The following is a 48,127-nucleotide window of genomic DNA, read 5'->3' as shown; positions in this document are numbered from 1 at the left end:
GAAACTAGCTACTTAAAACTTTATTGATTACGTTTTGCTCGTTCAGTTTTCAAGGTTCATTTTGTTTATTTCGTTGTCACCTCTTGGCGACTCATTTATAATATCAAGATTCCAAAACAAAGTCAACAGTTTCTCCAAAAATATTTTAATACAATTTATAAATGTTTCAAAAAACAATTATGGTTAAAATGCTCACTATTTAATTGATTACTATTATTGCGAAGTGTTTGTTAAGAAAAAATTATATTAGCACTTGCGTAGAGTACATCTCTTACCTAATAAAAAAAGGCAAACCACATAATATAGTTTGCCCGTCTATCTATAAATTAGTTATGATACGTGAAATATAAAAACTGCGATTTTTCCCTAAATCAAAAATTTCCCCTGAATGAATTAATTTAATAAGTGGTCTTGTTGGGGCAAATTTATTTACAAACATTACTTCCCCACGTTCTAAATTAGAAAGCTCTACAATTGTACCTATCGGAAGATCTGCAACAATATCAATTAATGCACGTACTACTTTAATATCAAATTTACCAAACTCAGATTCATTAATCATTTCAATTACTTTAAATGAAGATTGTTTCGTTCTATATACTCGTTCACATGTCATAGCATGAAAAACGTCTGCAACAGCAATGATTTGTGCAAATATAGAAATATTGGCGATCTTTTCGTTCTTCGGATATCCACTACCATTTAAACGTTCATGATGTTGGAAAATTGCTTCTTTCATCGTTTCTTTTAAAATGGTCAAATCTTTCACCATATTATGGCTATAAATCGGGTGTTTATATATCTCATCATATTCTTGCTCTGTTAATGGTGTCTTCTTATCCCTGATACGAGGATGTACTTTAGCCATACCACAATCAGCCAATAAACCACCGATGGCTACTTGAATAGTGGTTCCTCTATCATAACCAAGTTTTTGAGCAATAACTGAGGCAATCAGACCAGTTGCTACACAATGATGATACAGGTAGTCTTTTGGATTTGAATACTCATTTAAATCAAAAATAATAGTACGATCTTCTAGTACCATCTCTACTAAAGGTAAAATAATTGTTCTGGCCTTTGCAATATCTACCTTGGCGCCCGCTTCCCAGTTTTTAAATTCTTTTTTAAACTGTTCAACAGAATGATTATAGATTTTCCTAAAAGTCGGAAGTTCTTCTATTATAACTTCGACATCACTTTCATTCTTTTCTACACGCATATCATTTTCACTTTTATAAACGGGGACGGTGAAAATATTAAATGCATGAAAAACTTGCAAGTGTACATAAGAAATCATTGTATCTTTGAAAATAATCGGATACTGTGTATTAGCAAATATATCTTCAGAAATTACCTTGCCAACACCTAGCTCTGAAATTGGAACATGTATAGTTTCCACAGAATGAACACCTCTCCACTATTTCTTGCTTCAAAATAAGGTATTATCATTTTATCATGGAATTCAAAATAATTACTTATTTTTCATTATTTACGTAAAAAAACCGATGACGACATTCAATAATGTCGTCATCGGTTTATATTATTCTTCGACTTCCTCTTCGTCTTCAAAAGACTCTTCTGCTTTTTCCACTTTAGCGACAGTTGCAACCAATTCGTCATCTCCTAGTCGAATTAAACGTACACCTTGCGTACTGCGCCCAATTAATGAAATATCATTTACATCCATACGGATAAGCATACCATTAATAGTTATAAGCATTAAATCCTCAGAACCATCGACGGTTTTTACAGCCACCATTGGACCATTCTTATCTGTAATCTGAATAGTTTTCAGTCCTACTCCACCACGACTTTGTAAACGATAGTCCTCTTCAGAAGTACGTTTACCGTAACCTTTTTCAGTTACTACTAATATTTCTTGCCCTGGTTCAACAATCTCCATGCCAACTACTTCATCACCATCACGTAGCTTAATGCCTCGAACACCACCAGCTGTACGGCCCATAGATCGAATGTCGTCTTCTTGGAAACGAACGAGCATACCATCGCGAGTACCAATAATCACTTGTTTCTCTCCATCTGTAAGACGTACCGAAATAAGATCGTCGTCTTCTCTCAAGCTGATTGCGATTAAACCATTTGTTCGGATGTTAGCAAATTGTGATACAGGGGTACGTTTTGTAATACCTGTTTTTGTGGTAAAGATAAAGTAAGCATCTTCATCAAACGACGCAACACGAATCATAGCTGTTACTTTTTCGCCTTTTTCTATATTAAGCAAGTTTACGATTGGTAACCCTTTAGCAGTACGACCGAACTCAGGAATTTCATATCCTTTTGCTCTAAATACTTTACCTTTAGACGTGAAGAATAAAATTGTATCGTGGGTAGAAGTATTCATTAGATGCTCTACAAAGTCGTCTTCATTTGTACCCATTCCTTGTACACCACGACCACCACGCTTTTGACTACGATATGTATTCGCAGCTAAACGCTTGATATAGCCATTATGTGTTAAAGTAACAACTGAGTTTTCAACAGGAATTAAATCCTCATCCTCAATCATTTCAATTCCACCTGATGTAATCTCAGTACGGCGCGTATCATTAAAACGTTCTTTCAACTCTAAGATTTCAGTACGAATAATATCTACAATTTTCTCTTCATCTGCTAATATTGCCTTTAATTCAGCTATAAGAACTTGAAGCTCTTGATATTCTGCTTCAATTTTTTCACGTTCTAAGCCACTTAATCGAACGAGGCGCATATCTAAAATAGCTTGAGCCTGACGCTCCGATAAGTTAAAGCGTTCCATTAATTGAGGTTTTGCTTCTTCACCACTACGTGAACCACGTATAATAGCGATTATTTCATCAATATGATCGAGTGCGATTCGTAAGCCCTCTAAAATGTGAGCGCGGTCTTCAGCTTTTCGAAGATCAAACTCTGTACGACGACGAATAATTACTTTTTGGTGTTCTAAATAATGGTATAGCATTTCTTTTAAGCCTAATACTTTAGGCTGACCATTTACTAAAGATAGCATATTGATACCAAAGCTAGATTGCATAGCTGTTTGTTTATATAAATTATTTAGTACAACATTAGCATTTGCATCTTTACGAACTTCAATCACTACACGCATACCACGACGGTCTGATTCATCACGTAAATTTGTGATTCCATCTATTTTTTTATCACGTACAAGCTCTGCAATTTTTTCAATAAGCTTAGCCTTATTCACTTGGTAAGGCAATTCATGGATAAGAATAGTTTCCTTACCATTTGCCTTTTGCTCAATTTCCACTTTCGCACGGATGATAATGGAACCTCGACCAGTTTCATAGGCTCTACGAATACCACTACGTCCTAAAATTAATCCACCAGTAGGAAAATCAGGGCCAGGAATGATTTCCATCAGCTCTTCAGTCGTAATGGCCGGATTTTCAGAAAGTGCTATAACAGCATCAATTGTTTCGCCCAATTGATGCGGAGGAATATTTGTTGCCATACCTACAGCAATCCCTGCAGCACCGTTGACTAAAAGATTTGGATAGCGACTTGGTAAAACTATTGGTTCTTTTTCTGATCCATCATAGTTATCTGTATAGTCAATTGTATCTTTATTAATATCACGGAGCATTTCCATTGCTATTTTAGACATACGTGATTCTGTATAACGCATGGCTGCTGCGCCATCACCATCAACAGAACCAAAGTTTCCGTGACCATCAACAAGCATGTAGCGATAGCTAAAATCTTGTGCCATACGTACCATTGCATCATAGATGGAAGAGTCACCATGTGGATGGTACTTACCCATTACATCCCCAACGATACGTGCTGACTTTTTGTAGGCTTTATCTGCTGTATTACCTAATTCCTGCATCCCATATAAAATACGACGATGAACTGGTTTTAATCCATCACGTACATCAGGTAATGCACGTGATACAATTACACTCATTGCATAATCAAGAAAGGATGTTTCAATTTCTTCTGTTATATTAACTCCTTTAACACCGGAGCGTTCTTGTTCTGACAAAGTGTAGACCTCCTCTCAAGAAAAATTAGATATCTAAATTAGCGTATACGGCATTTTCCTCGATAAATTGACGACGAGGTTCAACTTCATCGCCCATTAAACGTTCAAATGCTTGGTTTGCTTTAATTGCATCATCTAATTCTACTTGTAATAATGTGCGGTACTCAGGATCCATTGTTGTTTCCCAAAGCTGCTCAGCGTTCATTTCTCCAAGACCTTTATAACGCTGCACATTTGGCTTTGGCATTTTTGGTAGCCGTTCTAAAATTTCTTTTAATGTCTCTTCATCATAGCAATACTCAATATGTTTACCTTGTTTCACTTGATAAAGTGGTGGCTGTGCAATATAAATATAGCCTGCTTCTATAAGTGGTCGAAGGAAACGGAAGAAGAATGTTAAAAGTAATGTACGAATATGTGCCCCATCGACATCGGCATCTGTCATGATAATGATTTTATGATAACGAGCTTTCTCTAAATTAAACTCCTCACCAATACCAGTGCCGAATGCTGTTATCATCGCACGGATTTCCGCATTCGATAAGATTTTATCTAGACGAGCTTTCTCAACGTTAAGGATTTTACCACGTAAAGGTAAAATTGCTTGGAAGTGTCGATCACGTCCAGATTTAGCCGAACCGCCGGCAGAATCACCCTCAACAATATAAATTTCACAATCAGCTGGGTTAGTAGAAGAACAGTCAGCTAATTTACCCGGTAAGCTAGATACTTCGAGGGCATTTTTACGACGAGTAAACTCACGTGCTTTTTTCGCAGCTACACGAGCACGGGCTGCCATTAATCCTTTTTCCACAATCTTTCGTGCAACCGTTGGATTTTCTAACATAAAACGCTCAAAGCCATCTGAGAACAAAGAATTGGTAATTTGACTTACTTCTGAATTCCCTAACTTTGTTTTTGTTTGTCCTTCAAATTGCGGATCTGGGTGTTTCACAGAAACTATAGCTGTTAACCCTTCTCGTACATCCTCACCTGTAAGATTAGCGTCAGATTCTTTTAGTAATCCACTTTTTCGTGCATAGTCATTAATAACGCGTGTAAGGGCTGTTTTAAACCCTGACTCATGTGTACCGCCCTCATACGTATTAATGTTATTAGCAAATGAAAAAATATTAGAAGAGAATCCAGCATTATATTGCATAGCAATTTCTACTGTGATGCCATCCTTCTCTCCAAGAACATCAATTGGATCATGAATTGGCTCTTTAGATTGATTTAAATGCTCAACATAAGAGCGAATACCACCTTCATAATGGTATGTTGTTGAGCGAATCTCTTCTTCACGCTCATCAGCAATCGTAATCTTAATACCACGATTTAAATAAGCCAATTCTCTAATACGATGAGCTAAAATATCATATTCATAAACAGTAGTTTCTTTAAATATTTCTGGGTCAGCTTTAAAACGCGTTGTTGTACCATTATGATCTGTGTCACCGATAACCATTAACTCTTGAACTGTTTTTCCACGTTCAAATTTTATTTCATGGATATGACCTTCACGATGTACTTGAACAATTGTTTCAACAGAAAGTGCATTTACTACTGATGCTCCAACTCCATGAAGACCACCAGAAACTTTATAGCCTCCACCGCCAAATTTACCACCAGCATGTAAAACAGTCATAATAACTTCAACAGCAGGCTTACCCATTTTTTCTTGAATACTAACTGGAATACCACGACCGTTATCTTCTACACGAATCCAGTTTTCTTTTTCAATTGTTACTTTGATATCTGTACAAAATCCTGCAAGTGCTTCATCGATACTATTATCAACAATTTCCCATACTAAATGGTGAAGCCCTTTAGAGCTAGTTGAACCGATATACATCCCTGGTCTTTTACGTACTGCTTCTAAACCTTCTAATACCTGTATCTGATCGGCCTCATAAGCTTGGTTTTGTAAACCTTCGTTCTCTATAGCCACGGCTTTCATCTACTCCTTCATAACATCATTGTGTGTAAATGAATGAACAGTCAACCGAGCTGACTATTACCATTCTTTTTGTAATCTAAAAAACTACCCTGGCTAACTTCTTTCAATCGCACCTTGTTTCACGTGGAACAGTTGAGCCTGTTCCATCGTTTCATGATGAATTCCTTCCACACTTGTGGTTGTAACAAAGGTTTGGACTTCACCCTGAATGGTATTTAATAAATGCGATTGGCGATAATCATCGAGTTCCGATAAAACATCATCTAAAAGTAGTATGGGTGTTTCATTTGTTTCTTGTTTAATTAATTCAATTTCAGCAAGCTTTAAAGACAATGCAGTAGTACGCTGCTGTCCTTGTGAACCATAAGTTTGAACATCATAGCCATTCACTAAAAACTGTAAATCATCTCGGTGTGGACCAACTAATGTCACGCCTCTATCAAATTCACGTTCTCTCGCTTCAATTAATTTTTGATGTAAAGTATTTTCAATTTCACTAGTAGAGTGTTCTTTTTCAATACCAGCTACCGTACGATATTTTATAACCAGTGTTTCCTTACCTTGCGATATACCTGCGTGTATGGGTTCCGCCCACTCTTGCAATAAATCCATAAATTGAAATCTTTTACGAATAATTTGGGTAGCAGCGTGAATATATTGTTCATTGTAGACCTCATACATCACATCATTTGGCATGGACTTGCCTTGGTTCATTTTTAAAAAATGGTTACGTTGTTTTAAAACTTTTTGAAAGGTTAATAAATCATGTAAATAGACAGGCGAAATTTGCCCAATCTCCATATCAATAAAACGCCGACGTATTTGCGGACTTCCCTTTACAACGTTCAAATCCTCTGGCGCAAACATAACGACATTCATTTGACCAATATAATGACTAAGGCGACTTTGCTCTATATGATTTATCTTGCCCTTTTTACCTTTCTTTGTAATCGTAAGTTCGATCGGTAAAATACCATGCCTTTTTTTAACGGCCCCTTCTATTTTACCATAGTCTGAATCCCAACGTATCAATTCTTTATCGTTCGTTGTTCGATGGGACTTAGCCATTGCTAAAACATAGATGGACTCCATAACATTTGTTTTTCCTTGTGCATTTTCACCAATGAAAACATTAATTTTTGGAGAGAAGTTTAAAGCTAAGGCATCATAGTTACGGTAATTTGTAAGTTTTATTTGCTCAATATACATAATTTATTGTCCAGTTGGTCCTATGATTTGAAAACGACCACATCCAGGAATATTTACAATATCTCCGTTACGTAATTTACGACCTCGACGATCGTCTACTTCTCCATTTACATATACAGCATGTTCTTGTAAAAACCATTTGGCCATTCCACCTGAACTAATGGCATCAGTAATTTTTAAAAGTTGCCCTAACGTGATGAACTCCTCATCAATTTTAATGTCCTGCATAGTGTGTTCCCCTCCGAATACAGACTGTCTATCTCTCTATCATACCTAAAATTACGCCATAAGTAAAAAAAGATAGTCACAATGAGCGACTATCTTAACAGATCTTTTATTCTTTAGTAAGTTCGTACAGGTAAAATTAATTGTAAAATAGCATCATCATGAACGGAACGTAAAATAAACGGTCTCATTGCCCCAGTAAATTGAATAACTACGTCTTGTCCATCTATTGCTTTTAATGCTTCCATCATATATTTTGCACTGAATGAGATTTTCAAACCTTCCCCTTCTAATGCTTCCACAGGAATTTCTTCTTGTACTTTTCCGATTTCAGGAGAGTTAGAAGAAACCTCAACTGCTTGGTTATCTAAAATTTCAAAACGGACAACATTATTACGATCTCCTCGTGCAACAAGTGATGCACGGTCAATAGCTTGTAATAAAGATTTACCATTAATTGTTACATTTGTTTGATACTCTTCAGGAATTAAACGAGTTGTGTCAGGATAATTTCCTTCCAGTAAGCGAGAGAAGAATAATACATCACCAGTTTTAAATAATACTTGCTGACTTGTAATAACGATTTGGACAAGATTTGTAGAATCTTCAAGTACTTTATTTAATTCATTCAAACTTTTCCCTGGAATTACTACACTATGTTCAACTTCTGGTAAATTTTCGAGTTGCACTTTACGTCTTGCCAAACGATGACTATCTGTTGCAACACAGATTAATGTTTCATTTTTGATCTGCCAGTTTACACCTGTCAACACGGGTCTACTTTCTGAAGTGGCAACAGCGAATACTGTTTCACGGATTATTGTTTTTAAGAGATCAGCAGGAATAGTAAATTTTTGATCTTCTGTAAGCTCTGGTAATAAAGGATACTCTGCTGCATCTGAGCCAATTAAATGGAATTCCGATTTCCCTGAACGAATATGCGTTTGGAAACCTGGTGTTACTTGAATTTCAACATCGTTTGTTGGTAATTTACGTACGATTTCATTAAACATACGTGCTTGTACAACAATTGAACCTGTTTCTGTAATGTGAATAATTTGTTGTCCATCTTCTTCTACTGGAATAAATGTTTGAATAGTTATATCAGCATCACTACCAGTTAAGCGGATCCCTTCCTCTGTTACGTCAATTTTAATACCAGTTAAAATCGGAATAGTTGTTTTTGAACTTACTGCTTTCATGACATCATTTAAACCTTCTAATAAACGGTCACGTAAAATATCAAATTTCATTCGTTTTCCCTCACATATTTATATTATTTATTTATATAAAATAAAAAGATATAGTAATAGGCCCTGTGGATTTGTGGATAAGTATATTTTTATGAATAAAATCAGTCTATCCACATGTAGATAGACTGTGTATAAGTTTGTGTTTAAATAGTTAGTTTGTCCACAGCAATTACTTGCCTAGCATACTACGAATTTGTTTAACATCTTGTTGAAGTTGAACGTCATTTTTCAACATAGAAGATATTTTTTCGTGCGCATGGATGACAGTCGTATGATCGCGGCCACCAAATTCTTCGCCAATTTTGGGCAGCGAAAAATCTGTCAACTCGCGCGATAAGTACATAGCGATTTGACGTGGAAAAGCAATTAATTTAGTACGTTTTTTAGCAGCGAAATCTTCCAAACGTATACTAAAATGTTCCCCTACTGCATTTTGAATGTCTAATATTGTCACTGTTCGCGGTTTTGAATTTGGAATGATATCCTTCAATGCCTCGGCAGCTAATGTCGCTGTAATATCTTTGTTTACAAGAGATGAGTAGGCAACGACGCGAATAAGCGCACCTTCAAGCTCCCTAATATTGGAGTCAATCTGGTTCGCAATATAAAGCATTACTTCATTTGGTACCTCTAGACCGTCTGCTTTTGCTTTTTTACGCAAAATAGCGATACGAGTTTCCAAATCGGGTGGCGCAATATCAGTTATTAACCCCCACTCGAAACGTGAACGGAGCCGATCTTCTAAAGTTGGGATCTCCTTAGGAGGTCGGTCACTTGATATAACAATTTGTTTGGATTCTTCATGTAAAGTATTAAAAGTGTGGAAAAATTCTTCTTGAGTTGATTCTTTTCCAGCAAGGAATTGAATATCATCAATTAGCAGTACATCCACGTTGCGGTACTTATTGCGAAAATCAAGTGCTTTGTTATCACGAATTGAGTTAATAAATTCATTTGTAAATTTCTCGGATGATAAGTACACTACTTTAGCATTTGGATTATGCTCTAATACATAATGACCAATAGCGTGCATTAAGTGCGTTTTACCTAGCCCTACTCCCCCATAAATAAAGAATGGATTGTATGCCTTAGCAGGTGCTTCAGCTACAGCTAGCGAAGCTGCATGTGCAAAGCGGTTACCAGAGCCAATAACAAACGTGTCAAAAGTATATTTCGGGTTTAACATACCTGGTGAAATATCATGATGTTCATTATTTTTTGCTTGGATAATCGGCGCTGGCAAATCAAAATCGTCCGAATCCTGGTTTTTTTGAACAACAAATTTAATAAGCAAGTCTTCGCCTGTTAGCTCCGTTAATATACCTGTAATCAAATGAATATAATGATTTTCAAGCCAGTCTCGAGCAAACGAATTTGGCGCAGCAATTGTCACAGTGGACCCACTACCATTGTAAGATAGTAATTTCGTAGACTTTAGCCACGTTTCGAAGCTTGGTTTAGAAATTTTTTGTTCAACTTGAGCCAGGACATTGTTCCATAGTTCTTCTAAATGTTCCAAGCTACTAATCTCCTTTACAGTGTTCAATACAAAAAAAAATCGCATTTATAGAATTGTAAATACGTTCATTTTATAACTCGTCCACATAATCACAAGTTGTGGATAAAAGTTAACCAAAGGCTGTGATGAAAATTATCCACAGCATATTAACAGTTGTGGATAATTAAAATGTTCGTTTTAGTTTTCAACAAAGTGAAGCACAGTAATCGTATCAGAAAAACAAAGCTATTTCAATAGTTTGTGAAACTTATCCACATAGCTTGCAGTTATGCACTTTATAGTTGTCCACAAGCACTGCTTATGTGAGAAACCTGTAGATAATTGTTGTGGATAAAAAATAATGCAAAAAATACTATACACAACTCTGTGTAAAAAAAACAAGTACTCTGTGGATAAATATTTTTATGTTTATGTAGAAAAAAATATTTCTAGTAGAGATCCAAACACTAGAAAATTGAGAATAAAATAAATAGATAGTTCGACGGATTAAAAGAAATTTGTGAAATTCATTGACAAAATAACTAGATACTTTATATAATATTCGAGTCTGTATGTTGAAAAATTCAACTCATATCAGGAGGTGTCTATATAAATGAAACGTACTTACCAACCAAAAAAACGTAAGCACAGCAAAGTACACGGTTTCCGCGCACGTATGAGCACGAAAAACGGTCGCAAAGTTCTTGCTGCTCGTCGTCGTAAAGGAAGAAAAGTTTTATCAGCATAAAATAAGTCCACTGAGCCACATCAGTGGTCTTTTTTTTCTTTATTTTTGGTAAACCTAGAAATGAGGATCAAAAGATATTATCTAATAGCAGGTGAAAGAAATGAAAAAACGCCAACGAGTGAAGAAGAATGATGATTTTCAAAAGGTGTTTAAAAAAGGTAAATCTTTCGCTAATCGTCAGTTTGTTGTTTATTTTTTAGTAAAAGAGGGACAAACGGAATTTCGTGTAGGTTTATCAGTTAGTAAGAAGCTTGGGAATGCGGTAACACGCAACCAAGTAAAACGCTATATTCGACAAAGTATTCATGAATTAAAAGATGAGCTAAAGCCGAATATGGATTATGTTATTATCGCCAGACATCCGGCGGCCACTATGGATTTTCATGAAGTGAAACAAAGTTTGCAGCATGTACTACGAATCGCAAAGGTAATGAAAAAAGTGTAATGTATGCAACCAAGTGGTGAAATTACGCCTGTACTGTTAGCAATAGAATAAATAATATGTGATTTTGCATAAAATTATATGTAAGAGAATTATACACACGGGGGTATTTGTGGCGAGAGTTTTCGCTTAAAAATATGTAAAATTCACAACTTATCTTAGGAATAAGTGTGTGTAATTAGAATATTTAGTAGAGTGAATGTTATAGGCATGATAAAATAACTGATAACTTTATCTTCATCGAGGACTCTCAAAAGTGGACTGAATTAAAGATAAGGCTACTGACGTTAAACCGATTATGTGATAGGAAACTGTCGGTACAAAAAGAACCATATAGAATAAGAAAAAGTGAATAGTAATTGTAGGGGGAAGAAGGTTGAAAAAACAACATTGGGTAATTTTGTCACTAGTATCGGTAGCCTTACTACTTTCTGGTTGTACAGAATTCAATGAACCAATTTCCAAAGATAGCACAGGCTTCTGGAATGAATTCATTGTTTGGCCGTTGGTATCAGCAATAAAATACTTTGCTGATCTGCTAGGTACGTATGCATGGGGGATTATTGCCGTAACGATTATTATTCGTTTAGCAATTTTGCCATTGATGATCAAACAAACAAAGAGTTCTAAAAAGATGCAAGAAATTCAACCAAAATTGAAGGAACTGCAAAAGAAGTATGCTTCTAAGGATGCTCAGACACAACAACAATATCAGCAAGAAATGATGAAGTTAATGAGTGAATCTGGAGTAAATCCACTTGCAGGATGCTTACCAGTAATCATTCAAATGCCAATCTTAATTGGTTTCTATCATGCAATTAGCCGTATGAATGCAACATCAACATTTGATTTAGGGAATTTCTTTATCTTCCCGCTAGCAGATCCAGCACCTGCATTAGCTATTACAGCTGGCTTAATGCAATTTATCGTGTTACGTACAGGACCAGCAATGGATAATCCTCAAATGAAAATTATGATGTATATTATGCCATTCATGATTATTGGTTTTGGTATGGCCTTACCAGCTGCATTATCATTATACTGGGTAATCGGAAACATTATTTCGATTTTCCAAAACTTGTACATTTATAAACCTTGGAATAAAGATAAAACACAACCTGCTCAAAATGGAGGGGCTAAAAAGTGAAACAACTTACGCAAATAGGCGCAACAACACAAGAAGCGATCTCATTGGCGTTACAGAAACTTGGCAAAACCCGTGAACAAGTAGATGTTGAAGTTTTACAAGAAGGTAAAAAAGGATTTTTAGGTTTTGGTGCACGTTCTGCAGAGATACGTGTAACAGTAAAAGAAGTTCAGGTTCCGACAATTGAAAGCGACAATGCGCAATTGCAGGTAGTAACTCAATTATATGAACCAATAGAAGTAGATGATGTTGAAACACTAAGTTCACAAGTTTCTGAACAACCAAGTGAAATGGAAGAAGTTCAACAAGTCGTTAAAGAACAAGATGAGGATGGAGACTCAGCAAATCCAATTGAAGAGGCAAAGGCTTATTTAAGTAGTATCGCTGAACAATTGGCTATTCATGATCTTGAGATTGTTACGACACGCGAAGGGAAATATGTATTATTTCAACTAAAAAGTGAGAAAGCTGCCCTGCTTATAGGGAAACGAGGTCAAACATTAAATTCCTTACAGCAATTAACACAACTCGTATTAAATAAAAGCGCAAAGCAGTTCTTAATGGTGAAACTAGATGTAGAAAACTATCGCGAGCGTCGACAAGTAGCTTTAGAATTACTTGCGGATCGAATGGCGGATAAGGCATTACGCTTAAATCAACGTGTGGCATTTGAACCAATGCCGTCTTACGAACGAAAGATAATTCATAATCAATTAGCAAATCGTCTAGATCTTGAAACGTATTCAGAAGGTACGGAGCCTAATCGTTATTTAGTAATAGAACCCGTAAAAAAATAATTAGACTGTTTCACATAATCATACAGACAATATATTTTGAAAGGTCATTTTATCTTTTAGATAAAATGACCTTTTTTAATGAAACGTAGCAAATTTTGTCGAAAATATGATTAGCGAAAAATTGATTTTATCCACATTTGGAAATGATCCTTACTTTAGATTTTGCTGAAAATATGTTAGTCTAAGGTGTTAGTAAGTATTGGTCGGTTTTGATTATCCACATGTGGATAACGTTGAGGAGGTCATTAAATGGAGTTCGATACAATTGCTGCGATATCCACACCGATGGGTGAAGGTGCCATAGCCATCGTTCGTTTAAGTGGAGACGAGGCTGTGACGATTGCAGACAAAATATTCAAATCACCCGGGGGAAAAAGTTTAACAACCAAAGATTCGCACACTATTCATTATGGACATTTAGTCGATCCTAAAACTAATGAGGTAGTAGAGGAAGTAATGCTATCGCTGATGCGTGGGCCAAAAACATTCACACGTGAGGATGTAGTTGAAATAAACTGTCATGGTGGATTAGTTTCAGTCAAACGCGTGTTGCAACTTGCTTTAACAAATGGAGCAAGGTTAGCTGAGCCAGGTGAATTCACAAAACGTGCCTTTTTAAACGGACGTATTGATTTATCACAGGCTGAAGCAGTAATGGATTTGATAAGAGCTAAAACAGATCGTGCGATGAATGTGGCTCTGGGTCAAATGGATGGAAAATTATCGAGACTTATTGGTGATTTGCGCCAAGCTTTACTAGAGACATTAGCCCAAGTAGAGGTTAATATAGATTATCCAGAGTATGATGATGTAGAAGAAATGACTGTACCTGTATTAGTAGAGAAATGTACATGGGTAAAAAATGAAATTATAAAACTTTTGCAAACATCTTCTCAAGGAAAAATTTTACGTGAGGGATTATCAACAGTTATTTTAGGTCGTCCGAATGTAGGGAAATCTTCACTATTAAATAGCTTAGTACAAGAAAATAAGGCCATAGTGACAGATATTGCAGGGACTACTCGTGATATTATAGAGGAGTACGTCAATGTCCGAGGTGTTCCACTTCGTTTAGTGGATACAGCGGGTATTCGGGAAACAGAAGATATTGTTGAACGAATTGGAGTAGAACGCTCACGGGAAGCTCTTCGTGGAGCTGATTTAATTCTGTTTGTATTAAACTATGCAGATGAATTAACTGCTGAGGATGAGCGTCTATTCGAAACAATTGAAGCGATGGATTACATCGTTATTGTCAATAAAACAGATTTACCGCAAAAAATTGATTTGGCTCGTGTCAAGGAATTAGCTGGTGACCATCGCATTGTAACAACTTCTCTGCTACAAGAGGAAGGTATTACAGAGCTAGAAGAAGCCATTGCTGCATTGTTCTTTGAGGGACAAATCGAAGCGGGCGATTTAACATATGTTTCAAACGCAAGACATATTGCCCTTCTACACCAAGCGCAAGCAACGGTAGAAGATGCAATAGCAGCTGCACAGGATGGTGTACCAGTTGATATGGTACAAATTGATGTAACAAGAACATGGGAAATACTTGGCGAAATCATTGGTGATACTGTTCAAGAAAGCCTCATCAATCAACTATTTTCTCAGTTCTGTTTAGGAAAATAATTTTCAGAAAGAAAGGAAGGTACGAGCATGCCAACAAAATATGAGGCAGGCACGTTTGATGTAATTGTGATTGGTGCTGGTCATGCAGGTTCAGAAGCTGCACATGCCGCAGCTAAAATGGGTGCTAACACATTAATGCTAACAATCAATTTAGATATGATTGCATTTATGCCATGTAATCCATCTATTGGTGGTCCTGCCAAAGGAATTGTCGTACGTGAGATTGACGCTTTAGGAGGCGTCATGGGGAAAGTGATAGATAAAACGCATATTCAAATGCGAATGTTGAATACAGGGAAAGGCCCAGCTGTACGTGCATTGCGCGCACAAGCGGACAAAGTTTTGTATCAGCAAGAAATGAAACGAGTATTAGAAGAAACACCAAACTTAACAATCCATCAAGGGATGGTTGAAGAGTTAATTATTGAGGATGGGGAAGTAAAAGGGGTCATTACACAAATTGGTGCCGTTTATCGTGCTAAAACAGTTGTCGTGACAACAGGTACTTTCCTACGTGGTGAAATCATTATTGGTGATATTAAATATTCAAGTGGTCCTAATAACCAACAACCGTCAATTCGCTTAGCTGATAATTTAAAAGAGCTAGGTTTTGATCTAGTTCGATTTAAAACAGGTACACCACCACGTGTGAATAATCGAACAATAGATTATGACAAAACAGAGATTCAACCAGGTGATGATGTTCCACGTGCATTTAGTTTTGAAACGACTGAATTCATCATGGATCAGCTACCTTGCTGGTTAACATATACAAGCCCTGAAACTCATGAAATTATTGAAGCAAATTTACATCTTTCACCGATGTATTCAGGGATGATTAAAGGGACAGGTCCACGTTATTGCCCATCTATTGAAGATAAAGTTGTACGTTTTAATGATAAGCCAAGACACCAAATCTTCTTAGAGCCAGAAGGCCGCAATACACGTGAGGTTTATGTTCAAGGTTTGTCAACAAGCCTACCAGAGCATGTTCAAACACGTTTACTAAAATCTATACCTGGCTTAGAGAATGCGGAAATGATGCGCGCTGGTTATGCTATTGAATACGATTCAATTGTGCCAACACAACTATGGCCAACTTTAGAAACAAAACGTATTAAAGGCTTATATACAGCGGGTCAAATCAACGGCACATCTGGCTATGAAGAAGCTGCCGCGCAAGGCTTAATGGCGGGCATGAATGCTGCTGCTAATGTACTAGGTAAAGACGAATTAATTTTGAGCCGTTCGGATGCTTATATTGGCGTTTTGATCGATGACCTAGTGACAAAAGGAACAAATGAGCCATATCGTTTATTAACATCTCGTGCAGAATATCGTTTACTATTACGTCATGATAATGCAGATCTACGATTAGTAGAGTTAGCTTACAATATGGGGATGATTCCACAAGAAAGATATGCTAGTTTCAATGAGAAAAAAGAGCTGATTGAAAATGAAATTGCACGTCTTCGTGAAGTCATTATTAAGCCAAATGAAGCGACACAATCTGTTATTCGTTCTGTTGGTGGTAGTGAATTAAAAGACGGTATACGTGGTGCAGACTTATTAAAACGCCCTGAAATGCATTATGAGTTAATCTCTTCTTTAATTCCGGCAGAAATCGAATTGGCTGATGAAGTGAAAGAACAAATTGAAATCCAGCTTAAATATGAAGGCTATATCGAAAAAGCATTGCAACAGGTAGAGAAACTACACAAAATGGAAAACAAAAAAATTCCTGAGAATATTGATTACGATGCTATTTCAGGTTTAGCAACAGAAGCGCGTCAAAAATTAAAACAAGTTACACCTCTATCTATTGCGCAAGCCTCTCGTATTTCTGGTGTTAATCCAGCTGATATTTCAATTCTGCTTGTTTATATTGAACAAGGTAAAATTGCGAAAGTAAGCAGCTGATCATCAACAACAGTAAAGTGAATAAGAGGCGGGCATACCATTGTGCCCGCTTCCTATTTTTAAAGCTATACTATTAGTTGGAGTTGTATAGCTAGATCAACAAAGGAGACTTTACATGAACGAACAACAATTTATTGAGGCTCTGAAAGAGAAAGGTATCGAACTTTCTGATATACAGATTGCTCAATTTAAAAAGTATTTTGAATTACTTGTTGAGTGGAATGAAAAGATGAATTTAACTGCCATTACAGATTTAGAAGGCGTGTATTTAAAGCATTTCTTCGATTCGATTAGTCCTTCATTTTACTTTGATTTTTCAAAAGTCATAACTGTTTGTGATGTTGGGGCAGGAGCTGGTTTCCCAAGTATCCCAATTAAAATCTGTTTCCCGCATTTACAAGTTACAATTGTCGACTCCTTAAATAAAAGAATTACCTTTTTAAATCATTTAAGTGATGAGTTACAATTAGAGAATATGCATTTTGTACATGCTCGAGCGGAAGAGTTTGGCCAAAATTTAAAATACCGCGAACAATTTGATGTGGTAACAGCACGAGCTGTAGCTCGTTTATCCGTTCTAGCAGAGTTATGTGTACCTTTAGCGAAACAAGATGGATATTTTGTTGCTTTAAAAGCCGCAGCAGGGGCAGAAGAACTAAAGGATGCTAAAAAAGCTTTAACAACATTGGGTGTTAAACTGAGAGAGGAATTTTCTTTCAAGCTACCTGTTGAAGAAAGTGAACGCATTTTATATATATTTGATAAAATAAAAGGAACACCGAAAAAATATCCGCGTAAGCCAGGTGTACCAAATAAAACACCGATTCAATAATTAGTGTTTCATGTGAAACTTCTCAAAGTGGAAAATATTTTTTCTATTTTGAGCATACATACTAGTTATGGATGGTTCACGCAAAAGACATCTATGAACTATATACATTTAAAGAAATATAATAAATAATAATAGAATGACACAGAGCAAGATAGTTACTTAAAGGTGGTGCCACTTGGATGAAAAGTCCTTTTTCACGTTTTTTTGGAGGCGGAAGTAAAACAGAGCCTATTGTGAAAAATGAAGTAGAACAAGCAGAGGCGGTTCATGCAGCGGAAGAAGTCATAAAGTTGCCTATTGATCAAATTGTACCTAACCGTTTTCAGCCACGTACTATTTTTGATGATGAAAAAATTGAAGAATTATCAAGAACCATTCATACACATGGTGTGATTCAGCCAATTGTTGTACGTAAAACATCAGACAATCAATATGAAATTATCGCTGGTGAGCGTCGTTATCGAGCGATGAAAAAGCTACAATGGACAGAAGTCCCTGCTATTGTACGTAATTTAACTGATAAGGAAACAGCATCTATTGCGTTAATAGAGAACTTGCAGCGTGAGGAGTTAACTGCTATTGAAGAAGCGGTAGCCTATCAAAAATTATTAGAGCTTCATGAGCTAACACAGGAAGCTCTTGCCCAAAGACTTGGAAAAGGACAATCCACTGTAGCCAACAAATTACGTTTATTAAGGCTGCCAGATGAAGTACAGCAAGCTATTTTGAAGCGAAAAATATCTGAACGACATGCACGTGCATTAATTGCTATTAAAGATCAACCATTGCAACTAGAAATTTTGCAGCTAGCAATTGAAAATGATTGGAATGTGCGACAGTTAGAGGAGCAAATCCAGGCTATATTACATCCTGTAGCTGATGAGCAGGAAGAATCAATTCCAAAGAAAGCTAAACCGAAACGTAAAGCTATAAGTAAAGATGTACGTATTGCTTTGAATACCATCAAACAGTCTTTAACGATGGTAACGAAAAGTGGGATTACGGTGAAAACTGAAGAAGAAGATACAGAAGAATACTATCAAATTACAGTGAAGATACCTAAAAAGAAAAAAGTGTAATAAATTATTTTAGAAAAATAATTTATGATTAAATTTATCACTGTACAGGGGAGATATCTCAGAAGATTAATAGAGATATCTCCTTTTTTGTATTTATTCTTAATATTTTATACAACTCTCTTCAAATTTTTTGATAGAATGAAAGTTAGATAGCGGATTAAATAGTGATTTTACAAATGATTTGTCAAAGTAAACTTTGATAGATGAAAGCAGGTGCTTTTAAATGGGTAGAATTATAGCAATCGCCAATCAAAAGGGTGGCGTAGGTAAAACAACAACTTCGGTCAATTTGAGCGCTTGCCTAGCATACTTAGGTAAGAAAGTGCTTTTAATTGATACTGATCCGCAGGGGAATACAACAAGTGGACTTGGTATTAATAAAGGAGAAATACAGGGTTGTATTTATGATGTGCTCATTGATGATGAAGATGTTCAAAATGTCATTCAAAAAACAAATGTTGAAAATTTATCTATCGTGCCAGCAACAATCTCACTTGCAGGTGCAGAAATTGAATTGGTTTCGACTATTTCCAGAGAAGTACGTTTAAAACATGCTTTACAAAATGTGAAAGAGGATTTCGATTATATAATTATTGACTGTCCACCATCTTTAGGGCTTTTAACAATCAATGCGTTAACAGCTTCAGATGCGCTTATTATTCCCGTACAATGTGAATATTATGCATTGGAAGGGTTAAGTCAATTACTATCAACAGTTCGCCTCGTTCAAAAGCATTTGAATCAACAGCTTTACATCGATGGCGTTTTATTAACAATGCTAGATGCACGCACAAACTTAGGCTTACAAGTTATTGAGGAAGTGAAAAAATATTTCCAAGATAAAGTATATAAAACAATAATCCCCCGTAATGTGCGATTAAGTGAGGCACCAAGTCATGGTCAACCAATCATCACTTATGATGCAAAATCTAGAGGTGCAGAAGTTTATTTAGAGATGGCGAGGGAAGTGATTAAAAATGGCTAAAGGTCTAGGAAAGGGTATTGGGGCATTATTTCCAGGAGAGTCTTTAGAACACAGTGGTCAAGTGGAAGAAATCCAATTAGATTTAATTGTTGCGAACCCATTTCAGCCACGTAAAATTTTCGATGAAGAAAGTTTACAAGAATTAGCTGATTCTATTAAAGAACATGGAATTTTGCAGCCAATTGCTGTGCGTAAAAAAGCACGCAAGTTTGAAATTGTTGCGGGAGAGCGTCGTTACAGAGCTTGTCTATTAGCTGGCCTCGAGGTTATTCCCGTCATTATAAAAGAGCTATCAGATGCACAAATGATGGAGCTTGCTATTTTAGAAAACCTCCAACGTGAGGATTTAACTGTTATTGAAGAAGCAGAAGCCTATCAGAGTTTAATGGAAAACTTACATTTAACTCAGGAAGAGTTATCGAAGCGATTAGGAAAAAGTAGACCGCATATTGCCAATCACGTTCGGCTACTGGCATTACCAGAAGATGTACGTAAACTGATGAATGATGGAACTTTATCGATGGGGCAGGGACGGGCATTACTCGGCTTAAAAAATAAAAGAAGAATATCAGAAGTGGCTAATAAGGTAATAAATCTAGGATTGAACGTACGTCAAGTTGAATTATTAGTGCAAAACTTAAATGAAGAAGTTTCACGTGAAACAATCCCTCCTAAGAAAAAAGATATCTTTGTAACTGCAAAGGAGTCACAATTACGAGACTACTTTGGAACAAATGTTCAAATAAAGAAAACAAGTAATAAAGGGAAAATAGAAATTGAATTTTATTCTGAAGATGATTTAGAACGAATATTGGAAATATTAAACATACAGGAAGAATAAAATAATATTTCTATAACTTAATCAGAGCGCCAAGCAAATAGGCGCTCTCTATTTTTTAGAGAGAAAGAAGGCTTAAGTGTGGTATTACTAGGGGCATTAATAAATGCTGTGTTAATTATAGTAGGAGCATTAGTAGGGCGCATTTTTAAAAATCTTCCTGAATCTATGAAATCTACGGTTCTTTCTATTATTGGTTTAGCCGTCACATTATTAGGGATAAAAATGGGCTTTGAAAGTGATAATTTTATTATATTGGTAGTAAGTTTAGTGGTAGGTACAGTAATAGGTGAGTGGTTAGATTTAGATAAACAAATGAATCGTCTAGGTAAATGGGTAGAGAGTTTATTTCGTACAAAACGGGATGACCAAAATCAAATTAGCATAGCAGAGGGCTTTGTAACTGCCTCACTAATTTTTGTTGTAGGATCAATGGCTGTTATAGGTGCTCTTGATAGTGGTCTTCGTAATGATCATAATGTACTCATTACTAAAGGATTAATAGATGGATTTACATCCATTATTCTAGCCTCGACATTAGGTATAGGTGTAATGCTATCCGCTGTACCTGTCTTTGTTTATCAAGGATTAATAGCTCTTTTTGCAGGTGTTATAAGTTCCTTTATCCCTGATGCCGCACTACAAATGTTCATTACAGAAATGACAGCTGTTGGCGGGGTTATGATTATGGCAATAGGGTTAAACATTGCAGGCTTAGCTAAGATCAAAGCTGCTAACTTGCTTCCAGGTATCGTCATTGTTGGTATTATGGTGGCTATCTTCTACATTTTTTAGTGAATAACGATGAGCAGCCAGTAATAATGCTCTTGAAAGCTTTTCAGCCATTGCATAAGAAATATGAAGTCTGGTATTTTGTAAAACAAGCATTTCCATAAAGCCTCCAATATTGACGATTCCTTTCACGGAAATGTCTCCAATTGGGGGTAATTCTTTTTTTACAGCTTTTCCAGGGAAAATGGGTCCACTTTGAACTGAAATATGACCAACATTTTGCTCACTGCCGAGACAGGCATCAATCGCAATAATGAATGGTTTTGTAGTATGATTGTGTAGCTGTTGCATTGTAGAATCTAGGTTTAGAGCATGTAAAGGGTCTTCTAAGGAGCCTACAATTTCATAAGGAAAGCTAACAGATTTTTTTAAAAAGCTACCAGTTAATGGACCAAGTGTATCACCCGTACATCGGTCACTGCCAATACAACAAAAAATTAGTCTTTCATGATGAAACGGTATATGTTCTAAAAATAATGTACTTAATTGCCAAACAGCATTTTTACTCTCATGATGAAGGGAATAAGGTAGTAACAAATTTGGTATAGTATTCATAAAAAAACTCACTTTCTTTTTATTTTTAGAAGTGCTCAATTTTTATGCAGTATACGCAAATTTTTAGCAAGTTATTCAAGAGGTGGTAATGATGGAAAAGAATAAAAAGTTAATGGAAAAATACTGGGACAAGCTCACATCTGAGGATCTTTGGGAAAAGGTTATTGATGCATCTATAGAAATTTTGCTCATTCTATTAGTATCGTGGATCGCTGTAAGATTAGGTAAAAAATTTATTAAAAAGGTGTTTTTAATCCGTATGCGTTCACCATTGAGCCACTCAGAGCGACGCCAACGAACAATTTCAAGATTATTACAAAGCGTGATTTCCTATGTCGTTTATTTCTCTGCAATCATTGGTATACTTTCTTCCTTAAATATAAAGGTAGCAGGTTTATTAGCGGGTGCAGGAATTGTTGGTTTAGCAATAGGTTTTGGTGCTCAAAGCTTAGTAAAGGATGTTATTACTGGATTCTTTATTATTTTTGAAGACCAGTTTGGTGTAGGCGATTATATAAAAATAAATGCTGCAGAAGGTACAGTTGTAGAAATTGGCTTACGTACAACAAAAATTAATGGTGCTACTGGTGAACAGTTCATCATTCCCAATGGTGCCATAGGCGAAGTCGTCAATTATTCTGTTAACAACTCCAAAATTTTTATAGATTTACAAATGGCCACGGATGCTGATTTTGAAAAAGCAGAAGGGGTTATTAATAAGTATTTAGAGACATTGCCTAAGATGCATAAAGAATTAATTGCAGCTCCGGTATTTCTAGGTGTGCAAAATGTTAAAGGGACAGAAGTAACCATTCGTATAGCTGCTGAAACATTACCGCAGCAACAATATGGAGTAGCACGTACCATACGCCGCGATATTACAAAACTCTTTGAAGAAAATAATATACCAATGGTCTATCCAAAAATGATGTTCTATGGCAAAGATGAGGGGAGAAGTGTGTAAGATGGAGGCAAAAAAATTTGGTTTAAACGATATTGTTGAAATGAAAAAACAACATCCATGCGGTACTAATAAATGGAAAATTATTCGTATGGGGGCGGATGTACGTATCAAATGCGAAGGATGTCAGCATAGTGTCATGATTCCACGTCGTGAATTTGAGAAAAAAATGAAAAAGGTTTTATTTTCTGCGGAAGAGTCGTAACATCAGGCATATTAGACTTTTTCTGGGTGAATCAATATAATAGATAAGGTTATAAGAGAGAAAATTTGAACTGAGTATAGAAAGGTTGTGTCCATCCATGGCATTAACAGCTGGAATCGTTGGTTTACCTAACGTTGGAAAATCAACATTATTTAACGCAATAACAAAAGCGGGCGCATTGGCTGCAAACTATCCATTCGCAACGATTGATCCAAACGTTGGTATAGTTGAAGTACCTGATGCACGTTTAGATAAATTAACAGAATTAGTGGTACCGAAAAAAACTGTGCCAACTGCATTTGAATTTACAGATATCGCTGGAATTGTTAAAGGTGCTTCCAAGGGTGAAGGATTAGGAAATAAGTTCCTAGCTCATATTCGTGAAGTAGACGCAATTTGTCAGGTAGTACGTTGTTTTGTAGACGAAAACATTACTCACGTTTCTGGTGCAGTAGATCCAATTGACGATATTGAAGTTATTAATCTAGAGCTTGCACTAGCTGACTTAGAATCTGTGGATAAACGTTTACAACGAGTTAGCAAAATGGCGAAACAAAAAGATAAAGAGGCTATGATAGAAGAGCCAGTGCTTCTAAAAATTAAAGAGCAACTAGAAAACGGTAAACCAGCTAGAGCAGCTGAGCTATCAGATGATGAATTAAAGGTAATTAAAGGTCTTCATCTACTAACAATTAAACCAATGCTTTATGTAGCAAACGTTTCAGAAGATGAAGTAGCAGATGCAGACAACAACGAGTATGTGAAAAAAGTACGTGAGTATGCATCCGCTGAAGGTGCACAGGTCATTACTATTTGTGCAAAAATCGAAGAAGAAATTTCTGAGTTAGATGATGAAGAAAAAGCTATGTTCTTAGAAGAATTAGGAATTAAAGAATCTGGTTTAGATCAACTAATTCGTACTTCTTATGACTTATTAGGACTAGCTACTTACTTCACTGCAGGTGTACAGGAGGTACGTGCCTGGACGTTCCGTAAAGGAATGAAGGCACCTCAATGTGCAGGTATTATTCATACTGACTTTGAGCGCGGCTTTATTCGTGCAGAAACAGTGGCATATGATGATCTTCTTGAGGCAGGTTCGCAAGCAGCGGCTAAGGAAGCTGGTAAAGTACGTCTTGAAGGTAAAGAATATGAAGTACAAGATGGCGATATTATGTTATTCCGCTTTAATGTATAAAAAACTTACAAGGGCAATCTAAAATGGTTGCCCTTTTTCGATTGCTTAGTTATCAGAATTTTTAATGTATGGAGGCGACTTATGAATGAATCCTGTGCAAATTAAGGAACGTGGTTTAGAGTTTGAGCAACTGGGGATGTTACCACAAGATGTCTTAGATTATATTTATGAACAACGATTATTCAAATTGTTCACTCCAAGAGAATTAGGTGGTATGGATTTAAATTTAGTAGACGGTGTAAAGATATTTCAACAGATGTCTGCACTTGATGGCAATTTTGGATGGCTCATTACTATTGGTACAGGTGGAAACGCATTTATTCCAACATTCAGTAAGGAAATTTGTGAAAAAATCTATTCTCCTAAAGAAGCAGTTATAGCAGGTAGTGGATATCCAACAGGGATAGCTGTAAAAACAATTGGAGGCTATTATGTAACAGGGCAATGGAAGTATTGTAGTGGTTCTAATTATGCATCAACATTTACGATGAATTGTTTAATTGAAGAAGATGGTATCAAAACCGAAAAAATTATTAGCTGCTCAGTAAATCCACATGATGTAGAAATTTTGAATGATTGGTCTGCAATGGGTTTAAAGGCAACAGCTAGTCATACAATCCGTGTAAACAATGTTTGGGTACCACAGGAAGCTACTTTTCAATTAGGGGTCATCAGAAATGATTATGGCAATTCAGTACATAGCTTTCCATTTACCACTTTTGCAGAGGCTTCCTTTTTAGGCGTTTGTCTTGGGATGACAGAGAATTTTTTAGAAGAAGCTTTTGCTTTAATGAAGCAACGAAATCATGATGGAAGCAGAACTGAGCGAATTGGAGCCTTCCAATTTTTATGGATGCAGCAGCATAAACGTTTCAAGCAATGCGAGGAACAGTTTTATGCAACATTATCTGTCTTTTGGCAACAGCATCAAAAAGGTGAACAATTAACGGAAGAGGAATTATCACAATTTACTCAATTGGCTAAGGATATAGCTGCTGCCTGCTTAGAGATAGCGAATAATTTAATACGCAGTCTCGGTATGGATGCTATTACAGAAACATTTACGATTAACCGTATTTGGAGAAATTTATATACAGCAGCCCAGCATGGATTTTTAACTCCTTAAAGTATAAATAGAATCTGTAGTTGTTCATTTCTAATCTACAGATTCTATTTAATTATGTAGTCTTATTTTAATGATGATCCTTTTCCCGCAATAGATAAACATACAGCTTTGGTAATTTAGGATCATCCTGTACGATAGCATTACGTGGATATTTGCGTAGCTCTTTATACATGGCAAAATCGCCTACAGCTCCAGCTATTAACACCGCCCCTATCAATATTAAAACAGTACTGTTAAGATAAAACCCAACAATGGTTGGAAGTACCCCAGTCGTCCAGAATGGCAGTAATAAAGCTTTTTTCATAGCATGGTTGGGGAGAGGTTGCTCAGTAGTTGCATAGGCAATACCTTGCTCTAAATTTATGCCATATTTTAAAGCTTTAAAGGGAACTCTGCCAAAAATCATAAAGCCAATTAAATGAAAAGCCTCGTGTAGGATAATAAAAATTATATACAGCACAACAAATAGTGCTGTGCCACCAATCATCTTCCAAAAAGAAAAATGGAAATCTTTAAAGCAAATATATTGAATGGCAATAAATAATATGACAAGACCACTTGTAATCACAAAATTGTCGATCATTAACTTCTTTAAATCTAATTCAATAACGATAGGCTCCTTATCGTTGGTTAACATGAAGGCACTCCTTTCATAGATAATGAAATATACTGCCATTATATAACGAATTATTAGTTTGTGACTTGAAAGACATGTACCTATATGTTACAATTCATTGATGTGAGTAATAATTAATTACTTGCTCCTTGCTCCCTTAATTAGGAGAGCCTAAGTCCATAAGGAGGTGTAAACAGATGAGAAAATACGAATTAATGTACATCGTACGTCCGAACATTGAAGACGAAGCGAAGAAAGCTTTAGTTGAACGTTTCAACGAAATGTTAACTTCTAACGGTGCAGAAGTCATCGAATCAAAAGAGTGGGGCAAACGCCGCTTAGCTTATGAAATTCAAGACTTCCGCGAAGGTTACTACCAAATCGTAAAAGTAAACGCTACTTCAGATGCAATCAACGAGTATACACGTCTTGCTAACATCAGCGAAGACATCATTCGCCACATTGCAGTTCGCGAAGAAGCTTAATAATTAATTTTTTACAAAACGCTGAAAAGGAGGTTGTATTCTGATGATTAACCGTGTCGTATTAGTTGGAAGACTAACAAAAGATCCTGAGCTACGTTATACACCGAATGGAGTTGCGTCTACAAGATTTACAGTAGCTGTAAACCGTGCATTCTCAAATCAACAAGGTGAACGCGAAGCTGATTTCATTAGCTGTGTTGCTTGGCGTAAACAGGCTGAAAACCTAGCGAACTTCATGCGAAAAGGAAGTTTAATTGGGGTAGAAGGTCGTATCCAGACAGGCAGTTATGAAGGACAAGATGGTAAGCGAGTATACACAACAGATGTCGTGGCGGATAGCGTACAGTTTTTAGAACCCCGTAATGGTAGCGGTGCTCCTGCTCCTCAATATGGTGGACAAACTTACGGTAATAACCAACCGTCATATGGCGGTGGTCAACCACAACAACAGTTTAGTGGCGCTATGCCAGGGCAGGGTTCCTATGGCGGCGATTCGTATCAGCAAAATCAACCACCTATGAATCAGCCGAATTATACACGTGTAGATGAGGATCCATTTGCGAATAGCAAAGGGCCAATAGAAGTATCTGAGGATGATCTTCCATTCTAATGCTTCTAAATGATAAAAAAAGATAAGGAGGAGACACACTATGGCACCACGTCGCGGAGGCCGCAAACGCCGTAAAGTTTGCTACTTCACTGCTAATAACATTACGCATATCGACTATAAAGATGTAGATTTATTAAAAAAATTCATCTCTGAGCGCGGTAAAATTTTACCACGTCGCGTAACTGGCACTAGCGCTAAGTACCAACGTAAATTAACTTCAGCTATCAAAGTATCTCGTATCATGGGATTACTTCCATTCGTAGCAGAAGATAAATAAGATTGATGACGTTAAGGTAACTGACCTTACATCAATTTTAACTACCAGCATATTACGATATTCGTATCGGGTATGCTGGTTTTTTGTTATGGTTAAAAGGAAAATTATCAGCTACTTAGGTAAAAGTTCGAATTAAAATTGAAAAAATAATGACAATGTACATAGTGATCTAAGTGATTTTTGTTCAATACTATGAAAAAATGGTACAATAAAGGGTAGTAAGTTTGACTGAAAAAAAGGAAGGTTTTCAATGCCGAATAATCAAACAAAAGCGCTTGTACAAGGCTCAATGATGGTTGCACTTTTTACAATTTTGATGCTAATTTCTGCATATGTACCATTCATCTTTATAGTAGCTTTATTATTCGCTCCACTACCGATTGCTTGGTATAGCGCAAATTACAAGCGTTCCACATCAATACTCGTAGCAATAGTAGGCTGTATCCTAACCACTATAACGAGTGGAATATCCATGCTGCCATTTGCCTTTATTTTAGGGCTAGTAGGTGTCGTTATGGGTAACGCCATTTATTTGAAGAAGAGTAAGCTTTATTTATTTATGTCAACGGGGATTGCTAATCTCCTTTCGATGGCAATTGTTTATGTTGCTTATGTAAAGCTTTCAGGGATTGACTTCATAAGCATGAGTTTAGAGATGGCACGTAAAAATTATGAGCAATCTAATGAATTTGCGAAGAATGTAACAGGCCAAGTAGCCATTAATCCAGAGCAGCTTGAGGCAATGTTTAAAACAATTGAACTGACTATGCCTGCAACGATAACAATCTCAGCATTTTTTGCTGCATTTATTATCATTACAGTCAATTTACCAGCTCTAAAACGACTAGGGGTAGATGTTCCAAAATTTGCTCCATTCCAAAATATGAGATTACCACGCTCTATTTTATGGTATTACATGATCGTTTTATGTATTAATTTATTCATGCGTCCTGAGGCTGGCTCTACGCTAGATATTATTGTATTAAATGTTTCTTATATTTTATGGTTGTTACTGATTTTACAAGGAATATCTTTTATCCATTATTTTATCTCTAAAAAGGGGATGCCAAATGGAGTTAAATGGGTAGCAACTTTATTAGCAATTCCATTATCATCCTTTATGATCTTACTCGGTATTGTTGATTTAGGTTTTGACGTACGTTCACTTGTAAAGGGGAAGACTAAAGAATAAGGGGCTGATTGTAATGGGGACATTTAGAAAACGACCAATTCGCTATCCGCTTTTTGTTCTTTCCATATTTGGAACTGTGACGTTCGTGCTTCTATGTATTTGGAATATCGGGATAGGTATCGGTTATGGTGTAGGTTTTGTTTTACTGATGGCCTACACATGGAAAGTAGAGAAGATAGCTTTTGAGGAAACAGAAAAGCACATTGAATCTATCTCCTTCCGTATGAAAAAAGTAGGGGAAGAGGCACTGCTTGAAATGCCAATTGGGATACTGCTGGTTAATGAGCAGTATGAAATCGAATGGTCTAATCCATATATGCAAGGCATTTTAAATATGGAATCATTAGTTGGAGAAGGTATTGTAAATATATCTGATGACATCTATGTATTAATGAAGACCGAGGAGACTAATGAGGCGACGATTACACTACGTGATCGGAAATATCGTGTTTATTATAAAAAAGAGGAACGACTACTGTATTTCTTTGATATAACTGAACAGATTGCCATTGAAAAGCAATACTATGCAGACCGTACAGTAATCGCTATATTGTTTGTCGATAATTACGATGAAATCACGCAAGCCATGGACGATCAACCACGTAGTTTAACCAACACAATGGTTACTTCAATTGTCAATGAATGGGCTGCAGAGCATGGTGTATTTGTCAAACGAATATCATCAGATCGTTTCTTAGCAGTCTTAAATGAATCCATTTTAACGGAGCTAGAAAAGAAAAAATTTGCTATATTAGATACCATTCGAGAAAAAACAGCTCAAAAGAATTTATCATTAACATTAAGTATTGGTGTAGGAGCTGGATCATCCTCATTAGTGGAGCTTGGTGAGTTGGCACAATCCAGTCTTGATCTTGTATTAGGACGGGGTGGAGACCAAGTGGCGATAAAGCAACCTACTGGAAAACTTAAATTCTATGGTGGAAAAACAAATCCAGTCGAAAAACGTACACGTGTTAGAGCGCGCGTTATTTCACATGCATTACGCGATTTAATTCAAGACAGTGACCAAGTGTTTGTTATGGGACATAAAAATCCTGACATGGACTCCATTGGTGCTTCTGTAGGTGTACGGAAAATGGCACAAATGAATGATGTAAAGGGCTATGTCATTATCAATTTTGATGAATTAAATGGTAGCGTTACACGATTAATGAATGAAATAGAGAGTAAATCAGATTTCTATGAAAATTTCCTTACACCAGAGGAAGCCGCTGGTAAAATGACTGAGAAATCGTTGCTCGTTATTGTTGATACACATAAGCCTAATTTAGTAATTGATGCACACCTATTGAAATTAGCTGAAAAGGTGGTTGTAATCGACCATCATCGTCGAAGTGAGGACTTTATTGAAAATCCTACACTCGTTTATATGGAGCCATATGCGTCGTCCACAGCAGAGCTAGTGACAGAGTTACTAGAATATCAGCCGAAGCGTGCAAAAATTAATATGCTAGAAGCTACTGCATTACTAGCGGGTATTATCGTTGATACCAAAAGCTTTACACTTCGAACAGGAGCACGTACATTTGAAGCAGCTTCTTACTTACGAACAAATGGTGCCGATACAGTATTGGTCCAACGTCTCTTGAAGGAGGACGTGGACACATATATAGAGCGCTCCAAAATTGTGCAAACAGTTAAGTTCGTAAAACCAGGAGTAGCTGTTGCTGTAGGTGAGGAATCAAAAGTGTATGACTCTGTCTTAATTGCGCAAACAGCCGATATATTACTAACGATGAAGGATGTTAGTGCATCCTTTGTCATTGCACATCGGGCAGATGGCAAAATTGGTATAAGTGCACGATCACTTGGCGAGGTCAATGTACAGCTAATTATGGAGAGGCTTGGCGGCGGTGGACATTTAACGAATGCTGCCTGCCAAATAGATGCTAAATCCATCGATGGTGTGAAAAAACATTTAGAAGAGGCCATAAATGAGGTCTTTGAAGGGAGTTCTGACTAATGAAAGTAGTATTTTTAAAAGACGTTAAAGGAAAAGGAAAAAAAGGTGAAATTAAAAACGTAGCTGATGGCTATGCACAAAATTTCTTAATCAAGAATGGCTATGCAGCGGAAGCAAATGCGCAAGCTTTAAGCCAAATAGAGGGGCAAAAGAAATTAGAGGCCAAAAATGCTGCTGCCGAATTAGCTGAAGCACAAGCATTAAAGGAAAAAGTAGAAGCACTAACAGTTGAGCTAAAAGCAAAATCAGGTGATGGTGGCCGCTTATTTGGCTCAGTATCTACAAAGCAAATTGCTGATGCATTACAAAAAGTGCACGGTATTAAAATTGACAAACGTAAAATGACTTTACCTGATGGGATTCGTTCACTTGGCTTTACAAATGTTCCTGTAAAACTACATCATGAAGTATCAGCAACGTTAAAAGTACATGTAACGGAAGAATAAGGAGCGACAATCCATGAGTGAACCGATGATGGACCGCGTTCCACCGCATAACCGGGAGGCGGAGCAATCGGTTATCGGTGCTATCTTCCTTGAGCCACAGGCATTAATAACAGCATCAGAAATTTTATTGGCAGATGATTTTTATTTAAATGCCCATAAGAAAATTTTCGAAACGATGTTGCGCTTGAGTGATCAAGGAAAAGCGATAGATGTTGTAACAGTTACAGAAGAATTATCAGCTAAAAAAGAGATTGAGGACGTTGGCGGGCTTTCTTATTTACTAGAGCTCGCCAATGCTGTCCCTACAGCTGCCAATGTCGCTCATTATGCCAAAATCGTTGAGGAAAAGGCCCTCTTACGTCGATTGATTCGAGTGGCTACGAAAATTGTCGAGGACGGCTATACACGTGAAGACGAAGTAGAGGCATTATTAGGCGAGGCAGAGAAGAAAATGATGGAGGTTGCCAATCGAAAGAATGCAGGTGACTTTAAGCATGTTAAAGATGTGCTAGTGGAAACTTTCGATAATATTGAGCAACTGCAATCACAAAAGGGAGAAGTAACAGGTATCCCGACTGGCTTCCGTGATTTAGATAACATTACTGCAGGCTTTCAACGCAACGATTTAATCATTGTTGCTGCTCGTCCATCTGTAGGGAAAACAGCCTTTGCATTGAATGTTGCGCAAAGTGTTGCTGTACAAGCTCGTGAAAATGTTGCAATCTTTTCTTTAGAGATGGGTGCAGAGCAACTGGTCATGCGTATGCTTTGTGCAGAAGGAAATATAGATGCACAAGTTTTACGTACAGGTGCTTTAACTACAGAAGATTGGGGTAAACTAACTATGGCAATGGGTAGTTTATCGAATTCAGGGATTTTTATTGATGATACTCCAGGTGTACGTATCAATGAAATCCGTGCAAAATGTCGTCGTTTAGCTCAGGAGAATGGACTAGGAATGATCTTAATTGATTATTTACAGTTGATTCAGGGTAGCGGCAAGCCAGGAGAAAACCGTCAGCAAGAGGTATCAGAGATTTCCCGTTCCTTAAAGGGATTAGCCCGTGAATTAAAGGTACCTGTTATTGCGTTATCACAGTTATCTCGTGGTGTTGAGCAACGACAAGATAAACGGCCAATGATGAGTGATTTACGTGAATCGGGAAGTATTGAGCAAGATGCTGATATTGTTGCGTTTTTATACCGTGATGATTATTACGATAAAGAATCTGAGAATAAAAATATGATCGAAATTATCATTGCGAAACAACGTAATGGTCCAACAGGAACTGTTACATTGGCCTTTAAAAAGGAATTCAATAAATTCATTAATGTGGATTGGTCACAAATGCCACCTCCACCGCCACGTGATTAGTCAAGTTACTCGTCATTCAGATAAGTTGCCTATTAGTAATGGAATATTACCCTTAGAATAAATTAATCTGAATGTTCGATAATATTCATACCATTCTGTTATTAAACACGAACGTTGAATCAGATTTTTTGATTTTATGTTCGTGTTTTTTCGCTATTTTTTATTGACGAGTTGTTTCTATCATTGTTACAATAATTGAGGCTTGAAAATTGAGATACAAAGGTATCTAACGGAGGTGCTGATTATGACATCAGTAGTAGTTGTAGGAACACAGTGGGGAGACGAAGGAAAAGGTAAAATTACAGATTTCCTTTCGCACAAAGCCGATGCCATCGCTCGTTTTGCCGGTGGAGATAATGCAGGACATACCATTAAAATTGATGGTGAAACTTATAAATTACATTTAATTCCATCAGGGATCTTCTATAAAGATAAAACTTCAGTAATTGGTAATGGATTAGTTGTGAATCCAAAATCATTAGTAACAGAGCTTAAAGGTTTACAAGAGCGTGGTATTAATACAGATAATCTACGTATTTCTAATCGTGCACATGTGATTTTGCCTTATCATATTAAACAAGATATTGCGGATGAAGAAAGTCGTGGAGACAATAAAATCGGCACAACTTGTAAAGGTATTGGACCTTGTTATCAAGATAAAGTAGCACGTATTGGGATCCGTATGGCTGACTTACTTGATAAGGAAATCTTTGAGGAAAAACTACGTCATAATTTAGCCATTAAAAATAAGTTATTTGAGAAATTCTATGAAGTTGAAGGCGTAACATTCGAAGAAATTTTCGAGGAATACTATGGTTACGGACAAGAAATTGCTAAGTATGTTACGGACACGTCTAAAATTTTGAACGATGTCCTTGATGAGGGCGGTAAAGTGCTATTCGAAGGTGCACAAGGAATTTTACTTGATGTCGATCAAGGTACGTATCCATATGTAACATCTTCAAATCCTGTTGCTGGGGGAGTAGCGATTGGTGCAGGTGTTGGGCCATCACGCGTAACAAGCGTTATTGGTGTATCTAAGGCCTATACATCTCGAGTAGGAGATGGACCATTCCCAACGGAGTTGTTCGATGAAGTAGGTCAACAAATTCGTGAGGTTGGTCGCGAATATGGTACAACAACAGGTCGTCCACGTCGTGTAGGCTGGTTCGACACAGTCGTTGTTCGTCACTCACGCCGTGTAAGTGGCATTACTCATCTTGCTCTTAACTCTATCGATGTTTTATCGGGCTTAGAAACAGTAAAAATTTGTACAGCCTATAACTATAAAGGTGAAACAATCACAGAGTATCCAGCAAACCTTCATATTATTGAACAATGTGAGCCGATTTATGAGGAGCTTCCAGGCTGGTCTGAGGATGTAACAAGCTGCAGAACTTTAGAAGAGCTACCTGAAAATGCACGCCGCTATGTGGAGCGTATCAGCGAACTAACGGGCATTCAAATTGCTACTTTCTCTGTTGGACCTGCACGTGAGCAAACAAACGTGTTAGTGGACGTTTGGGAAGCATAATAAAATAAAATGAAAAGGGCGTGCCAAATGCGGCATGCCCTTTTTTAGTGAATATCTTTCTTCTTAAAGCGACCACCTTTTACCTCGGCGATATTACCGATGGCTAGAAAAGCATTGTCATCTATTTCAGCGACGATTGTTTTCAATTTAGATTCTTCTAAACGAGTAATAACGGTAAATATGACTTTCTTGTCATTCCCCGTATAAGCTCCCTCTCCGTGAAGGAAAGTAACGCCACGACCAAGTCGATCCATAATCGTTTGTCCAATTTCATCAATGTCATCACTTATGATATAAACCGATTTAGATTCTTCCAATCCTTGAATAACAATATCAATCATTTTATAGGCAATATAGTATGCAATGATGGAGTACATGGCTTGCTCCCAATTAAAAATAAATCCTGCCACCGTAAAAATAATGATATTGAAGAACATGATGATTTCACCAACTGAAAAAGGTGTTTTGCTATTAGCTAAAATAGCTAATATTTCAGTTCCATCCAATGAACCTCCATAACGAATGACAATTCCGACACCAACTCCTAAAATCATTCCTCCAAAGACTGTTGCCAATAATGTGTCTTCCGTAAATGGATGGATATTATGTAAGGCGAGTGTTGAAAATGAGAGTACGGTAATACCTAGACCTGTGGACAATGCAAAGGTTTTACCAATTTGTTTATAGCCTAAAAAAATAAAAGGTAAGTTTAAAATGAAGATGAAAATACCAAGGGGTAATTTTAATAAATGAGATGTGATAATGGAAACACCTACGATGCCACCATCCATAATGTGGTTGGGTACTAAAAACAGTTCCAAGCCCAATGCCATTATAATCGCGCCTAGCGAAACCATAATAATTCTTGCAAAAACTTTACGCATGCTATTTTTCTGAGGTCTCAACACTTTTGTTGTGATCTCAGAGGTTTGTGAATCACTCAATTTAATCGCTCCAATCAAATAGTGTACCTTCTATATATATTTTATCGGAATATTAAAAAAGTAAAAAGTATTAAGTCAAAATTCACTTGAAAAAATTTGAGAATAGTATACAAATGATAGTTAAATTGAATTTTAAGAACCAATATATGAATAAAATTACAGTATTTATAAACTATATAAAATATATTCTATGTAACAATAAGTAGATAAATAATACATTTACATTACAAAAGAGTGAAATCGTTCAAACGTCATTTTCTTTATGGTACATTATAGGGGTGCAAAAAATCCTTGTGGGTAAATCATCCTACAGTAGGGTAAAGTTGGAAGGGGCTTTATTGATGAATTCGTTTTGGAAAAGAAAAGAAGAAAACAATAGATTCACCTACAATTTTTCTTCTTTTAAAAAGGCTTCAATCATTGTAGTTTTAATGACAAGCCTAACGATTAACATGGGATTTGCTAAGGAATATAACAAAGAAAACTTAAATAAAATTTACCACGTCTATGTGGGAAATGAATATATTGGTGCAGTATCTGATGAGAAAGCAATTCAAGAAATAATTGCATCAAAAGAAAAAGTGGCAAGTCAGCAATTCAAAGGTTTATCCATTGATGCTAGCTCAGCTGTTAAAATAATCCCAGAACAAGTATTTACAAATGAAACAAAAGATGCAGAAACATTATCAAAACTTAAGCAATCTTTAGTGGCCAAATCAGATGCCTTTACATTATTAGTAAATCACAAACCAGTAGTATCACTAAAGAATACGGAAGCTTATGAGAAAACTGTTCAAATGTTAAAGCTACAATATGTTTCTCAGCAAGAATTAGATAACTTATCAAAACGCCAAGCTAGCAATAATCTACCAGAATTAAAAGATGGTGAGTCTAGACTTCTAAATGTTTCCTTTAAACAAGGAGTTTCAGGGTTAACACAAAAAGTGACACCCACTGATATATTATCACCTGAGCAAGCCGTGAAGTTTTTAATGACAGGCTATCTTGAGCAAGAAACATATAAAATTGAATCAGGAGACGTGTTAGGGTCAGTTGCTAAAAAACATAATTTAACAACAAGTGAACTACTAGCTCTAAATCCGGATATCACAGTAGATACAGTTTTACAAATTGGACAAGAATTAAATGTTACTGTGGCAAAGCCATTTGTGACACTTGAAGTAAAAAAGGAAAAGAAAGTTGCGGAAGTCATTCCGTTTAAAAAAGTAATTGAAGAAGATCCTACTATGTATAAAGGTGAAAAGGTCATCAAGCAAGAAGGTGTTAATGGAAAAAAAGAAACAACTTATGCATTAACATCTGAAAATGGTACACAGACATCAAAAGTTGCCTTAGAGGAAAAAATACTTCAACAACCAGTAGATGAAATTGAAGTAGTTGGTACAAAGGTTATTTCTTCACGTGGAACTGGAGAATTTGCATGGCCAGCAGTCGGGGGCTATATTTCAAGTGGTATGGGTGAACGTTGGGGAGCCTTCCATCGTGGTATTGATATCGCTCGACCAAGTAACTATAATATTTTAGCTGCTGATAATGGTGTAGTTGTTGCTGCTGGCACTTCTGGCACCTATGGTAATCGTATTGTTATTAATCACAATAATGGTTTTACAACACTTTATGGACATTTATCTTCAATTAATGTTGAAGTCGGACAAGTAGTGGAAAAAGGTTCTGTGATTGGTATTATGGGTTCCACTGGAAATTCGACAGGTACACATTTGCACTTTGAAGTTGAAAAGAACGGTTCATTAGAAAATCCGTTATCTTATGTAGGCCGATAAAACATGTTGAATAGAAGGCAGTCCGAATAATGGACTGTCTTTTTCTATTATTTCCCGAGAAATAATTGTTGAATTACATCGCTTTTTGTCACAGTATTAGAGGGATTGAATATCGATTAATGCATAGAATCCGAAAGCATGATAGAGTTAAGAGTAGTGAATTTACAAATACACATTGTTTAAGAATAGATAAGAAGCGAAAGGGAGAGTATGTATGAATAAAACAATTTTAGTTGTTGATGATGAGAAACCAATCGCAGATATTTTGCAATTTAATTTAATAAAAGAAGGCTATAAAGTTATTTGTGCTTATGATGGTGATGAGGCATTAAAGAAAGTAGAGGAAGAGCAACCAGATTTAATGCTTTTAGATATTATGCTGCCAAAGCGTGATGGGATGGAAGTTTGTAGAGAAGTACGTAAAAAATATGATTTTCCGATTATTATGCTAACAGCTAAAGGCTCTGAAATTGATAAAGTATTAGGATTAGAGATGGGTGCAGATGATTATGTCACAAAGCCATTTAGTACAAGAGAGCTGATTGCACGTGTAAAGGCCAATATGCGCCGTTTACAAGTAGTCGCTCCAGCAGCAGAAGAGGCTGAGGAGGAGTCGAATGAGATTGTCGTAGGTTCGCTTGTTATTCAACCAGATGCTTATTTAGTAATGAAGCGTGATGAAGCAATTGAATTGACACATCGAGAATTTGAGTTACTTCATTATTTAGGGAAACATATTGGACAAGTAATGACACGGGAGCACCTCCTACAAACAGTATGGGGCTATGATTACTTTGGTGATGTACGAACTGTTGATGTAACAATTCGCCGTTTACGTGAAAAAATTGAGGATAATCCTAGTCATCCCGCTTGGATTGTCACACGACGTGGTGTAGGTTATTATTTACGAAATCCTGAACAGGAGTAATAGGAATGCAGAAAGTGAGCTTCTTTAAATCCATTCATGTCAAACTAGTGCTGATTTATATTTTATTAATATTGCTTGCTTTACAAATTATCGGTATCTATTTCGCTCGTGAATTAGAAAGAAATTTGAAGAGCAACTTCCAAGATTCCATTTTTCAGCGAGTTGACTTGATGCAATATAGTCTTCGTGAGGAAATTTTAAAGGAACGCGATGAAAGCATGCCTAAACTAGAGGAGAGCCTAAAGTCAATTGTTATGGAGTTTTCTACTGGTTTAAGGGATGTTTCAAATGGTGATATTTTAGAAATTCGTGTCATTGACGATAGACAAAGAATACTTGCAACATCTGAGCTTGAAAATCAGAATTTAATAGGTCAGCGCTCTAATACTGATCTTGTACGTCGAGCGATATCTGCCGAAACACTGTTTGATATTATTAAGCTGGACAATAAGACGAGAAATCGTGTGTGGGTTTTAGCGAATCCCATTCGTGCGGGTGCAGGACCAGATGATGAAATCATTGGTGTACTCTATATTGAAGCCAATATTGAATCAGTTTTTGAACAAATGAATGATATTAATCAGATTTTCCTTGGTGGTACGGCAATGTCCTTGGTCATTACCATCTTCTTAGGTATTCTTGTGGCAAGAACGATTACACAGCCTATTGCTGATATGCGAAAGCAGGCTCAGGCAATGGCGAAGGGGAACTATTCTCGAAAGGTACGTGTATATGGTACAGATGAAATCGGCCAGCTAGCCATTACCTTTAATCATCTAACCAACCGTTTGCAGGAAGCACAATCGACCACAGAAGCTGAACGTCGAAAGCTAGATTCAGTTCTGAGTAATATGACAGATGGTGTAATTGCAACAGATCGTAAGGGACGTATTATTCTCATCAATGACCCTGCATTGGAATTACTGCATATTTCAAGAGATATTACATTAGGGCGTCCTATCGCCTCTGTATTGGGGATTGATCAGGAATATAGTTTTGAAGACTTAATTCATATGAATGATGCCGTGAATTTAAACTTCAGTACAGCAGATGCTCCCTATATACTTCGTGCTAATTTCTCTGTTATTCAAAAAGAAACAGGCTTTATTAATGGTCTGATTACTGTTTTGCACGATATAACAGAGCAAGAAAAGATTGAAATGGATCGTCGAGAATTTGTATCGAATGTATCACATGAGTTAAGAACGCCATTAACAACAATGCGTAGTTATTTAGAGGCACTTGCAGATGGTGCATGGAAAGATGAAAATATTGCTCCTACGTTTTTAAATGTGACACAAACCGAAACAGAGCGTATGATTCGTCTAGTAAATGATTTACTGCAGTTATCAAGAATGGATAGTTCAGATTACGAGTTGAATAAAGATATTGTCTTATTTAATTCATTCTTTAACCGCATTATAGACCGATTTGAAATGTCTAAGTCTGACAAGGTACATTTTGAACGATTATTCCCTGAAACCTCCTTTTATGTAGAAATTGATACGGATAAAATCACACAAGTTATTGATAATATCATTTCCAATGCTATTAAATATTCTCCAGATGGTGGCAATATTCGCTTTGGCTTTACGGGACAGGATGACATGTTGAAAGTCATGATTTCAGATGATGGCATGGGCATTCCTAAAGAAAATGTTGGCCGTATTTTTGATCGCTTCTATCGTGTGGATCGTGCACGCGCTCGTTCTATGGGAGGAACAGGCTTGGGACTAGCTATTGCGCGGGAAATGATTGAAGCACACGGCGGTAAGATTTGGGCTGAAAGTGAAGAAGGACAGGGTACAACAATTTTCTTCACATTACCATATGATGCAGATGAATTTGGTGAGGCAGGTGAGTGGGAATGAAATATATAGAGCCAGTTAAATCTGTTGTATTATTTCTACTTGTTATGCTGAGTGTGATTTTAACTTTTTTAATTTGGACCTATACACCTGATTATAAATATATTGAAAAAACAGAGGGCGAGGAAATTTTAATTAAGCCGCAAAAGGATATGGAGGATATTATTCGACCATACAAGGCTATTTTCCGATCTGAAGAAGAGTTTACAGGCACAGTTTCTAATGCAGCTATGAAAGACATGATGAAAGTATTTAAAGGCTGGAATGTTTTAGATTTGGTGTCTGTAAACAATAATCTTTCTGCAAACTATGTGAATCAAATTATTGGCGCAGATCATCGAATGACAATATTTTTTACAGGAGAGATTCCTTTTTCAGCTTTTAACACAACCTTTCAGTTCACTGATAAGGAATTACCAGAAACAACGTTCAATCGTATGATTATAGATTGGAGTAATTACAATAGTAAAGAATTGATGTTGTATTACATTAGTGGTAATAACCAATCATTATTCCGCTCACATGTCAGTGTGCCAAACATGAATCAATTTATACAGGAAGTCATAGAGCCTGCCAAAAAATATGAGGTTTTTAAAGAAGTAGAAAGAGAAGGCTATACATCTCTTTATTTGGCGAACAGTAATATTGAATCTGTAAAATATACGTATTTTATTGAGGATATTACGCCAGAACTATTTAAAAATGTATTATTCCCAGATCCAAATATTGTGCAGCGGAATGTGGAAAGTGCATCCTCTGAAAAATATACAGATGGTATGTCGTTAATGACCTTAGAAACAAATCTTAAATCATTAAACTATGTTTATCCTGCTGCAGAAAGTAGTATTAGAGTCGAGCCATCCAAGCTTTTAAAGGATAGCTTTGAATTTATTAATGAGCATGGAGGATTTACCGCAGATTTCCGCTATGCTTCATCCAATACCAATAAAAATCAAATAGATTATCAAATGTATTTGCAAGGTTTCCCTGTCTATAGCAATCATGTCATTACACGAATGACAACGATTTGGGGAGATAGTCGAATTTTCCATTATAAGCGTCCATACTTCTCATTGGATATGGATATATCATTGGAGAAAGAAATCAAAGAGTTAGCATCAGGTGCGGAAATCGCAGAGAGATTAAAAAGCGCTAACAGTATTCCTCTGTCTGATATCGATGAAATCGTCTTAGGCTATTATTTAACACAAAATCAAGAACAGAATATATTTATATTTGAACCTTGTTGGTTTGTTATTCGTAATGGTACATGGACTAAACTGACTCCTGAAGTATTAGGAGGTGTTAAAAATGGATTGGAATAGAACAAAATCTATTTTTATATTCGTTTTTTTAATACTGAACATCTTCTTGTATTCACTTTATGTCAATCGCTATAATGAAGCAAAAGATATTGAGGTACCAGGTGAAAGAACAATAGAAGCTCGTTTAAAGGATGATAATATTACGTATGGCACGTTACCAAATAATATTGAATCTGCTTCGTATATGACAGCTCAAGTGCATAAATTCACACCAGCCGAATTTAGTAATAGTAACCAGCAAGTTAAATTTAAGGATGATAATAATACAAAGGCTCGTGTTATTTTTATGAGGCCTGTTAAATTACGTAATGTAAGTGATGACACAAGCTTTACAGATTTTGTCCTAGCAAACGTCATTGAAGGTGCATCTTATGCTTTATGGAAAATAGACCGCGAAGAACGAGTCGCAATTTTTTTCCAAAAGACAAACAATCGAATGTTCTATTATAGTGGTTCATTAAAAATAAAATGGAATGCTAATAACGAAGTAACAATGTATGAGCAAACAATGATTGATAATATTGAAGAAATGGAACAGCAGGAAACAGTTATTCCACCACTTCAAATTATTCAAACTTTGTATGCAAAGGGACCGCTCAAGCCAGATTCTCGCATTACACAAATGAAACTAGGTTACTCAACGCTTGTTAAATTAACACGTACTCAGGTATTGGTGCCAACATGGGAAGTTCAAGTGAAATTATCTGATGGGACAAAAGAAGAGTACTTTGTGAATGCAGTAGAAGGTAAAGTCATCGAAATCCAGGAGGACAAGCAAGAGAGCGAAGAAGAAGACTGGGGAGTTGAATAATGCGATTTAGTGTTTTAGCAAGTGGCAGTACAGGGAATTCGATTTATGTAGAGAATGACGATCATGCTTTTATCGTTGATGCGGGTCTTAGTGGGAAAAAGATGGAGCAGTTATTTACAAAAATCGACCGTAATATGAAGCAGCTCAGTGGTATCTTTGTTACACATGAGCATAGTGATCATATTAAAGGAATTGGTGTACTGGCACGGAAATATAATGTACCAATTTACGCAAACGCCAAAACGTGGCAGGCAATGGATGGGCTTATTGGGGACATTCCTGTAGAGCAACGTTTTGAATTTGAAATGGATACAGTGAAGCATTTTGGTTCTTTAGCTGTTGAATCCTTTGCTGTTTCACACGATGCAGCAGATCCAATGTTCTATACTTTTCATGAAAATGATCGCAAGCTTGTTATTATTACAGATACAGGCTATGTCAGTGATCGTATGAAAGGAATTATTCGAGGCGCTGATTCTTTTGTCTTTGAAAGTAATCATGATGTCAATATGCTACAAATGGGACGCTATCCTTGGTCTATTAAACGTCGTATTTTAAGTGATGTAGGACATGTGTCTAATGAGGATGCAGCAATTGCAATGAGTGAGGTTGTATTTGATAAGACGACCAATATTTATCTTTCACATTTAAGTAAAGATAATAATATGAAAGAGCTAGCACGTATGAGTGTCGCACAAACCTTACAATCTTGTGGCATCCTTGTTGGTGAGCATGTTCATCTATTTGATACGGATGCAGAAGAACCAACAAAATTGGTGACGGTTTAATCATAGGCTATTTAGATAAAATTTGAAGCTGTTCAACGCATAAAAAAATGCATTGAGCAGCTTTTTTTATGCCTATTTTATTTGTTTTTCATCTGATTTTAATGTTTGAATCGTAAGATTAGGGTAACAACTAATTAGATAGCACTCAAAGGAAAGGATGACGAACATGAGCTATTTCCAAGATGATGATAAAAACAGTGATTTCCTTAAAAAGGATGAAGTACCGAAATCACCTCTTCAAGAAAGACTAGAGCGCGAGGAGCAAGAAATGCAGACTAAGCGCATGAAAAAGAAAGGTGGAGGAGGTAAAGGCGGCTATTTCTTTAGTGGTCTGGTCGGTGTCATTATAGGTGCTTTACTTGTGTGGCTTATGCTACCGGGACTTGTCAATCAAATGCCTGGAACAACAACAAGTAATACAGGAAAAAATAACACAACAATTAATCAGGTAGCTACAGAAGTAACGACAGATGTGACAACTGCAGTTGATAAAGCCTCACAAGCAGTTGTTGGTATCACAAATATTCAAGAAGTCACAAGCGGAGGTTTTTGGAGCCCACCATCAACGACAACAAAAGAAGCAGGAAGCGGTTCAGGTGTCGTTTATAAAATTGAAGGTGACAAAGCCTTTATCATCACAAATAACCATGTTATTGAAGGGGCAAAGCAGTTAGAGGTCACAATGCCAGACGGAACAAAAGAACCTGCACAATTAGTGGGTCACGATGTTTGGACGGACCTTGCAGTTATTTCTATTAACTCTAAAAATGTTAAAACAGTTGCGACATTCGGGAATTCGGATGTATTAAAACAAGGTGAAACAGTGATTGCCATTGGTAACCCACTTGGTTTAGACTTCTATGGTTCTGTGACAACTGGTGTTGTTTCAGGTAAAGACCGTTCTGTACCAGTAGACTTAAATGGTGATGGCACAGAAGATTGGCAACAAGAAGTATTGCAAACAGATGCTGCGATTAACCCAGGGAATAGTGGTGGAGCACTTGTGAACTTAGCTGGAGAATTAGTAGGAATTAACTCCATGAAAATTGCTGAATCCTCAGTTGAAGGTTTAGGCTTCTCCATTCCAATTAATTCAGCTATTCCAATTATTGAGGAATTAGAGAAAAATGGAGAAATGAAACGTCCAACAATGGGAGTTTCACTTGCAGATTTAACAGATGTGCCATCATTCTATCAGCAACAAACATTAAAATTACCTGCAGAGGTGACAACAGGCGTTGTTGTAACAGATGTCATGAATAACTCACCAGCCTCAAAAGCAGGAGTTCAACAATACGATGTTATTGTAGAGATGGATGGTCAAAAAATCGAAACAACTATAGATTTACGTAAACATTTATATAATGACAAAAAAATTGGTGATAAGCTAACATTAAAAGTGTACCGTCAAGGTAAATTAGTCGAGCTATCACTAACATTAACAAACGGTAATACATTGTAAAGAAGATGAAAAGCGATGGAGATCTAATCAATCTCCATCGCTTTTTTTATGAGGATGGAGAAAATACTTTTATGAAATATTGTGGATAACTAGAAAATTGTGAATACTAATTCCGCACAGTAAATCGGGAGTAAAAGGCACTTCTTCCATACATGCTATTACTTTGTTACAATAGATTGTGGATAACATAGACTGATTTGTGAATAAGTTTGTGGAAATTTCGGAAAATAAGGAGACATCAAAAAATGGAAAAGTACAGCTGTGAAAGCCATATAGATCACGCTTTAGACATGTTTGTAGCAGAGCAAAAAGTGTTCCCAATTATGGATAAAATCGAAGAGGATAAAAAGTTATCCACAAAGTGTAGCTACTGTGAACAGGCAGCAGAATATATTGTATCAAGTAAATAACTTTACACAATATATAGAGAGTGCTTGTGGATATGTTGATAACTTTTGTGGATAATTTGTTTGTAAATGAATTGTAAAGGTGGATAACGTGTGAATATAACGATTGTATCAGTCGGCAAGCTAAAAGAAAAGTACTTAAAAATGGGGATCGATGAGTACGTAAAACGTCTTGGCGGCTATGCAAAAATGGATTTGGTTGAAGTGCCAGACGAAAAGGCTCCTGAACAACTAAGTGAAGCTGAAATGGATATCGTCAAGAAAAAAGAGGGCGAACGCATCCTGGCGAAAATTAGCCCAGATGCTTACGTAATCGCCCTAGCCATCAATGGCAAAATGAAAACCTCCGAACAAATGGCTGCCGATATGGAATCCCTCATGACCTACGGCAAAAGCAAAATCGCCTTCGTCATCGGCGGCTCCCTCGGTCTACACGAAGATGTCCTAAAACGAGCCGACGAACAGCAATCCTTTGGTAAGATGACACTTCCTCACCAGCTCATGAAACTTGTACTAGTCGAGCAGATTTACCGTAGTTTTAGGATTATGAAGGGTGAACCGTATCATAAGTAAGTGAGGTTTTTATAAGGTGATTAAAGCCGGACAGCTTTAATCACCTTTATTTTTATCCAAATAAAATACTACGTACACGTGATTGATTGCACATTGCTAAAACTCTGAGGTCTATTCTCATGCGTCTTTGAAGTAGTGATTTTGTTTTATCATCTTTACCTGGTCTTAATAAAAATGGATTTGTAGTATCATTGGCATAAAGATTTTCTGAAAATAATAAAAGTCCATTTGGTACTGCACCTAATTTTATTTGTTCCAAAGCTTGTCCTGTACCCTCATTTGTGAGAGAGCACATATTATAAATACATTTAATGAAAATATGTACAACTGGTGCAACTGTACCATCACTTAAGATATATAAAGGTGGTATGGTCGGAAGAAATACTTGTGAAGATTTTGGTCCTTGAATAGTATGTGTATTATTTACAATCCCCAAATCTATATTTCCCCATTCTCCGTTTCCAGATACTTGATTAGGTGATACTACTAAATCATAATGACTATCTCTAGGTCCCACAGACTTAATATCAATAAACAACATAATCGAATCAGTTTGCCCATTAGTAATTTCTAAAATATTTTTGGATGAGAGCAAATATCTTTCATCTGGACCTGTAGGTAAACCAATTTCTCTAATATTAAGAGAGGGGTTGCTAGAAATTAAACGAGTCAATTTTGCCCCTATAGCAGTTTCCCCAACCTCTAGCCAAGGGACTTGATCTCCAATTGGCATATTACCTCTATTTAATGGTGGATAATTCATCCAAAAGGGATGAAGGTGACTTGCTTCGTTATAATCCCTTTGGAATTCATCAAAATTATTGTTAATGGCGGATTCTAATAGTTCTAAAATATGAAGATCTAAATTTTCCAATATTACCTTATTTTCTTTGAATTTTTGTAAATGTGTGTTATATAGGTTGAACATGCTTTCACGATATAGTTGATACAAATAAAACACTCCTTAAAGAAAGAATTATAACTATCATACCTTATTTGGATGTATTTTCTAAGGAATGTTTTGTAGTTTCAAGGAAATGATTATTGATATAATATTAAAGAAAGAACTGGGAGGGTTTTAATTGAATACAAAGGAATACTTAAAATCAAACTCTCTTAATCATGGTGATGCACGAGAGTTGATAAAAATAATTGAGCCAAATAGTATTTCGTTAAGTGTTTGGTCTCCACCTTATCATGTCGGTAAGAGCTATGAAGAGAATGTAAGTTATGATGAATGGGTAGAATTAATTGACTCTGTTATAAATTCACATTTTGAAATTTTGAAACCAGGTGGTTTTCTAGTAATTAATATAGATGATATATTGGCTTTTCCTGACCCTGAAATGCCTAAATTTCAAGCGTCAAATCCTAAAAAACAAAGGGTAAGTGTTAGTAAAGAAGAAATTTTGAAGGTGTTAGAGGAGCAACCAAATTTAAATAAAAATCAGTTGGCTAAAATATTTAATTGTAGTGAACAAACTATAGAACGTAGGTTAAAAGGTAATAATATTAGGGGAGGGAAATATTCTGTACAAACAAAAGTTAAGTTAGCCGGCCCAGTACTTGAAAAGTCTGCAGAAAATGCTGGATTATATCTATATGATAGAAGAATTTGGATGAAAGATCCTACATGGAGTACATCACAGTGGCATTCTAGTTCATATAAGGCGGTTTCAGAGTTTGAATATTTATACGTTTTCTGGAAGCCAGGGGAAACTATAGTTGATAGAAATAAATTAACAAAGTCAGAATGGGTTGAATGGGGAAGTAGAGGAGTATGGACCATTCCTTCAGTTCGAAAAAATGATGATCATGAAGCAAAATTCCCATTGGAGTTACCGAGAAGAATAATAAAATTATTTACTAATCCAGGAGAATTAGTGCTAGATTGTTTTATGGGGAGTGGTACCACTGCTCACGCAGCTATATTAGAAGACAGGAAATTTATTGGTATTGAAAAGGAATTAAATTATGTAAAACTGTCTAAACGAAATTTAGAAGGGTTATTATCGGTGCAAAACATAATGAAAAATGTGGAAGGTATAGAAAGTAAGATTTCTGAACAATTAAAGCTAATGTAATAATAAATATTTGAAGCCCGAGTATCATCAAAGATACTCGGGCTTTTACTATGCAAAGAAGTGGTTTAATGGAATCATCAAAACGTGTAAACATCATATCAGTAAAGTTAGTAAAGGAATCAATTATGTTATACAAAGGTCGCCGTATCCGTAGTCCACAAAATAACTAAGAGTTATTAAAAGAATACCAGGGTAAAGTGGTTCGAGAGCATTTCATAGTCATGTGTTTGGACATGAGGAATGGGTAAACACACATAAGTACATTGTTTATCTGATGAGGGCATGAAAACTGCAATCATACCTTAATAATTTGTTTTCATTCACACTCCTAGCTAGCCAATACCAAATCCAGAAAATATCGATGTTAATGAATGCTTCGTTGTTCAGTCTCATTTTAGGAGATGAGAAGTATATTCTATTAAAGAAAAAGTAATATATGGAAGGAACACAAACTTATGAAAATCCTTAAAAGTATCTTAAAGACTGAAGTCACATATGATGATGAAATGAAAAATAAGTACGTTGTTAAAAAGGAATGGGATAAGAGCAAAAGAAAGGCACTGATTCTGATGAAAAGTGCTGGCTTAACAGATGAAATTGTACAGGATCAAACGACAATGTATGTCATGAATAATCTCGCAAAGCTTGGCTATGGTTCTGTTGTTATTATAAATTTATTTCCTTCACTTGAAGGAAAAGATACAAATGGGTCGGCTACTGAAAACTTAAAATTTGTTCAAGAAGAAGTTACAAAGGTAGATGATGTCATCATTGCAGTAGGTACAGGTATTGAAACAAATAAAGAGGCACTAAAACGACTGCATATGATTATGGCTATCTTCCTTGATAAGAAAGCAAACATACTTCAAATAGAAAGCTCTAGGGGGAGAAGAGGTTTCCATCCGCTGTATCCAGCAGTGAAAAAAGGGTGGAGGTTAGTTTCTTACGATAAGCCGACTGATTAGTTGCAAAGACGATACAACTAAAATTATGAACATATATTATTTCATTGAATACATTCTAGGAGGTAATTATATGCAACCATCAAAACGAGTAAGTATTGTGTCAGTAAAATTAGTTAAGGAATCAAGCATGTTGTACAGAAATCGACGCATCCGTAGCCCACAAGATAGTGCGGAGCTGTTCCGAGAATATCTAGGGGAAGTTGACCGTGAACATTTTATCGTTGCGTGCTTGGATAT

Annotated in this window: 46 protein-coding genes (1 of these 46 only partly in view); 35 read left to right on the top strand and 11 right to left on the bottom strand. The window is 36.3% G+C overall.

The window, feature by feature from the left end; translation table 11 throughout:
* Nucleotides 1-319 precede the first annotated feature (319 nt).
* The 7 genes from AC1RFD_RS18175 to dnaA form a co-directional block, all read right to left on the bottom strand.
* Nucleotides 320-1,402: an HD-GYP domain-containing protein gene (locus tag AC1RFD_RS18175; RefSeq protein WP_054548809.1), complete on the bottom strand. Its 1,083-nt coding sequence runs from the start codon at nucleotides 1,400-1,402 to the stop codon at nucleotides 320-322.
* 141 nt (nucleotides 1,403-1,543) lie between these two features.
* On the bottom strand, nucleotides 1,544-4,009 hold the full coding sequence (gene gyrA / locus AC1RFD_RS18170) for a DNA gyrase subunit A (protein ID WP_048395196.1): 2,466 nt from the start codon (nucleotides 4,007-4,009) through the stop codon (nucleotides 1,544-1,546).
* Nucleotides 4,010-4,034: 25 nt separating this feature from the next.
* Nucleotides 4,035-5,969, bottom strand: a complete 1,935-nt coding sequence (gyrB, locus tag AC1RFD_RS18165) for a DNA topoisomerase (ATP-hydrolyzing) subunit B (protein ID WP_048395198.1) — start codon at nucleotides 5,967-5,969, stop codon at nucleotides 4,035-4,037.
* 93 nt (nucleotides 5,970-6,062) lie between these two features.
* Nucleotides 6,063-7,178: a DNA replication/repair protein RecF gene (gene recF / locus AC1RFD_RS18160; RefSeq protein ID WP_048395200.1), complete on the bottom strand. Its 1,116-nt coding sequence runs from the start codon at nucleotides 7,176-7,178 to the stop codon at nucleotides 6,063-6,065.
* 3 nt (nucleotides 7,179-7,181) lie between these two features.
* Nucleotides 7,182-7,406: a S4 domain-containing protein YaaA gene (gene yaaA, locus AC1RFD_RS18155; protein ID WP_004233303.1), complete on the bottom strand. Its 225-nt coding sequence runs from the start codon at nucleotides 7,404-7,406 to the stop codon at nucleotides 7,182-7,184.
* Between the two features lie 113 nt (nucleotides 7,407-7,519).
* Nucleotides 7,520-8,656: a DNA polymerase III subunit beta gene (gene dnaN, locus AC1RFD_RS18150; protein ID WP_004233305.1), complete on the bottom strand. Its 1,137-nt coding sequence runs from the start codon at nucleotides 8,654-8,656 to the stop codon at nucleotides 7,520-7,522.
* Nucleotides 8,657-8,825: 169 nt separating this feature from the next.
* The gene (dnaA, locus tag AC1RFD_RS18145) at nucleotides 8,826-10,175 is read right to left on the bottom strand and encodes a chromosomal replication initiator protein DnaA (RefSeq protein WP_004233307.1); all 1,350 of its coding nucleotides are present in this window, start codon (nucleotides 10,173-10,175) and stop codon (nucleotides 8,826-8,828) included.
* Between the two features lie 592 nt (nucleotides 10,176-10,767).
* On the opposite strand from dnaA, the gene rpmH reads away from it, so the two are divergent.
* The 11 genes from rpmH (at nucleotide 10,768) to AC1RFD_RS18090 (ending at nucleotide 21,372) form a co-directional block, all read left to right on the top strand.
* Entirely contained in the window at nucleotides 10,768-10,902 is a 135-nt protein-coding gene (gene rpmH / locus AC1RFD_RS18140; RefSeq protein WP_004233310.1) for a 50S ribosomal protein L34, read from the top strand.
* Nucleotides 10,903-11,002: 100 nt separating this feature from the next.
* On the top strand, nucleotides 11,003-11,347 hold the full coding sequence (rnpA, locus tag AC1RFD_RS18135) for a ribonuclease P protein component (RefSeq protein WP_048395204.1): 345 nt from the start codon (nucleotides 11,003-11,005) through the stop codon (nucleotides 11,345-11,347).
* 373 nt (nucleotides 11,348-11,720) lie between these two features.
* Nucleotides 11,721-12,491 (top strand): membrane protein insertase YidC, encoded by a 771-nt coding sequence (gene yidC, locus AC1RFD_RS18130; protein WP_025115704.1) that lies wholly within the window; start codon nucleotides 11,721-11,723, stop codon nucleotides 12,489-12,491.
* Nucleotides 12,488-13,288 carry an RNA-binding cell elongation regulator Jag/EloR gene (jag, locus tag AC1RFD_RS18125; RefSeq protein WP_492475158.1) on the top strand — a complete coding sequence of 267 codons (801 nt, stop codon included), beginning with the start codon at nucleotides 12,488-12,490 and terminating at the stop codon, nucleotides 13,286-13,288. Before yidC ends, jag begins: the two co-directional genes overlap by 4 nt.
* A 249-nt stretch (nucleotides 13,289-13,537) precedes the next feature.
* Nucleotides 13,538-14,923, top strand: a complete 1,386-nt coding sequence (mnmE, locus tag AC1RFD_RS18120; RefSeq protein WP_054548811.1) for a tRNA uridine-5-carboxymethylaminomethyl(34) synthesis GTPase MnmE — start codon at nucleotides 13,538-13,540, stop codon at nucleotides 14,921-14,923.
* Between the two features lie 27 nt (nucleotides 14,924-14,950).
* Nucleotides 14,951-16,843: a tRNA uridine-5-carboxymethylaminomethyl(34) synthesis enzyme MnmG gene (gene mnmG / locus AC1RFD_RS18115; protein WP_048395211.1), complete on the top strand. Its 1,893-nt coding sequence runs from the start codon at nucleotides 14,951-14,953 to the stop codon at nucleotides 16,841-16,843.
* A gap of 115 nt (nucleotides 16,844-16,958) precedes the next feature.
* Nucleotides 16,959-17,675, top strand: a complete 717-nt coding sequence (gene rsmG, locus AC1RFD_RS18110) for a 16S rRNA (guanine(527)-N(7))-methyltransferase RsmG (protein WP_066038358.1) — start codon at nucleotides 16,959-16,961, stop codon at nucleotides 17,673-17,675.
* A 179-nt stretch (nucleotides 17,676-17,854) separates the two neighbouring features.
* Nucleotides 17,855-18,754 carry a nucleoid occlusion protein gene (noc, locus tag AC1RFD_RS18105; protein WP_004233323.1) on the top strand — a complete coding sequence of 300 codons (900 nt, stop codon included), beginning with the start codon at nucleotides 17,855-17,857 and terminating at the stop codon, nucleotides 18,752-18,754.
* A 223-nt stretch (nucleotides 18,755-18,977) separates the two neighbouring features.
* The gene (locus tag AC1RFD_RS18100; RefSeq protein ID WP_048395216.1) at nucleotides 18,978-19,739 is read left to right on the top strand and encodes a ParA family protein; all 762 of its coding nucleotides are present in this window, start codon (nucleotides 18,978-18,980) and stop codon (nucleotides 19,737-19,739) included.
* Complete coding sequence (locus tag AC1RFD_RS18095; protein ID WP_048395218.1) at nucleotides 19,732-20,580, top strand: ParB/RepB/Spo0J family partition protein; 849 nt, start codon at nucleotides 19,732-19,734, stop codon at nucleotides 20,578-20,580. The genes AC1RFD_RS18100 and AC1RFD_RS18095 overlap by 8 nt, the downstream gene beginning before the upstream one ends.
* Before the next feature lie 78 nt (nucleotides 20,581-20,658).
* Complete coding sequence (locus AC1RFD_RS18090; RefSeq protein WP_048395220.1) at nucleotides 20,659-21,372, top strand: DUF554 domain-containing protein; 714 nt, start codon at nucleotides 20,659-20,661, stop codon at nucleotides 21,370-21,372.
* On the opposite strand, the gene yyaC is transcribed toward AC1RFD_RS18090, so the two are convergent.
* Nucleotides 21,292-21,924: a spore protease YyaC gene (yyaC, locus tag AC1RFD_RS18085; protein ID WP_048395222.1), complete on the bottom strand. Its 633-nt coding sequence runs from the start codon at nucleotides 21,922-21,924 to the stop codon at nucleotides 21,292-21,294. The genes AC1RFD_RS18090 and yyaC overlap by 81 nt on opposite strands.
* 91 nt (nucleotides 21,925-22,015) lie before the next feature.
* Between yyaC and AC1RFD_RS18080 the strand changes: the two genes are divergently transcribed.
* The 4 genes from AC1RFD_RS18080 (at nucleotide 22,016) to AC1RFD_RS18065 (ending at nucleotide 25,414) form a co-directional block, all read left to right on the top strand.
* Nucleotides 22,016-22,888: a mechanosensitive ion channel family protein gene (locus tag AC1RFD_RS18080; RefSeq protein WP_048395224.1), complete on the top strand. Its 873-nt coding sequence runs from the start codon at nucleotides 22,016-22,018 to the stop codon at nucleotides 22,886-22,888.
* A gap of 1 nt (nucleotide 22,889) precedes the next feature.
* A complete protein-coding gene (locus AC1RFD_RS18075) occupies nucleotides 22,890-23,090 on the top strand; it encodes a DUF951 domain-containing protein (RefSeq protein WP_048395226.1) in 201 nt (66 codons plus the stop codon).
* A 97-nt stretch (nucleotides 23,091-23,187) separates the two neighbouring features.
* On the top strand, nucleotides 23,188-24,288 hold the full coding sequence (ychF, locus tag AC1RFD_RS18070; protein WP_016994923.1) for a redox-regulated ATPase YchF: 1,101 nt from the start codon (nucleotides 23,188-23,190) through the stop codon (nucleotides 24,286-24,288).
* Nucleotides 24,289-24,373: 85 nt separating this feature from the next.
* A complete protein-coding gene (locus AC1RFD_RS18065; protein ID WP_485601043.1) occupies nucleotides 24,374-25,414 on the top strand; it encodes an acyl-CoA dehydrogenase family protein in 1,041 nt (346 codons plus the stop codon).
* Between the two features lie 67 nt (nucleotides 25,415-25,481).
* Here AC1RFD_RS18065 and AC1RFD_RS18060 read toward each other — a convergent pair whose 3' ends face one another.
* Nucleotides 25,482-26,051: a DUF3267 domain-containing protein gene (locus tag AC1RFD_RS18060; protein ID WP_054548815.1), complete on the bottom strand. Its 570-nt coding sequence runs from the start codon at nucleotides 26,049-26,051 to the stop codon at nucleotides 25,482-25,484.
* A 176-nt stretch (nucleotides 26,052-26,227) separates the two neighbouring features.
* On the opposite strand from AC1RFD_RS18060, the gene rpsF reads away from it, so the two are divergent.
* The 8 genes from rpsF to AC1RFD_RS18020 all read left to right on the top strand — a co-directional run bounded on the left by rpsF (nucleotide 26,228) and on the right by AC1RFD_RS18020 (nucleotide 33,933).
* Complete coding sequence (gene rpsF, locus AC1RFD_RS18055) at nucleotides 26,228-26,515, top strand: 30S ribosomal protein S6 (protein ID WP_016992320.1); 288 nt, start codon at nucleotides 26,228-26,230, stop codon at nucleotides 26,513-26,515.
* A gap of 43 nt (nucleotides 26,516-26,558) precedes the next feature.
* Entirely contained in the window at nucleotides 26,559-27,125 is a 567-nt protein-coding gene (ssb, locus tag AC1RFD_RS18050) for a single-stranded DNA-binding protein (protein WP_054548816.1), read from the top strand.
* Between the two features lie 40 nt (nucleotides 27,126-27,165).
* Nucleotides 27,166-27,402 (top strand): 30S ribosomal protein S18, encoded by a 237-nt coding sequence (gene rpsR / locus AC1RFD_RS18045; RefSeq protein WP_012296211.1) that lies wholly within the window; start codon nucleotides 27,166-27,168, stop codon nucleotides 27,400-27,402.
* 250 nt (nucleotides 27,403-27,652) lie between these two features.
* Complete coding sequence (locus AC1RFD_RS18040) at nucleotides 27,653-28,594, top strand: YybS family protein (RefSeq protein ID WP_066038355.1); 942 nt, start codon at nucleotides 27,653-27,655, stop codon at nucleotides 28,592-28,594.
* Nucleotides 28,595-28,607: 13 nt separating this feature from the next.
* Nucleotides 28,608-30,578 carry a DHH family phosphoesterase gene (locus AC1RFD_RS18035; protein WP_004233367.1) on the top strand — a complete coding sequence of 657 codons (1,971 nt, stop codon included), beginning with the start codon at nucleotides 28,608-28,610 and terminating at the stop codon, nucleotides 30,576-30,578.
* Complete coding sequence (rplI, locus tag AC1RFD_RS18030) at nucleotides 30,578-31,024, top strand: 50S ribosomal protein L9 (protein ID WP_004233368.1); 447 nt, start codon at nucleotides 30,578-30,580, stop codon at nucleotides 31,022-31,024. Before AC1RFD_RS18035 ends, rplI begins: the two co-directional genes overlap by 1 nt.
* 13 nt (nucleotides 31,025-31,037) lie before the next feature.
* A complete protein-coding gene (gene dnaB / locus AC1RFD_RS18025; protein ID WP_004233370.1) occupies nucleotides 31,038-32,399 on the top strand; it encodes a replicative DNA helicase in 1,362 nt (453 codons plus the stop codon).
* A gap of 244 nt (nucleotides 32,400-32,643) precedes the next feature.
* Nucleotides 32,644-33,933, top strand: a complete 1,290-nt coding sequence (locus tag AC1RFD_RS18020; RefSeq protein WP_004233375.1) for an adenylosuccinate synthase — start codon at nucleotides 32,644-32,646, stop codon at nucleotides 33,931-33,933.
* Between the two features lie 44 nt (nucleotides 33,934-33,977).
* Here the strand turns inward: AC1RFD_RS18020 and AC1RFD_RS18015 are convergent, their stop codons facing one another.
* Nucleotides 33,978-34,817 (bottom strand): YitT family protein, encoded by an 840-nt coding sequence (locus tag AC1RFD_RS18015; protein ID WP_227744975.1) that lies wholly within the window; start codon nucleotides 34,815-34,817, stop codon nucleotides 33,978-33,980.
* 401 nt (nucleotides 34,818-35,218) lie between these two features.
* Here AC1RFD_RS18015 and AC1RFD_RS18010 point away from each other — a divergent pair, with 401 nt between their 5' ends.
* The 9 genes from AC1RFD_RS18010 (at nucleotide 35,219) to rlmH (ending at nucleotide 44,841) form a co-directional block, all read left to right on the top strand.
* Nucleotides 35,219-36,679: a M23 family metallopeptidase gene (locus AC1RFD_RS18010; protein ID WP_103119040.1), complete on the top strand. Its 1,461-nt coding sequence runs from the start codon at nucleotides 35,219-35,221 to the stop codon at nucleotides 36,677-36,679.
* A 214-nt stretch (nucleotides 36,680-36,893) separates the two neighbouring features.
* Entirely contained in the window at nucleotides 36,894-37,607 is a 714-nt protein-coding gene (yycF, locus tag AC1RFD_RS18005; RefSeq protein ID WP_036077923.1) for a response regulator YycF, read from the top strand.
* Nucleotides 37,608-37,612: 5 nt separating this feature from the next.
* Nucleotides 37,613-39,478: a cell wall metabolism sensor histidine kinase WalK gene (gene walK, locus AC1RFD_RS18000; protein ID WP_048395245.1), complete on the top strand. Its 1,866-nt coding sequence runs from the start codon at nucleotides 37,613-37,615 to the stop codon at nucleotides 39,476-39,478.
* Nucleotides 39,475-40,800 (top strand): YycH family regulatory protein, encoded by a 1,326-nt coding sequence (locus AC1RFD_RS17995; RefSeq protein ID WP_048395247.1) that lies wholly within the window; start codon nucleotides 39,475-39,477, stop codon nucleotides 40,798-40,800. The genes walK and AC1RFD_RS17995 overlap by 4 nt, the downstream gene beginning before the upstream one ends.
* Entirely contained in the window at nucleotides 40,787-41,611 is an 825-nt protein-coding gene (locus AC1RFD_RS17990) for a two-component system regulatory protein YycI (RefSeq protein WP_112116937.1), read from the top strand. The genes AC1RFD_RS17995 and AC1RFD_RS17990 overlap by 14 nt, the downstream gene beginning before the upstream one ends.
* Nucleotides 41,611-42,399: an MBL fold metallo-hydrolase gene (locus tag AC1RFD_RS17985; protein ID WP_048395252.1), complete on the top strand. Its 789-nt coding sequence runs from the start codon at nucleotides 41,611-41,613 to the stop codon at nucleotides 42,397-42,399. Before AC1RFD_RS17990 ends, AC1RFD_RS17985 begins: the two co-directional genes overlap by 1 nt.
* A 166-nt stretch (nucleotides 42,400-42,565) precedes the next feature.
* The gene (locus tag AC1RFD_RS17980) at nucleotides 42,566-43,861 is read left to right on the top strand and encodes a S1C family serine protease (RefSeq protein WP_054548822.1); all 1,296 of its coding nucleotides are present in this window, start codon (nucleotides 42,566-42,568) and stop codon (nucleotides 43,859-43,861) included.
* Between the two features lie 245 nt (nucleotides 43,862-44,106).
* A complete protein-coding gene (locus AC1RFD_RS17975) occupies nucleotides 44,107-44,271 on the top strand; it encodes a CxxH/CxxC protein (RefSeq protein WP_004233391.1) in 165 nt (54 codons plus the stop codon).
* Nucleotides 44,272-44,361: 90 nt separating this feature from the next.
* Nucleotides 44,362-44,841 carry a 23S rRNA (pseudouridine(1915)-N(3))-methyltransferase RlmH gene (rlmH, locus tag AC1RFD_RS17970; RefSeq protein WP_054548823.1) on the top strand — a complete coding sequence of 160 codons (480 nt, stop codon included), beginning with the start codon at nucleotides 44,362-44,364 and terminating at the stop codon, nucleotides 44,839-44,841.
* Nucleotides 44,842-44,893: 52 nt separating this feature from the next.
* Here the strand turns inward: rlmH and AC1RFD_RS17965 are convergent, their stop codons facing one another.
* Complete coding sequence (locus tag AC1RFD_RS17965; RefSeq protein WP_492475157.1) at nucleotides 44,894-45,793, bottom strand: BglI family type II restriction endonuclease; 900 nt, start codon at nucleotides 45,791-45,793, stop codon at nucleotides 44,894-44,896.
* Nucleotides 45,794-45,923: 130 nt separating this feature from the next.
* On the opposite strand from AC1RFD_RS17965, the gene AC1RFD_RS17960 reads away from it, so the two are divergent.
* The 3 genes from AC1RFD_RS17960 to radC form a co-directional block, all read left to right on the top strand.
* Complete coding sequence (locus AC1RFD_RS17960; RefSeq protein ID WP_492475156.1) at nucleotides 45,924-46,925, top strand: DNA-methyltransferase; 1,002 nt, start codon at nucleotides 45,924-45,926, stop codon at nucleotides 46,923-46,925.
* 455 nt (nucleotides 46,926-47,380) lie between these two features.
* Nucleotides 47,381-47,890 carry a DUF1643 domain-containing protein gene (locus AC1RFD_RS17955; RefSeq protein WP_492475155.1) on the top strand — a complete coding sequence of 170 codons (510 nt, stop codon included), beginning with the start codon at nucleotides 47,381-47,383 and terminating at the stop codon, nucleotides 47,888-47,890.
* 70 nt (nucleotides 47,891-47,960) lie between these two features.
* Nucleotides 47,961-48,127, top strand: partial view of a RadC family protein gene (gene radC / locus AC1RFD_RS17950; protein WP_492475154.1) — the start only. The gene runs 280 nt beyond the window's last position; only the first 167 of its 447 coding nucleotides appear in the window; its start codon is at nucleotides 47,961-47,963; its stop codon lies off the right edge, out of view.

This window comes from Lysinibacillus sp. GW823-FHT02G10, from assembly GCF_058797135.1.
This window is presented reverse-complemented; position numbering and strand designations above follow the sequence as displayed.

What these genes read in the sequence shown, in the direction of transcription:
- gyrB (WP_048395198.1), bottom strand. Translation starts at nt 5,969, where the DNA reads ATGAAAGCCGTGGCTATAGAGAACGAAGGTTTACAAAACCAAGCTTAT.
- recF (WP_048395200.1), bottom strand. Translation starts at nt 7,178, where the DNA reads ATGTATATTGAGCAAATAAAACTTACAAATTACCGTAACTATGATGCC.
- yaaA (WP_004233303.1), bottom strand. Translation starts at nt 7,406, where the DNA reads ATGCAGGACATTAAAATTGATGAGGAGTTCATCACGTTAGGGCAACTT.
- dnaN (WP_004233305.1), bottom strand. Translation starts at nt 8,656, where the DNA reads ATGAAATTTGATATTTTACGTGACCGTTTATTAGAAGGTTTAAATGAT.
- rpmH (WP_004233310.1), top strand. Translation starts at nt 10,768, where the DNA reads ATGAAACGTACTTACCAACCAAAAAAACGTAAGCACAGCAAAGTACAC.
- rnpA (WP_048395204.1), top strand. Translation starts at nt 11,003, where the DNA reads ATGAAAAAACGCCAACGAGTGAAGAAGAATGATGATTTTCAAAAGGTG.
- mnmE (WP_054548811.1), top strand. Translation starts at nt 13,538, where the DNA reads ATGGAGTTCGATACAATTGCTGCGATATCCACACCGATGGGTGAAGGT.
- mnmG (WP_048395211.1), top strand. Translation starts at nt 14,951, where the DNA reads ATGCCAACAAAATATGAGGCAGGCACGTTTGATGTAATTGTGATTGGT.
- rsmG (WP_066038358.1), top strand. Translation starts at nt 16,959, where the DNA reads ATGAACGAACAACAATTTATTGAGGCTCTGAAAGAGAAAGGTATCGAA.
- noc (WP_004233323.1), top strand. Translation starts at nt 17,855, where the DNA reads ATGAAAAGTCCTTTTTCACGTTTTTTTGGAGGCGGAAGTAAAACAGAG.
- AC1RFD_RS18100 (WP_048395216.1), top strand. Translation starts at nt 18,978, where the DNA reads ATGGGTAGAATTATAGCAATCGCCAATCAAAAGGGTGGCGTAGGTAAA.
- AC1RFD_RS18095 (WP_048395218.1), top strand. Translation starts at nt 19,732, where the DNA reads ATGGCTAAAGGTCTAGGAAAGGGTATTGGGGCATTATTTCCAGGAGAG.
- yyaC (WP_048395222.1), bottom strand. Translation starts at nt 21,924, where the DNA reads ATGAATACTATACCAAATTTGTTACTACCTTATTCCCTTCATCATGAG.
- AC1RFD_RS18080 (WP_048395224.1), top strand. Translation starts at nt 22,016, where the DNA reads ATGGAAAAGAATAAAAAGTTAATGGAAAAATACTGGGACAAGCTCACA.
- AC1RFD_RS18075 (WP_048395226.1), top strand. Translation starts at nt 22,890, where the DNA reads ATGGAGGCAAAAAAATTTGGTTTAAACGATATTGTTGAAATGAAAAAA.
- ychF (WP_016994923.1), top strand. Translation starts at nt 23,188, where the DNA reads ATGGCATTAACAGCTGGAATCGTTGGTTTACCTAACGTTGGAAAATCA.
- AC1RFD_RS18065 (WP_485601043.1), top strand. Translation starts at nt 24,374, where the DNA reads ATGAATCCTGTGCAAATTAAGGAACGTGGTTTAGAGTTTGAGCAACTG.
- AC1RFD_RS18060 (WP_054548815.1), bottom strand. Translation starts at nt 26,051, where the DNA reads ATGTTAACCAACGATAAGGAGCCTATCGTTATTGAATTAGATTTAAAG.
- rpsF (WP_016992320.1), top strand. Translation starts at nt 26,228, where the DNA reads ATGAGAAAATACGAATTAATGTACATCGTACGTCCGAACATTGAAGAC.
- ssb (WP_054548816.1), top strand. Translation starts at nt 26,559, where the DNA reads ATGATTAACCGTGTCGTATTAGTTGGAAGACTAACAAAAGATCCTGAG.
- rpsR (WP_012296211.1), top strand. Translation starts at nt 27,166, where the DNA reads ATGGCACCACGTCGCGGAGGCCGCAAACGCCGTAAAGTTTGCTACTTC.
- AC1RFD_RS18040 (WP_066038355.1), top strand. Translation starts at nt 27,653, where the DNA reads ATGCCGAATAATCAAACAAAAGCGCTTGTACAAGGCTCAATGATGGTT.
- AC1RFD_RS18035 (WP_004233367.1), top strand. Translation starts at nt 28,608, where the DNA reads ATGGGGACATTTAGAAAACGACCAATTCGCTATCCGCTTTTTGTTCTT.
- rplI (WP_004233368.1), top strand. Translation starts at nt 30,578, where the DNA reads ATGAAAGTAGTATTTTTAAAAGACGTTAAAGGAAAAGGAAAAAAAGGT.
- dnaB (WP_004233370.1), top strand. Translation starts at nt 31,038, where the DNA reads ATGAGTGAACCGATGATGGACCGCGTTCCACCGCATAACCGGGAGGCG.
- AC1RFD_RS18020 (WP_004233375.1), top strand. Translation starts at nt 32,644, where the DNA reads ATGACATCAGTAGTAGTTGTAGGAACACAGTGGGGAGACGAAGGAAAA.
- AC1RFD_RS18015 (WP_227744975.1), bottom strand. Translation starts at nt 34,817, where the DNA reads ATGCGTAAAGTTTTTGCAAGAATTATTATGGTTTCGCTAGGCGCGATT.
- AC1RFD_RS18010 (WP_103119040.1), top strand. Translation starts at nt 35,219, where the DNA reads ATGAATTCGTTTTGGAAAAGAAAAGAAGAAAACAATAGATTCACCTAC.
- yycF (WP_036077923.1), top strand. Translation starts at nt 36,894, where the DNA reads ATGAATAAAACAATTTTAGTTGTTGATGATGAGAAACCAATCGCAGAT.
- walK (WP_048395245.1), top strand. Translation starts at nt 37,613, where the DNA reads ATGCAGAAAGTGAGCTTCTTTAAATCCATTCATGTCAAACTAGTGCTG.
- AC1RFD_RS17995 (WP_048395247.1), top strand. Translation starts at nt 39,475, where the DNA reads ATGAAATATATAGAGCCAGTTAAATCTGTTGTATTATTTCTACTTGTT.
- AC1RFD_RS17990 (WP_112116937.1), top strand. Translation starts at nt 40,787, where the DNA reads ATGGATTGGAATAGAACAAAATCTATTTTTATATTCGTTTTTTTAATA.
- AC1RFD_RS17985 (WP_048395252.1), top strand. Translation starts at nt 41,611, where the DNA reads ATGCGATTTAGTGTTTTAGCAAGTGGCAGTACAGGGAATTCGATTTAT.
- AC1RFD_RS17980 (WP_054548822.1), top strand. Translation starts at nt 42,566, where the DNA reads ATGAGCTATTTCCAAGATGATGATAAAAACAGTGATTTCCTTAAAAAG.
- AC1RFD_RS17975 (WP_004233391.1), top strand. Translation starts at nt 44,107, where the DNA reads ATGGAAAAGTACAGCTGTGAAAGCCATATAGATCACGCTTTAGACATG.
- AC1RFD_RS17955 (WP_492475155.1), top strand. Translation starts at nt 47,381, where the DNA reads ATGAAAATCCTTAAAAGTATCTTAAAGACTGAAGTCACATATGATGAT.